The following is a 50,787-nucleotide window of genomic DNA, read 5'->3' on the forward strand; positions in this document are numbered from 1 at the left end:
CTGGCTGGTGGCCGATGCCGAGCTGATCGTCTACGGCGCCACCGATCCGGCGGCCCGCCTCAGCATCGGCGGTGAGGAGGTGCCCCTCTCGGCCGACGGCACCTTCCGGGTGCAGGTGCCCTTCCGCGACGGCCAGCAGCTCTACCCGATCGAGGCCCTTGCGGCCGATGGGGAGCAGAAGCGCAGCATCACCATGGAGTTCCGCCGCTCCACGCCGGAAGACAACAGCAACCCCGCCAGCCAGGCCGTCGCCGAGTGGTTCTGATGGAGAACACCGCCACCGGCTCCAACCGCGGCCTGCTCAAGGCGGTCGTGGCCTTCACCCCCCTGGCCGGCTCGATCCTGTTCCCGCTGGTGGTGCCGATCCTGATGCTGCGGGTCAGCATCTCGGCCGGTGTGATCGCCGCGGTGGTGATCGGCAGCCTCTGGTTCGCCGTCATGCTGCGCACCTCGGAGATGCCCGGCCACCACTGAGGCCCCGCTGCGCCAGGGGCGCGCCCCTGGCAAGCCGTCAGAGCGCTGTCCCCCGCCGGGAAGGCTGAAGGAGCGGAACCCGCCGCCCCCTCCAGCCCGTGGTCCCTCTCGCGCTTCCTTCCCGCCTCCGGCCGGCCCAGCGGCCCCTGCTCGCCCTGGCCATGGCCGGCCTCCTCGGGGGCTGCGGCCCGGCACCGGCCGCCCTGAGCGGCGGCGACCACCGGGCCCTGCCCCTGCCGCCGGGCATCCGGGTGGCCTTCAACCACCGCGGCGACAGCCGCTACCGCAGCCCGATCAGCGGCCAGTGGCGCCAGGGGGATGACCTGGAGGCCCTGCTGCTGGAGAGCATCCGCGAGGCCCGCGTGGAGATCCTGGTGGCGGTGCAGGAGCTCTCCCTGCCGGCGGTGGCGGAGGCTCTGGTGGAACGCCACCGCCGCGGGGTGCGGGTGCGGGTGGTGCTGGAGAACCTCTACAGCACCCCCTGGAGCCAGCAGCATCCCGTCGATCTGCCGCCCCACCAGCGCCATCGCCAGCAGCAGCTGGCCGCCCTCGGCCAGGGGGACGCCGTCGCCGTGCTGCAGCGGGCGGGGGTGCCCCTGCTCGATGACACCGCCGACGGCAGCCGCGGCAGCGGCCTGATGCACCACAAGTTCCTCGTGGTCGACGGCCGGGCGGTGGTGACCGGCTCGGCCAACTTCAGCCCCTCCTGCATCCATGGCGATGCGGGCGCACCCAGCACCCGCGGCAACGTCAACCACCTGCTGCGCTTCGACAGCCCCGCCCTGGCCGGTGTGTTCGCCGCCGAATTCGCCCGGCTCTGGGGCGATGGCCCCGGCGGGTTGCCCGACAGCCGCTTCGGCATCGCCAAGCAGGGCGGCGGCGCCCAGGTGGTCGATGTGGCCGGCACGCCGGTGGAGGTGCTGTTCTCACCCCACCGCCGCCGCGACCCCAACCACGGCCTGGCCTGGCTCGAAACCCAGCTGGCCGGTGCCGGCCGGCGCCTCGATCTGGCCCTGTTCGTCTTCTCGGGCCAGAACCTGGCCGACCGGCTCCAGGAGCTGCATGGCCGCGGCGTGAAGCTCCGCCTGCTGGCGGATCCCGGCTTCGCCAACCGGGCCTTCAGCGAGACCCTCGACCTGCTCGGCGTGACCCTGCCCGACCAGGACTGCCGCATCGAAGCGGACAACCGGGCCTGGAGCGCGCCCCTGGAAGGGGTGGGCACGCCGCGGCTGGCCTCCGGCGACAAGCTGCACCACAAGTTCGCCGTGATCGACGGCCGCGCCGTGATCACCGGCAGCTTCAACTGGAGCCCAAGTGCCGCCTTCCAGAACGACGAGACCCTGCTGCTGATCCGCTCCCCCCTGCTGGCGCGCCACTTCGAGGCGGAGATCGACCGCCTCTGGCGTGGGGCCGAACTGGGCGTCAGCGGCCGGCTGGCCCGCCGCATGGAGCAGCGCCGGCGCAGCTGCGGCAGCGGCCGTGAACGGCCCTCTGCCGCCGGTGGGGCGGCGATGGCGGCGCCGTCTACGATCCGTTGACGCGTAGAAATCGATTCATGGACCCGGCGTCCAGCTCCGTCACCACCCCCAGCCCTGTGTCCACCGCCAGCTCCCGCGAGGTCACCCCGCGCCTGGACGCCATCAACCTGATGCTGCGGGACCTGCACACCCGCCACGACGAGATCCGTCACCGGGCCGCCTTCCGGGGCTGCACCAGTGAGCTGCTGACCCTGCAGCAGGAACTGGTCGACTATCTGCTCAGCAAGAAGAACGCCCTGCAGGGGGCGGAGAACGGCAGCCCCGAGGAAGGCCTCAACTACAACTCCTTCACCTGAACGCCCCCTCCGGAGCCCCTGGCGCCCGGGTGCTGGTGGTGGGGGCCGGCCCCGCCGGAGCCAGCCTGGCCCTGCTCCTGGCCCGCCGCGGCCTGGCGGTCGACCTGATCGATGCCACCGGGCCCGGTGGTCGGCCGTTCCGCGGCGAAGGGCTGATGCCCAGTGGCCTGGCGGCCCTGGCGGCCATGGGCCTGGAGCCGCTGCCTGCGGCGGTGCGCCAGCGGCCCCTGACGGCCTGGAGCTTCTTCCTCGACGGCCAGGCCCTGTTCGAGACGGCCGAGCCCATGGGCAGCGCCGCCCCCTGCACCCTGATCGACCAGGACACCCTGCTGAGCGAGCTGCTGGAGCAGGCGGGCCGCCAGCCGGGCTTCCGCTTCCACCCTGGCCAGGCCGTCAGCGATCTGCTGCTGCACGACGGCCGCGTCGCCGGCGTGCGCCTGGCGGATGGCACGTCCCTGGAGGCGGCGCTGGTGGTGGCCTGCGACGGCAGGGATTCACTGCTGCGCCGCAAGGGCGGCCTGGAGCTGGAGCGTGCCCCCAGCCCCCTCGACGTGCTCTGGTTCCGGCTGGAGCCCCCAGGAGCCGATGCGGTGCTGGAGTGGCTGGCCGGCCGCTTCGTGACGGTGGTGGGCTCCTCGGGCAGCTATGCCCTGTTCCCCTCCGCCCGCGGTGGTGTCCAGCTGGGCTGGGCGATCGCACCGGAGCCGCCGCCGGTGCCCATCCCGGCCGGCCCCGGCGCCTGGGCGGAACTCTGGGCCGGCGATGCTCCCGAGGCCCTGGCCCGGCGGCTGCGGGAGCTGCCGGCGGCGGCCGTCCAGGGACCGGTGCGGCTGCCGGTGCGGGTGGGGCTCTGCCCCCGCTGGCAGCGGCCCGGCCTGCTGCTGCTCGGTGATGCCGCCCACCCGATGAGCCCCCTGCGGGCCCAGGGGATCAACATGGCCCTGCGCGATGCCCTGGTGGCCGCCCGGCACCTGGGGCCCGCCCTGCTGGACGGGGACCCCGGGGCCATCGACGCGGCCGCGGCGGCGGTGGTCGCCGAACGGCAACCGGAGATCCGGCGGATCCAGGCGCTGCAGGAGCAGGAGGCCCGCCGGGCCGAGCTGCTGCGGCGCCGGCACCGCCTGCGGGGCCTGCTGGCCCGCACCGCCCGCTGGAGCGGCCCGTTGCTGGCCCGCCGCTGGCTGGCCTCCCAGCGGCCGCTGCGCGACGGCATCGCGCCGATCGCCAAGGATCCCGGGGCGGCGGCCATGATTGGGTGACCTCCCCGCCCCCCATGGACCGGTCCCCTCGCGCCACCTCCCCGGCCCCGCGCCGCCTCGGAGCGGCCCTGCCGCACCTGGCCCTGCTGGCGAGCCTGCCCCTGGCGGGGGCCTCACCGCTGCGGGCCGCCCCGGAGCCGCCCCCCTTTCCCCCCTCCTCCGAGTTCCGCTCCCTGCAGCTGATCACCCTGGCCTGCAGCCGCGAGAACACCGCCGAATCCTGCGACCAGGCCCGCAGCCTGGCCAACCCCCTGCTCGACCATCCGCGTCTGCCCGCCAGCTGCAAGGACGTGCTCTGGACGATCCGTCAGCGCTCGGTGGTGGCGGCCAGCAACAGCTTCGAGCGGCGCGAACCGATCGACCGCGCCGCCCGCAGCCTCACGGCCGTCTGCCGCCTGCAGCTGCCGGTGGCCAAGCCGGCGGAGAATGCCGCCCCAAGGCAGGGGGGCATCAACCTGATCAATCCCAATCAAAACTGAAGCGCTGACCGGGCAGCAGCCGCTGCAGCTCCTGGGTCAGCTCCGCCATCATCTGGCGGCTCACATCGGGATGGTCGCGCAGCTCCTTCACCAGATCCGCCACGTCGGTGCTGGTGAGGCCGTGGCTGCTGATCCGCGCGTCCACGCGCTGGCGGAACTGCTCCAGCAGCCGGGCCTGCTCAGGAGAGAGGGGACCGTCATCCAAGGGGTGCTGAACTTCCATGGTGGTGCGGGGTCAGGGCTGGGTCAGGGCCGGCTCGGGGCTGCCGGAGGCTGACGTCTGGGTGGCAGCGCCATCGATCAGCGCCAGCAGCTGGGTCGCCGTGTCCCGCATGAAGGCCAGGCTCATGGGGGTGACGACGGCGGCCTTGTCGGCGAGCTGGCAGAGGGGGTTGCGCTCTCCTTTGGCCTCACAGCTGCTCGAGAGCCCCAGCAGGGCATTGGTGAGCTTGCCCCGCAGACAGGTTTCGGCCCCGGCTCCGGCCAGCACCGCCTCGGCGGCGGTGTGGGTGCGGCTCACCGCTTCGGGATAGGGGAGGGCCTTCGGGGCGCCCATGACCGCCCCCCGCACCGAAGTCGGATGGAGCACCACCGCACCGGCCATGGCGGCGACGACCGCAGAGCCAGCCACGGCGATGCGCAGGGCGGTGGCCATGCGCAGGGCGGTGGGAAGCGACCGAAACGCCATGGGTGGGGAGGCAATTCCGCTCACGCTAGCCAGAGCTGCCGCAGCCACCAGCAACGCCAGGTCGGCCAGCAACGACTGGAGAGCCAGCAACCGCAGGACCGCCCGAATCGGCGGAGGTAGCTTGGGGCTCCCAAAGCACCAGGACGCCGGCCATGGCGATGACGACCGAGCTGCGTCAGGTGGCGCTGGAGCGACCCTTCGACGACCAGAAGCCCGGCACCTCCGGCCTGCGCAAGAGCACCCGTCAGTTCCAGACCCCCCACTACCTGGAAAGCTTCATCGAGGCCTCCCTGCGGGTGGTGCCCGGCATCGCCGGCGGCACCCTGGTGGTCGGCGGCGACGGCCGCTACGGCAACCTCGCGGCGATCAGCGTCATCGCCCGCATGGCCGCGGCCCATGGCGTCAGCCGCCTGATCACCACCACCGGCGGCATCCTCTCCACGCCGGCCGCCTCCCACCTGATCCGCAGCCACGGCGCCGTGGCCGGGATCATCCTCTCGGCCAGCCACAACCCCGGCGGCCTCGACGGCGACTTCGGCGTCAAGATCAACGGCGCCAACGGCGGTCCGGCACCGGAATCGGTCACCGATGCCATCCATGCCGCCACCCTCAGCCTGGAGGGCTACCGCATCCTCGACGCCGACCCCCTGAACCTGGAGGTCCCCGGCACGGCGACCATCGGCGCCATGGCGGTGGAGGTGATCGACGGCGTCGACGACTACGTGGCGCTGATGCAGAAGCTGTTCGACTTCGACCGCATCGCCGCCCTGCTGCGGGGCGACTTCCGCGTCGCCTTCGACGCCATGCATGCGGTCACCGGCCCCTATGCCAGCCGCCTGTTCGAGGGGCTGCTGGGGGCGCCGGCCGGCACGGTGCGCAACGGCGTGCCCCTGGCGGACTTCGGCGGCGGCCACCCCGACCCCAACCTCACCTACGCCCATGAGCTGGCCGACCTGCTGCTGGCCGGCAGTGCCTACGACTTCGGCGCCGCCTGCGACGGCGACGGCGACCGCAACATGATCCTGGGGCGGCACTGCTTCGTGAATCCCAGCGACAGCCTGGCCGTGCTCACCGCCAACGCCACCCTGGCCCCCGGCTACGCGGACGGCCTGGCCGGCGTGGCCCGGTCGATGCCCACCAGCGCCGCCGCCGACGTGGTCGCCGCCGAGCTGGGCATCCCCTGCTTCGAGACCCCCACGGGCTGGAAGTTCTTCGGCAACCTGCTCGATGCCGGCCGGATCACCCTCTGCGGCGAGGAGAGCTTCGGCACCGGCAGCAACCACATCCGCGAGAAGGACGGCCTCTGGGCGGTGCTGTTCTGGCTGCAGATCCTGGCGGTGCGCGGCTGCTCGGTGGCCGAGGTGATGGCGGGCCACTGGGGCCGCTTCGGCCGCCACTACTACTCCCGCCACGACTACGAGGCCGTGGCCAGCGACGCCGCCCACGGCCTCTACGACCGGGTCTCCGGGATGCTCACCGCCCTGCCGGGCCAGGGTTTCGCCGGCCGCACGATCCGCGCCGCCGACGACTTCGGCTACACCGACCCGGTGGACAGCTCGATCAGCAAGGGCCAGGGCCTGCGGGTGCTGCTCGACGACGGCAGCCGGGTGGTGCTGCGGCTCTCGGGCACCGGCACCAAGGGCGCCACCCTGCGGGTGTACCTGGAGAGCTATGTGCCCCCCAGCGGCGCCCTCGACCTCGACCCCCAGCTGGCCCTGAAGGATCTGATCGACGCCATCGACGCCCTGGCCGAGATCCGGGTGCGCACCGGCATGGATCGCCCCACCGTGATCACCTGAACAGCCCGGCCCCGTGAAGCCCCCTGGCGCCACCCTTCCCTGGCTGACGGCGGCCTGGGTCTGCGCTGCCGCCGGGCCCCTGTCGGCCCAGGAGGCCACCCGCTTCGCCCCCACCACCACGGTGGACCTGCAGATCAACGCCGTTCTCGGAGCCCTTCAGTACGCCGGCAGTGCGGTGGAGCGGGCCGGCAACAGCGCTGATGGGGCGCCGCTGCTGAACGGGGTCAGCTTCAACCACGAGGCCCGCCTCACCATCGACACCAGCTTCACGGGCCAGGACCTGTTCCGGATCCGCCTGCGCACGGGCGACTTCGCCCCCTCCGGCTTCTTCTCCAACCCGCCCACCCCCCTGAGCCGACTGGATGTGGCCTTCCAGGAGCCGGCCTGCGGCGCCGGGGAGGAGGGGTGCTCCGGCCGGCTGGTGAGCATCAACCGGGCCTACCTGCAGCTGCCCCTCAGCCCCGAGATCCGGCTCAGCGTCGGCCCCCGGATCATGCAGCTCGACATGCTCCCCGTCTGGCCGAGCGTCTACAACCAGTCCCCCATCCTGGATCTGTTCCAGTACGCCGGCTCACCGGGCACCTACAGCAAGCGGCTCGGGGGCGGCTTCGGGATCTGGTGGCAGCCCCGCGGCGACCTGCGGGGTCTGAGCCTGGGCTATGCCTACGTGGCTGGCCGGGCCGGGGGGTCCCCCCAGGGGGGCGGCCTGTTCGGCGGGACCTCCTCCCAGACAAGCACCGTGCAGCTGGCCCTGAGCCGGCCCCAGTGGAACATCACCGGGGCCTGGACCCTCAGTGGGCCCCAGGTGCGGCTCAGGGGGACGCCCCTGGCCAGCCAGCTGGCGACGGGCGCCGGCGAGGGAAGCCTGGGATCCTGGTCGCTGGCGGGCTACTGGCAGCCCCGCCGCTCCGGCTGGCTGCCCTCGATCAGCGCCGGCTGGGGGCAGGACACCTTCCGCTTCGGCTCCTACCCGGTGGCTGGCCTTTCGGGGGTGCGCAGCCGCTCCTGGTACACCGGGCTGGTCTGGAGCGATGTGCTGGGGGTGGGCAACAGCCTGGGCTTCGCCGTCGGCTCGCCGGCCCACGTGAGCGCGATCCAGACACCAGCCCAGAGCAACCTCGACGACCGGGGCCTGGCCATGGAGCTCTACTACCGGATCCAGATCAGCGATGACCTCTCCGTGACCCCGGCGGTGTTCTGGCTGAGCCGGCCGCGCGGGGCCCTCACTGGCAGCGCCACGCTCTCCGAGGCCCTGCTGTTTTCCCCGGCCTCGGGGGAGGCCAGCCTGGGGGTGTGGGCGGGGCTGATCCGCACGACGCTGCGCTTCTGAGCCCAGCCCGGCTGGGTGCCCGGATCAACCGAACCAGTTGAGGAAGCGCTGGATCACCACGGCGTTGCTGATGTCCACGAAGAAGCCCGACACCAGCGGCACGATGATGAAAGCCCGGTGGGCGGGGCCGTAGGTCTGGGCCACCGCCGACATGTTGGCCATCGCCGTGGGCGTGGCCCCCAGGGAGATGCCCCCGAAGCCGGCGCAGATCACGGCGGCCTCGTAATCGCGGCCCATCACCTTGAACACCACGAACAGGGCGAACAGGAAGGACACCACGAACTGGGCGGCGAGGATAGACAGGATCGGGCCCGCCAGGGAGGCGATGGTCCAGAGCTGCAGGCTCATCAGGGACATCGTCAGGAAGATGCCCAGGGCGATGTCCGAGACGATGGCCAGGGAGCGGGGGGCGGCCAGGCAGCGGATCGGCAGCAGCCGCGGCACCGTGTTGGTGAGGAAGATCGCCGCGAACAGGCAGCAGACGAACAGGGGCAGGTTGCTGCCGGCCGCCTTCAGCAGCTCATGCAGCAGCTCCCCGAGGCCCAGGCTGACGTTGAGCCAGAAGAGGGTGCCCAGCAGGCTGAAGTAAGTCACCGGCTCCAGGGCCCCGTCCGGGGTGGCGCCCTCCACGGCAGAGGAGGCGGAGGCGGCGGCAGAGGCCTGCGGCGTCTTGAGCCGGTGGCGGCGGATGAGGATCCGGGCGATCGGCCCGCCCATCAGCGAGGCCAGCACCAGCCCGAAGGTGGCGCAGGCGATGCCGATCTCGAGGGCATTGCTGATGCCGTGGCTCTCGGCGAAGCGTGGTGCCCAGGCGATCGCCGTGCCGTGGCCCCCCAGCAGGGACACCGACCCCCCCAGCAGACCCACCAGGGGATTCAGCCCCAGCAGCGCCGCCATGCCGATCCCGGTGAGGTTCTGCAGGAGCATGTAACCCACCGTGGTCCCCACCAGGATCAGCAGGGGCCAGCCGCCCGAGAGCAGGGTCTTGATGTCGGCGTTGAGGCCGATGGCCGCAAAGAAATAGAGCAGCAGAAAATCCCGCGTCTGCAGATTGAAGCCGATCTCCGTGCCGTTGATGGCATGGATCAGGGCCAGCAGCAGGCAGACCAGCAGCCCGCTGGTGACCGGCTCAGGAATGTTGAAGTCCCGCAGAAAGCCAACCTTGCGGTTCAGCCAGCGGCCGATCGCCAGCACCACGATGGCGATGTTGAAGGTCGCGAAGCTCTCGAACTGCATGGGAGATCAGAGACAACCCTGAACGGAGATCCGATAGCTGAATCCAAGGGCCGCCGGTGTGGTGGAGGAGCCCACCCGGAAATTCATCAACCGGGTGCGCTTGCCGGGAACGGCCTGGAATGGACCGAACATCCGGCCCGTACCGGGTTCAAATGTCGGGGTTTCGTTGACCACCTGCAGGCTGCTGCCGTCGGTGAAGACCATGAAGCCCGACACCGGGAAGGTGGCGCGCTCGGTGGAGGCCGATGTGAAGAAGAAGCGATAACTGCGGAAATCGCGATCGACGATGAAGTCGGTGTTCCAGTTGGTGCGACCCACCAGCCGGTCCGGCCCGATCCGCTTCGAGACCACAGGGTTGCCGCCGCCCCCCAGGGGCATCAGAAAGCGGCAGCTGGCCTGGGCGGCAGGAACGCCGCTGGCCGCCGTCGCGGCCAGGGCCGTGAGGGTGGCAACGATCGCACGGTTCACAGTCAAGGGCGTACCAAGGAGATCAGCAAAGAGCAGCATGACAGCCGGGTGGACTGGCAATCGATGGGAATTTCCCCATGTCAGCGTGCTGCGGTGGAAGGGCCCTGCTCCCCTGTGCCATCACCGACGGCCGGGGTGAGGAGACTGAATTCCCGCCGCTGTCGTTCGGAATGGAACCAGAGCGCCAGCATGCCCGCCAGAGGGATCGAAAGGAACACCCCCAGCAGGCCAGCGACCCGCTGTCCGATGAAGAGGGCCAGAAAGAGGAGGACCGGATTGAGCTCCATCGCCTGACCCATCACCTTGGGCCGGACAATATTGTCCTGAATCTGACCGAGCAGCACGGAAGCGATCAAGGCCCGCAAGCCAATGTCTCCCCCCTGGGAGGCGAAGACCATCAAGGAGATCAATAGGATGCCGAGGGTGGCTCCGATCCCGGGGATCGCATCAAGGACGCCCACAATCACCGCCAGAATCAGACTGTATTTCACACCCAGCAGCGGGAAGATCACGGCCGTTGAGACGGTCAGAAACACCATCAACAGCAGCTGTCCGCGGATGAATCCTACAACACTCTGCAGAAAGATCACGGCGAAACGATCACGGTGAGGCTCCGGAATCAGCCCCAGAAATCCTTTCCATAGCTTCTCGCCGTCGATCAGCATATAGAGACTGATCACCGCACCGAAAATGCCCGTGAAAACCCCTGAAAAGACGGTTTGCAACAGCCCCAGTCCCGTCAGCAGACCCTCTTGAAGCAGGGTTGTGATCCTGTCGAATCCATAGGTTTTGAGGTATTGATGCAGGGGCGTGAGGTCCTGCTGTTTCAAGGTGCCTTGCAGATCCAGCAACAGACCCTGGCCCTGGTTCAGCACCTGCAGGCCAATCCCGGTGACGAATCCGATCAGCAGGATCAGGGCGCCGAAGGTCACGGCGGCAATCGACCATCCCCGCGGCAGATAGCGGCTCAGCCACTTCACCGGGACGTTCAGCAGGGCCGCGACGATGGCGGCGGCCGTGAACACCGCAATCGTGCCGGAAAAGTAATTGAAGATGACCACCGTGACCCCGATGCAGGCCAGCAGCAGGAGATAGCGCACGAGGTTGGTGGTGCTGAACATTGCGGCAGAAGGCACCACGCTGAAGCTGGATCGTAGACAGGCGAGCCCCCCATCTCCCCTGCGGGGCGATGGTTCAGGGGCTCCCCTCGGGCCTGGAGGCGAACAGGTTCAGGCCCAGCCTCTCCGAGAGAAAGCGGGCCGTGAGCTGGCCGCGCACACTGTTGCCCGCCTCATCCAGGGGCGGTGAATAGGTCGCCAGCCCCCCCTTCCCGGGCGCCACCGTGATCATGCCGCCGGCCACGCCGCTCTTGCCGGGCAGGCCGGTGGCGTAGAGCCAGTCTCCGGAGGTTTCGTACAGCCCGGCCGTCACCATCACCGCCAGCACGTGCTGGCAGTGGATGGCCTCGATCACCTGCTCCCCGGTGACGGGCTGGCGACCGCCGTTGGCCAGGGTGGCGGCCATCACCGCCAGGTCGGCGGCGGTGACGCTGAGCGAACACTGGCGGGTGTAGAGCTCGGTGGCCTCGTCGGGATCCCACCAGATGCGGTCATGGTCGCTGAGGAGCGTCGCCAGGCCGGCGTTGCGTCGATTGGTGGCCAGCTCCGAGGCGCAGACCTCGGCATCGATCTCCAGCCGCCGGCCGGCGAAGCGGGAGAAGCCGTCCTGGATGAAGGCCCACTTCTCTTCGCTGCTGGAGCCCGGCGCCAGGCTGGTGGCAGCGATCGCCCCGGCATTCACCATCGGGTTGGAGAGGCCGTCGCCGCTGCGCTCCACCGCCAGAACGGAATTGAAGGGCAGGCCGGTGCTGTTGACGCCGAGCTTCTCGCGGGCCTCCTCCTCGCCGATCGCCTGGCAGATCAGGGCGAACAGGAACGGCTTGGAGATGCTCTGGATGCTGAAGGCCACCCGGGCCTCGCCCGCCTCGAACAGCGCCCCGCCGCAGCTGGAGACGCAGAGGCCGAAGTGGTCGGGGGCCGCCGCCGCCAGGGCCGGGATGTAGTCGGCCACCTGGCCCTCGCCGACCGGCGCGAAGCGGCCATGGGCCTCCGCCACCAGCTCCTGCACCACCTCGGCGGTGGGCAGGTGGCCGTTGGACACCCATTCGGAGACGGACCACATGGCGGGAAGGGGGCTCAGGTTGGCGACGACTGCTCCCAGGGGAAGCTCGGCAGGCGGTGCAGCGCCTCCCGCTGGGCGTCGCTCCAGGTCTCGACCATGGCGGCCAGTTCCGGGGCGTCGGCCGCGAAGGTCAGCCGGTGGGCGATCGCCAGGGCGTCGGCGGGAAGGATGGCCAGCTCGAACGGTGGACCCACGGTGAGGTTGGAGCGCTGGGTGAGCACCTCCGAGATCAGGCAGAGCCGGGCCGCATCCTCCAGGGAGAGGTTGGTGTGGCCGACGTTATCGAGGGGTGGCTTGCCGTATTTCGTCTCGCCGATCTGCAGGTAGGGCGTTTCGCGGGTGGCCATGATGGCGTTGCCCTGGGGATAGACCAGATACAGGCCGTGGGGCTCCCCGGCGATCTGGCCGCCCAGCAGGAACGAGGCCCCGGCACTGGCCCCGGCCTGCTGCAGGGCCTCACCGTTCTCCTCCTGAACCGCCACACTCACCCGGCCGATGTAGGCCGCCGCCTCAAACAGGTAATCGCAGGAACGCAGATCCCCGGTTCCGCTGGCGGAGTCCTCGGCGGCCCGGTCGAGATCGCGCCGGATCCAGCTGACCACGGCCTGGGTGGTGGCCAGATTACCGGCGGCGAGAAGCACGAACAGCCGGTCGGAGGCCGGCTGAAAAACGTACATCTTGCTGTAGCTCGAAATATAATCAACTCCTGCATTCGTGCGGGAATCGGAGGCCATGACCAGGCCCTTCTCCAGCCAGTAGCCGATGCAGTACGTCACCCAGGTTGGCCGCCGATGCAGGCCGCTGAGACTAGCCCACAGGTCCTAAGTGAGGGTGGGGAAGACACCGGAACCCGACAGCTCCGCGCCGGGCCCCTGGAACCGAGGGCCCCGGCTCAAGGGGCCAAGGGGGCGGAAGGGGGCGCCACCGCCGGACCGGTCGGGTCCGTGACGTTGGCGCAGACGTCGAGGACGATCTGCTGACCCAGCGACCGCCCCAGCGGCACGGTCCAGGGCTCCCAGGCGCCGTTGACCAACCAGGCCTGGCGGAGGCTGCTGCAATGCACCGCCACCGCCGTCGCCTGGGCCCGCATCGGCCCCACATCCGCCTGGGTGGGTTGCACCAGCGTCACCCGCACGCCGCCGGGATGGAGCTTCCAGCCGCCCCAGTCGACGAGGGTGTTGCCGTAGAAGCGCCAGCGCACCGACTCGCCCGGCTTCGGCGGCAGGGGCGAAGGGGGTGCGGTGGGGGCCGGAGCGGTCACGGCCGGGGGCGTGGTGGGGGCCGGGGAGGCGGTGACCGCGGGCGTTGGCGTGGCGGGGGATGCCGGCTTCGCGGCGGGGGTTGGCTTGGCCGCTGACGAGGGCTTCGCGGTGGGCGAGGGCTTGGCCGCTGACGAGGGTTTTGCGGTGGGCTTGGCCGTGGCCGCCGCCGAGGCTGGCGGCAGCTTCAGCCAGGCGCCCACCTTGAGCTGGTCGGGCTTGAGGCCGGGATTGGCCTTTTGAAGGGCCGCCACGGTCGTGCCATGGCGCGCCGCCAGCAGAGCCAGGGTGTCCCCGGCGCGCACCTGAACGAGCCCCTTCGATGGCGGCAGTTTCAGCTGCTGGCCGATCTGCAGCTCCTCGGGCTTGGTGATCCTGTTCAGACGCATCAACTCCTGCACGCTCACCCCATACCGGGCGGCGATGGCCTCCAGCGTGTCGCCTTGGACAACCTTCACACTGCGGGCGGGAGGGGCCCCCTGGCTGAAGGCCACGGGGCTGAAGCCGAGCCCGCTGAAGGAGAGAAAAAGGGCGGCAAGAACAGCCCCGGTCGCCGATGCCTGTCGACCCATGATTCCCTCACTTCCTGCACAAGAAAGCTACCAGAAGCGGACACCATCCCCGAGTCAGCACATTCCAGACCCTGCAGATCGTGGCCCCGACCGTTGAAAGAAACGTCGCAACATTTCATCAAGCAGCGATAGAAAAGCCGGGCGACGACCGGCTGATCGGTGGCCCCTCAGCCGCAGGGGTTCAAGGCGCGGCAGCCGCCATCAGGAAGGGCGCCGCCGCCGACGGCGGAGCGCTCGCCGCGTCCGCCTGCGGCCGCCTTGGCCGGCCCGCGGCGCGATCGATCAGGGAGGCCAGGGCCAGGGCACCATCGATCAGCACCAGCACGGCCCAGACCAGCAGCAGCAGCAGCTCCGCCAGGGCTGTCCGCTCCGGGACCGTGAGGGGTGGCGCGGGTGCCGGCGGCACCGTGGGCAACGGTGCCACCAGCTCCGGCCTGGCGATCTCCGTGACGACGACCGAGTTCACCGGGGGCAGCGGGTCCGGGTCGGCCATCGGGGCCGCGGCGGGCACAGCCGGTCCCATGGGCACAGCTGCGGGCTCCAGCTCAGGACGGACCTGAAACAGCAGGGCCGTGGGCGGCTCGCCGGGGACCGGCCAGGGCGGGCGGGCGGGCCTCCGGCCCCTGCTCTTGGCATGCTGCTCCCGCAGCCGTTCGGCGAGCGTGGGCAGCATGGGATCGATCCTCAATCTCCTGTAACGATCCTCACGGCCTGTGCCGGCCGCCGCAATGAAGCCGGCGGGGCGCTCCATGTTTCGTCACAACTAGGCGCTGGGCTGGTCCGGGGCGGCGGCCAGGTCGGCCTCCTCAGCGTCGGACTCGCCGAACCAGCGGGCCTCCAGGGCCTTGACCACCACATAGAAGGGGGGCACCACCCCCAGCGACAGCACGGTGGCCACCAGCAGACCGCCGAAGATCACCGTGCCCAGGGACTGCTGGCTGTTGGCCCCCGCCGTGGTGGCCACCACCAGGGGCAGGAAGCCGGCCAGGGCAGCGATGGCCGTCATCAGGATCGGCCGCAGCCGGGACTCGGCTGAGGCGATGGCGGCCTCGGCGGCGGTCATGCCCTCCTTCATGTGCTGCTCGGCCACCTCGACGATGAGGATGCCGTTCTTGGCCGCCAGCCCGATCAGGGTCACCAGGCCCACCTGGGCATAGATGTTGAGGTCGATCGAGCGCAGCGCCAGGAACACCAGGGCGCCGAGCATGGCCAGGGGCACGGTCATCAGGATGATCACCGGCGTCACGTAGCTCTCGTACTGGGCCGAGAGCACCAGGTAGACCACCAGGATCCCCAGGCCGAACACCAGCACACTGGCGTTGCCCGCCGACAGTTGCAGGGCGGCCAGACCGGTGAAGGCATAGCCGATGTTGTTGAAGTCCTGGGCGCGGAACAGGTCCTGGATCAGGGTCAGGGCCTGCCCGGAACTCTTGCCGACCGCCTCGGCCCCCTGGATCAGGATGGTGCGATAGAGGTTGAAGTGGCTGATCACCGGCGGCGCGCTGGTGAGTTCCGCCGTGGCGAATTCCGACACCTGGACCAGCTTGTCGTCCCTGCTGCGCACGTAGAAACTGAGGACATCCTCCAGGGATTTGCGGTTGGCGGCCGCCGCCTGAACATAGATGTTCCTGACCTGGCCGCTCTCGTAGGTGAGGCCCGAGTAGTTGCTGCCAGCCAGCACGGCGATGGTCTGCATCGCCTGCTGGAAGTCGATGTTGAGGGCCCCCACGATCGAACGGTCGATCTTCAGCCCGAACGCCGGCGCACTGGGGATGAACTGGGTGTAGAGGGTGGAGAAGCCGCCGCTGGCCGTGCCGGCCTGGATCAGCTGCTTGGCCTGGTCATCGAGCTGGTTGAAGGTGAAGGCCCCGTTGCTGAGGTCGTTGAACTGGAAGTAGAAGCCCCCCTGGGCGGAGAAGCCCGGAATCGCCGGGGGCTGGGCCGCCACCGCCATGCCGGAGCTGATCTGGCTCAGCTTGGCGTTGAGCCGGTTGATGATCGCCGGGGCCTTCTGGTCGGTGCCGCTGCGCTCCTCCAGGGGCTTGAAGCCGAAGAAGAACACCCCCTGATCGGGGCTGGCGCCGTTGAAGCCATAGCCACTCACCACAGAGCCGGCGATGATCTCCTCCTCGGCATTGAGCACCTTGGCCACTTCCTGGGCGGTGCCCTGGGTCTGGCTGAGGGAGGCGCCGTTCTGGAGCTGGAAGATGCCCATGCCGTAGCCCTGGTCCTCCTCGGGGATGAAGGCGGAGGGGAGGGCGGTGAAGGCGAACAGGGTGAGGGCGATGCCGGCGCCCAGTCCCACCAGAATCCAGCGGCGACGGGCGATCAGGGCCTCCACCATGGCGGCGTAGCCACGCTCCAGGCGCGTGAAGAAGGCGTTGAAGCGGCTGAAGATCCAGACCAGATTGGCGCCGGCGAGCACACCGCCGACCACGCCGATCACGTAGGTGATGCTGCCGAAGGAGGCGGCGCTGAAGCGGCCGAAGGCCAGGCCCACCACCACCCCGCCGATGATCCCCACCAGCCGCCCCGGGGGTGCTGATTTCTGGCTCCTCAGCAGCAGGGCCGAGAGCATGGGGGAGAAGGTGAGGGCGTTGAAGGCGGAGATCGCGATCGAGAAGGCGATGGTGAGGGCGAACTGGCGGTAGATGATGCCGATGCCGCCGGGATAGAAGGCCACGGGCACGAACACCGCCATCAGCACCAGGGCGGTGGCCACCAGGGCGCCGAACAGCTCCCCCATGCATTCCATGGCGGCCTGGCGGGGACGCATCCCCTTCTCCAGGTTCTTCTCCACCGCCTCGATCACCACGATGGCGTCATCCACCACCAGGCCCGTCGCCAGCACCAGGCCCAGCAGGGTGAGCTGGTTGATGGAGAAGCCGAAGATCTTGACGAAGGCGAAGGTGCCGATCAGGGAGATCGGAATCGCCAGGCTGGGCACCACCGTGGCTCGCCAGTCCTGCAGGAACAGGAACAGGATCAGCAGCACCAGCACGATGGCCAGGCCGAGGGCATCCACCACCCCCTCCACGGCCGACTCGATGAACTGGCCGATGTTGTAGATCTCGAACACCTTGACGCCCGGGGGGACGCTCTGGGTGAACTGGTTCATCACCTGCACCACCTGGTTCGAGACATCGAGGGCGTTGCTCTCGGGGGTCTGGAAGACGGCGACGGTGATCGAGGGGTGGCCTTCGATGCTCACCGCCTGCTGGGCGAAGGTGTTGGTGCCGTAGGTGGCTTCGCCGACATCCTTGAGGCGCAGCAGGTTGCCGGTGGAGGTGCGGCCGACGATCAGGTTGTTGAGCTCCTCGACGGACACCAGGTTGCCGTTGTTCTCCACCAGAATCGGGTAGGCGAACTTCTGGTTGCCGGCGGCCGGTGGCCCGCCCACCAGGCCACCGATCGCCACGGTGTTCTGGCTGGCCACCGCATTGACCACCTGATCGGCGGTGAGGTTGTTGGCGGAGAGCTTGTTGGCATCGACGAACAGCCAGAAGGCCGGATTGCTGCCCCCCAGCAGGTTGACGGTGGCCACCCCGGGCACCCGCTCCAGCTGGAAATACAGGTTCTGATAGATGAGGCCGTTGAGATAGGAGGCGTCGAACTGGCCTTCCGTCGACGTGACCTGATAGGCCAGAAGGATCGACGGGGTGCTCTGCATCACCGACACTCCGGTGGCCTGCACCTGCTGCGGCAGCTGGGGCATCGCCAGAGAAACGCGGTTCTGGACGTTCACCTGGTCGATATTGATATCAGTGCCTTCGTTGAAGAAGACCTGAATCGTGCTCGTCCCAGACATATTGCTGGTGGAAGAGATATAATTAGCGCCAGGAACGCCGTTGATCTGCTGCTCGATCGGGTTGGTCACCGCCTGCTCGGTGACCAGGGAATTGGCCCCTCCATAGTTGGATGTCACCTGGATCAGGGGTGGGGCAATGTTCGGGAGGTTCTCGATCGAAAGGGTGGGGATGGCGATCAGGCCCACCAGCACGATCAGGATGCTGCAGACGGTGGTGAGAACCGGCCGCTTGATGAAGTTATCGGAGAACGACATCGGAGTTCAGCTCGCCGCCGGTGCCGGGGTCGTAGCCGGAGCCGGTGCCCGCCGCACCGGCATGCCGGAGCGCAGCAGGGCCGTGTTGCTCACCACCACCTCATCGCCCTTGGTCAGGCCGGAGAGCACCGGATAGGCGTTGTTCTGCAGCTTGCCCAGCTTCACCGCCGTCTGCACCACCACCGGCGTGGTGCCGGGGAGCTTCTCCAGCTTCTGCTTCTGGGCGGGCAGCAGCTGATCGGAGGCCTTGATCTGGGGCAGGACCGTGGAGAGGGGCAACACCCGATACACGAACGGTTGCTGGGCCTGCATCATCACCGCCTCCACCGGCACCGCCAGCTGGTCGCTGCTGCCGGTGATGATGCGGTTGCGCACGTACTGGCCGGTCTTCAGCACCCCCGTGAGATTGGGGAATTCCGCCTTCACCAGCACCGTGTTCGGCTGGCCCGAGGACTGGGTGGCATTGGCGAAGTAGGGGGAGACGAACACCACCCGGCCCTCGCCCCGCACCGGAGGATTGCCCTGGCTCTCCACCTGCACCGGCTGACCGATCTTCACCTGGCTGGACTGGGTGGCCGGCACATCCATCAGGGTCCAGAGGGAGGAGTTGTTGACGATTCCCGTGATCGCCTGGCCCTGGCGCACGTAATCCCCCAGCTTGACCGAATCGAGGTTGCCGATCACCCCGTCGATGGGCGCGGTGACGAACTTGTAGCCGAGGGTGGCGGCACTGGAGCGGGCCTGGTCGCGGCTCTGGATCGCCTGGGTGATGTAGAAGTCCCGGTCCTTGGTCGAGACGGCCCCCTGCTCGTTGAGGAAGACATAGCGCTCGGCGTTGACGCGATCCTTGATCGCCTCGGCCCGGTCGGAATCGAGGGTGGCCGATTCCTGCACGTTGTCGAGCACCAGGATCGGCTGGCCCGCCTTCACCTGCTGCCCCTCCCTGGCCAGAATCCGCACCACCCGGCCATCCGACTGGGGCCGCATGACCACGTTGGAGGTGGACTCGATCGTGCTGATCGTCTCGATGCCCGGCGTGAAGCGGAACTCCCCCACCGTCACCGTCTGGACCACCAGGGGCGGCCTGGCCTCAGGGGCGGCGGAGCCGCAGGCGGCCAGCAGCCACGTCAGGGGAAGGAGAGAAGGGAGAGCCTGCCAGCGCACCGGACCGGGTTCATACCCCCGCAAGGTACCGGAAAAGGTCCGACTGCCCCACTGGGCCGGAGCGCCATGCGGCCCCTCAGCGGCGTGGGCCGCGCCCGCCGCCCCGGCCATGGTGGCGGTGGTAGTCGGGCTCCGGGTTGGATTCCTGCAGCTGGCGCACCGCCTCCACCGCCATGCCGGCCACCACACCGAAACCACCGAGCACCACGGTGCTCCAGAAGAGGGCCTGGGGGGTGACCCGCAGGGGGGTGTGCTCGACGATGGAACGCAGGAACAGGGCGATGGCCAGGCCCACCACACCGGTGAGCATGCCGGCGCAGAGCACCCGGCGGCCGCTCAGCGGTGGGCAGGGAGCCGGCATCAGGCGCCCATGCCGGGGGAGGCTTCGGCCTCGGCGGGCGCAGGTCCGGCGGTGAGCTGCTTCATGACGACGTAGAACACGGGCACCACGAACAGGGAGAGCACGGTGGCCACGGCCAGGCCCCCGAAGACCACCGTACCCAGAGAAGCCTGACTGCGGGCACCGGCACCGCTGGCAAACACCAGGGGCAGAAAGCCGAACAGGGAGGAGATGGCGGTCATCAGGATCGGCCGGAAGCGGGACTGGGCCGAGGCCCGCGCAGCTTCCAGGGCGGATTCGCCCTCCTGCATGCGCTGGTTGGCGAGATCGACGATGAGGATGCCGTTCTTGGCCGCCAGACCGATCAGCATCACCAGACCCACCTGGGCATAGATGTTGAGCACCTCACCCCGCAGGGCCAGGAACGCCAGGGCCCCGAGCATGGCCGTCGGCACGGTCATCAGGATGATCAACGGGTCGCTGTAGCTCTCGTACTGGGCCGAGAGCACCAGGTAGACGGTGAGGATGCCGAGGGCGAAGATCACGATCGCCAGGGCCCCTGCCGCCACCTCCTCCCGGGAGATGCCCGTCCAGTCGTAACCGACGCCGGTGGTGGAGAGGTTGTTGAAGAGGTCCTGGATGTCCTTGATCGCCTGGCCGGAGCTGCGGCCCGGCAGGGCGGACCCCTCCACCTTGATGGAGCGGAACAGGTTGAAGCGGGGAATCACCGACGGGCCCGTGGTCGATTCGACGGTGATGAACTCGGACAGGGGGATCTGCTCACCGCTGGCATTGGGCACGTACAGGGACTTCAGCTGCTCCGGATTGGCGCGGTAGCGCTCATCGGCCTGGACGAAGATGCGGCGAACCCTGCCGGCATCGAAGGTGTCATTGACATAGAAGGAGCCGATGTTGAAGCTGAACGTCTGCATCGCCGTGCCGTAGTCGACCCCGAGGGCCGCCATGCGGTCTCGGTCGACGAGGATCTGCAGCTGGGGGGCCTCCGGGGAGAACTGGGTGAACACCCGGTCAAACAGTCCGCTCTGGTTGGCCTTGCCCACCAGCTGGGTGGCCGCCGCGAAGAAATCGGCCGAGGAGAGCGCACCCCCGCTGCGGTTGAGCATCTGCATCTCGAAGCCCGCCCCGGTGCCGTAGCCGGGGATGGCGGGGGGTTCGACGACGATGATGCGGGCCTCCTGGATCACCGACAGCTTGCGGTTCAGCCGCTGGGTGATCGCCGCCACCGACTGCTCATCGGAGGTCCGATCGTTCCAGTTGCGGGTGCCGAAGAAGAACAGGCCCCGGTTGGGGGCGTTGCCATCGAGGCTGGCGCCGCTGAACACCGCCGCCGTGGTGATGTCCTTCTCGCTGCGCAGGATTTCCGCCACCCGCTGGTTGATGCGGCGCGTCGTTTCCAGGGAGGCGCCGTCAGGGCCCTGGACGATGCCGATGGCGTAGCCCTGGTCTTCGACGGGCACGAAGCCCGTCGGGATCGAGGTGAAGGCGAAACCGGTGAGCACGATGCCCCCGGCCAGCAGGGCCATGATCAGCCGGCGCTTGCCCAGCACCCAGGCCAGACCGGCGTGGTACCGCCGCTCAACGCCGGCATAGATGACGTTGAAGCGGCGGAAGATGAACGGGGCACCCCAGCCGAGGAGCCCGCCGATCAGCGTGTAGATCAGCACCTCCAGCGGGCTGTTCAGCTGCCCCAGCATCACGGCCGCGACGGCACCGCCGATGGCGAAGGGCAGCCGCAGCGGCAGGCGGGTGAGCAGGTGCAGGCCGAAGCCGATCGCCGCGGCCAGGGCCAGAACGCCGAGGGCCACCAGGATGCCGCCGCCGCTGGCCAGCAGCCCGTAGACGAAACCGATGAACACACCGGAAATCGCATAGGTGCGGCGGCTGGGCGGCTCACTCTCCCGGGCCAGCAGCAGGGCCGAGAGCATCGGCGAGAAGGTGAGGGCGTTGAAGGTGGAGATCAGGATCGAGAAGATGATCGTGGCGGCGAACTGCTTGTAGATCGTCCCGGTGGCTCCGGGGAAGAACAGCACCGGCACGAACACGGCGAACAGCACCAGGGAGGTGGCGATCACGGCGCCGAACAGCTCGTCCATGGTGGCCTTGGCGCTCTCCAGGGCGCTGAGGCCGGAGCCCTTCTTGGTGGAGGTGTCCTCGATCACGGTGATGGCGTCATCCACCACCAGGCCCGTCGCCAGCACCAGTCCGAACAGGGTGAGCTGGTTGAGGGTGAAGCCGAAGGCCTGCACGAACAGGAAGGTGCCCACCAGGGCCACCGGAATGGCGATGGCCGGCACCAGGGTGGCCTTCCAGTTCTGCAGGAACAGGAACAGGATCAGCACCACCAGCACCACCGCCTCCCGCAGGGCGGTGGTGACCCCTTCGATCGAGGCCTCGACGAATTCGGTGTTGTCGTAGATCTTCTGGATCGTCATGCCCACCGGCATGGTGGTGGCGAACTCCTTGATCACCTCCTCCACCCCGTTGGAGACATCGAGGGCGTTGCTGCCGGTGAGCTGGTAGATCGCCATGCCCACCGAAGGGACACCGCGCAGGTCGGTGGCCTCGATGTCGAAGGATTCACCCCCGAGCGTCACCCGACCCACGTCCCGCAGCCGCACCAGGCCACCGTCGGCGGTGGAGCGCAGGATCATCGAGCCGAATTCCTCGGTGGTCCGAAGCCGGCCCTGCAGCTGCACGGTGAGGGTGAACTGCTGGCCCTCGGGGGAGGGGGCACCGCCGATGCGGCCCACGGGCACCAGCCGGTTCTGGCTGCGCAGGGCCGCCACCACATCAGCGGCGGAGAGCTTGTTGGCGGCCAGGCGGTCCGGATCCAGCCAGAGGCGGAAGGCCAGCTGCCGGTTGCCGAAATAGGTGAGCTCACCGACACCGGGCACCCGCCGCACCGCATCGGTGAGGTTCTGATCCAGCAGGCCGCTGATGGTCTCGAGGCTATATTGGTTTTTCGGATCTTCGCTGGTGAAGTTGTAGACGAGCAGGATCGAGTTCGAGGCCTTGTTGACCGTGATGCCGGACTGGCGCACCTCCTCCGGCAGGCTGGGCTGGGCCAGGGACACCCGGTTCTGGACGTTCACCTGGTTGATGTCACCGTCGCTGCCGCTGGCGAAAGTGACGGAGATGGAGCTGGAGCCATCGGCCGCACTGGTGGAGGTGATGAACTCCATGTTCTGCACCCCGTTGATCTGCTGCTCGAGCACGCTGGTGACGCCCTGCTCGACGCTGACCGCGTCAGCCCCCACGTAGCGGGAGGTAACCCGCACCGTGGGCGGGGCGATGTCCGGCAGGCTCTCGATCGGCAACAGCGGAATCGCGATCAGGCCGGCGATCACGATCAACAGGCTGCACACCGTGGTGAGCACCGGCCTGAGGATGAACGTGTTCGAAGGAGACATCAGGCTGGACTCAGTTGACCTTGACGGGCGCGCCGTTGCGGAGGTTGATCAGGTTGGTGGTGATCACGCGGGTGCCGGGCTGGAGTCCCCTGAGCACCGGATAGCGGTTGTTCTGCAGGGGGCCCAGCTGCACCGGGGTCTGGAGGGCGAAGCTGGTGCCGGCGGGGAGCTTGCGGGCCACGGCAAGGTCGGTGCGGCCGGGGCGCCGTTCCAGATCGGCCAGGCTGCCCACCTCGTAGACGAAGCTCTGGCCGGAGACCTGGGTGACGGCGGCGAAGGGAACCGAGAGCTCCTGACGGCTGTCGAGCACCAGGCGGGTGCGGGTGCGCAACCCGGTGCGCAGAACCCCGCCCGGATTGGCGAACTCGGCCTTGGCCAGCAGGGACTGGGTGCCGGCCACCACACCCGGATCGAGGGAGCCCACCACCCCCTGGGCCATCGGCTTGTTGGTGGCCGGATCCATGAGGATCACCGTCTGCCCCACCCGCAGCCGGCTGGAGAACACCGCCGGCACATCCACCCGGGCCATCAGCCGGTCGTTGCGGATGATCGTGGTGAAGGGATCGCCGGCGGCGATCACATCACCCAGCTTCACCTGCACATCCCCCACGGTCCCGGCGATGGGCGCCTTGAGATCGCGGAAGGCCAGGTCGGCCCGGCGCGCCACCAGGTCCTGCCGTGAGGAGAGGTAGCGCTGGCGGAATTCGTCCCGCTGGAAAGCGCTGGCGGCCCCCTGCCGCACCAGGTATTCGTAGCGCTCGTAGTTGAGCTTGTTGGTCTGCACCTCCGCCTCCAGGCGGGCCACATCGGCGCGGGCCTGGGCCTGATCGAGCACCAGAAGCACCTGGCCAGCGGCCACCTTGTCGCCCTGGCCCACCAGCAGCCTCTCGATCCGTCCGCCGGCCTGGGCCGCCAGTCGCACCTCCTCGATGGCTTCGAGGGTGCTGACGGTGTCAACGTTGTCGGTGAAGGGGGCCAGGGTGGCGGGCTCGGCCCGCACCGAGAGCGGTGGCCTGCCGGCGGGGGCCTCCGCCTGGCAGGCCCCCAGCAGGGCCGCGCCGAAAAGGGCGGCGGCAGCGGGCAAGGCGTTGAGGGAGCGTCGCAGGCGCCCCGTGGATGCCCCGGGAAGAGGCGGCCTGCTCGGATGGCCGATCACGGGTTCAGCGACGGACAAGGCTTCCGCCAGACCGTACCGCTCCGGAGGCTCTCCCGGCGAGATGATGGGGCGGTGAGTGATCTGTTCTGGCATCAGGGCGAGCAGGCCAGGCGCAGGATCGCCCCGCTGGCGGATCGGCTGCGGCCGCGCAGCCTCGACGATTTCGTGGGCCAGGCGGCGATCCTGGGTCCGGGGCGGCTGCTGCGCCGCGCCATCGCCGCCGACCGGGTCGGCAACCTGATCCTGCACGGCCCCCCCGGCACCGGCAAGACGACGCTGGCGCGGATCATCGCCGGCAGCACCAGGGCCCACTTCAGCAGCCTCAACGCCGTGCTGGCGGGAGTGAAGGACCTGCGCGCCGAGGTGGACGCCGCCAAGCAGCGGCTGGAGCACCACGGCCTGCGCACGATCCTGTTCATCGATGAGGTGCACCGCTTCAACAGCGCCCAGCAGGACGCCCTGCTGCCCTGGGTGGAGAACGGCACCGTCACCCTGATCGGCGCCACCACCGAAAACCCCTACTTTGAGGTCAACAAGGCCCTGGTCAGCCGCTCGCGCCTGTTCCGGCTCCAGCCCCTGGAGCCGGAAGACCTGCGCCTGCTGCTGGATCGGGCCTTGGCCGATCCCGAACACGGCTACGGCCAGCGCCGCGTCGAGCTCTCCGAGGAGGCGGGCGCCCACCTGCTGGACGTGGCGGGGGGCGATGCCCGCAGCCTGCTCAACGCCCTCGAGCTGGCGGTGGAGACCACCGAAGCCGATGCCGACGGCGTGATCCGCATCGACCTGGCCATCGCCGAGGAGTCGATCCAGCAGCGGGCGGTGCTCTACGACAAGCAGGGGGATGCCCACTTCGACACCATCAGCGCCTTCATCAAGTCGATCCGGGGCTCCGATCCAGATGCGGCCCTGTTCTGGCTGGCGCGGATGGTGGAGGCCGGCGAGAACCCGCGCTTCATCCTGCGGCGCCTGCTGATCTCCGCCGGGGAGGACATCGGCCTGGCCGATCCCCAGGCGATGGTGGTGGTGGAGGCCTGCGCCGCGGCCTTCGACCGGGTGGGGCTGCCGGAGGGGCTCTACCCCCTGGCCCACGCCACCCTCTATCTGGCCGGCACCGAGAAGAGCAACAGCAGCCTCGGCTTCTTCGATGCCGTGAAGGCGGTGCGGGAAGCCCGGCGCCAGCAGGTGCCCGCCCATCTGCGCGACGCCAACCGGGACGGCCAGGCCTTCGGCGATGGGGTGGGCTACCGCTACCCCCACGCCTATGCCGACCACTGGGTGGCCCAGCAGTACCTGCCCCAGTCCCTGCAGGGGGAGGTGTTCTGGCAGCCGGGGGCCCTGGGCTGGGAAGGGGGACTGCGCAAACGGCTGCAGCAGCGCCGGGCCGCCCAGCTGGCCGCCGCAGCGGAAACGGCGGCCGACGACCGCGGCGACCTGCTCAGCAGCAGCCCGGACGACCCCCTGCTCAACCGCTGGCTGCAGCGCCAGGCCGGGGCGGAGGGCGAACGGCTCGACCGTCTGCGCCGGCGGTTCTGGGAGGACGCCGCCATCGGCCGCCTCGACCGGGTGCTGGTGCTGGAGGCCCACTCCCTGCTCTGGGCCCTCGATCCGCTGGAGGCGGCCAGCGAGGGGGAGGTGGTGCTGGCCACGCCATCGGCGGCCGTGCTCGATCGCCTACAGGCCCAGCTGCAGTTGCTGGATCAGCTGCGGCGCCCCCGTCTGCTGGCTGCGGCGCCGGAGGCACCCGAACCGCTCCAGGCCCAGCTGGAGCCGTGGCCCAAAGAGGAGGGGCGCTTCGAGTGGATCGCGGCGCGCCAGCCGTGGCGTGGCTGCACGGCGGAGCAGCGGCGGGCCTGGCTGGAGCTGCTCACGGCCCTGGCGGCCCCCGGTGCCCGGGCCCGGTTGCTGTTCACCCATCCCCTGCTGGGACCGGCGGGCAGCCTGCGCGCCCTGGTGGGACGCAGCGCCACCGGCGCGACGCCGGCTGTGCTCGAGACGGCGGCCGAGCTGGAACGGGAGTGGCTGGCGGCCGACGCCGATCAGGCCGATCGCGTGCAGGAGGGCCTGGAATCCCTCGGCTGGAGCGTGCAGCGACGCTTCTGGGAGGAGGCCCTCGAGCTGCCCCTCAGCGACGCCCTGCTGGAGCGCTGGTTCGGCAAGGGGGCCAGCTACCGGAAGCAGCTGACCCCGGCGCTGGCTGCCGCTGGCCGCAGGACCCTCGAAGCCCTGTTCCGGGAGCGGCGCGGGGTCTCCCTTCCCCAGCCCCTTGGACACACCCTGCTGCTGGCCCGGCGCCGCACCGGGCCATGAAGAGGGGGCCATGAAAAAAGCCCCGGCGAAGCCGGGGCTGCAAGGCGTTGGGGGAGAAAAGTCTCCCCCGGTGAATCACCAGAGGCCGCGGACGGGCTGATCCATCATCGGAGCAGGAGCGGGGCCGGGCGTGTCGCGGACCATGGCGACGGGGTCGGCCATCTGGTTGGCCTGGATGCAGGCGGGCAGGAAGACGTACCAGGACAGCAGGGAGGTGCACTGGGCGGTGCCGGGTGCGCAACGACCCTCGGCGCAGATGTTCTGCGCACCGGTGTAGGTGTTGCAGAAATCAGCAAGACGGAAGTCGGTGGGCAGGGCCGTCATGATGCCGGCCGAGGAGATCGAGCCGTCCTTGGCATCGGAGATGATCGCCGAACGCAGAGCCTGAACCGCATAGGTGTTCATGCTGTAGTACGGGAAGTAGCTGTTGGTGGCGTTCTTCAGGAACTTCACCCCCGCATCGGAGTAGAGGAAGCGGGACACGCCCACCAGATTGACCGAGTAGGTCTTGGTCATGCCCGACTTGACTTCGTCGGAGGTCCAGCCGGAGCGGGCCAGGCCGCCTTCCAGACCGCGATCGGTGATGTCGCCGGAGCCAAGGAACGTATCGAAGGCGGCCTGGTTGGTGGACCACACGGCACCGCCGGTGTTCCAACGGACAGGCAGATCGTTGTCCACGGCCGCGGAGGCGGGAAGCACGGAGGCCGAGACGGCCGTTCCCACAAAGAGACCGGCGAGAATTCTCTTGAACACGGGAGGCGATGTTGACTTCGCTATCAACCTAAGCATTGAAGGTGATTCTGCCTACATCTCGTGTGCAGTTTCTTTGCCTCTCCACACAGAACGGTAAGCGGCACCCCCGGGCGGGGTGCGGGGATGTGGGACGCGGAGCCTGCGGGGTGCCCCGACGGAAGACCCCATCCAGGAGCTTGCCCCTAGGGTGAAGTGGTTGTCATTCGCTCCAAGGTTCGACCCATGGCCCTGCAGGTGGGAGATCCAGCCCCCGACTTCACCCTCCCCGATCAGACCGGTGAGGCCGTCTCCCTCGCCGCGCTGAGGGGCCAGCGGGTGGTGATCTACTTCTATCCAAAGGACGACACGCCGGGCTGCACCAAGGAGGCCTGCAACTTCCGCGACCGCTGGAGCGCCTTCGAAAGCCACGGCATCCTGGTGCTGGGGATCAGCAAGGACGGCGCGACCAGCCACGGCAAGTTCGTCGCCAAGTACGACCTGCCCTTCACCCTGCTGACGGACGCCGAGCCCTGTCCCGTGGCCGAGGCCTACGGCAGCTACGGGCTCAAGAAGTTCATGGGCAAGGAGTACATGGGGATGATGCGGCACACCTTCGTCGTCGACGCCGAGGGCAAGCTGGAGCGCATCTATCTCAAGGTGAAGGCCGAGGAGATGGCCGATCAGATCCTCGAGGACCTGGGACTGGCCTGAGACGCGCCCTCCGGCGCAGCGGGGCGCAGGGCCACCAGGGCCTCCAGACAGAGCTCGGGGCGGTGCGTCAGGGCGTCCTCCCCCAGCTCCGGCCACCGCCGCAGCAGCGGCAGCAGGGCGGGCCCGTCACCGCCGGTGAGCACGATCCGGCAGCCCGGCTCCTGCGCCCGGGCCTGGCGCCCGGCCTCCCGCACCGCGGCGGCCAGACCCTCCACCACCCCCCGTCGCATCGCCTCCTCCGTGGCCAGCGGCCACGCCTCGGCGCCGGCCGCCAGGTCCCCCTCCAGGGTGGGCAGCCCCGCGGTGCCCGACCCCATGGCCGCCAGCTGCAGCGCGCCCCCCGCCATCAGCCGGCCGCCGGCGAAGCAGCCCCGGCCGTCCACCCGGGTGAGACTCAGCACCGTGCCCGCATCGGCCACCAGCACCGGGCCGTCGCTCAGCCGGGCCGCACACCAGCCCGCCAGGGCCCGGTCGATGCCGAGCCAGGGGGGTGACCCGGCCAGGGGCACGTCCTCCAGCTGCAACCGGGAGCCGGCGGGCAGGGCAGCCTCCGCGGGCACCGCACCAACCGCCGCCCAGGCCAGGGGCGGCTCCACGGCCGAGGTCGGCGGCGGCAGGTGCACGAACCGCAGACCCGCCTCGGTCGGCCCGACCTCGCCGCTCTCCCCGCCTTTCTCTTCGGCCAGGGCCCAGTGCCAGCGGCTGTTGCCGATCAGCAGCCAGCGGGGCTGGCGCCCCGGCACCTCAGATGCCCTCGCCCATCAGGCCCGGGAGGTGAATACCGCACTCCTGCTGCAGCCCGCCGAAGCGGGTGGCCCGGCCGTTGGTGGTGCCGTCGTCGGGGGCGCTGGTGTGCCAGTCGCCGACGGTGGAATAGCCCTGCTCGAACAGGGGGTGCTGGGGCAGGTCGTGCTCCTGCATGTAGTAGTAGACGTCGCGACGGCTCCAGGTGAGCAGGGGCCGCAGCGACCAGCGCTGCCGCACCGGATCCAGGCAGTTCATGGCGCCGCGATGGTCGGTCTGGCGGGCCCGCACACCGCTGGCCCAGCAATGCACCTGCAGCCGCTCCAGGCCCCGGTCGAGGGGTTCGACCTTGCGGATGCGGTTGTAGGTGCGCATGTCTTCAGGCGCCCCCGTCTCCCAGAGCCGGCCATGCAGAGCCTCCATCCGGGCCGGGCTCATGTCGGCCTGAAGCACCTGCAGATCCAGCTTGAGGCGATCGCAGAGCTGGTCGGCGTAGCGGTAGGTCTCGGGGGGCAGGTAGCCGGTGTCGACCCAGAGCACCGGGATCGCGGGCCAGGCACCGGAGCCGTCGAGGGCGCTGACCATGTGCAGCATCACGGCCGACTGGATGCCGAAGCTGGTGGTGACGGCGAAGTGGCCGGCGAACGCCTCCTGGGCCCAGCGCATCCGCCCGATCGCATCGAGGGGATCGAGGCCCGCCCGGGCAGCATCGAGATCGATGGCGGCGCCATGGCGATCGCGAGGCAGAGCCGCCAGAGCCGCATTCAGGTCCGCCGCACCGCCCGCGGGGCTGGTGGACGCCGTGGTGGACGCCGTGACAGGGATGGACACCATGGACCCATCATCGCCCTTCGGCGATCCGGTCGATGTGGTTAGGGTGACGCCATGCAAGGGCACCCGAATCCGGCCCGGAATCCGGCCCAGAACAACGTTGTCATCGTCGGGGGTGGCTTCGGCGGCCTGTACACCGCCCTGGCCCTGGCCCAGCGGAAGCAGCACCCCCCCGTCCTGCTGATCGAGCCGAACGACCGCTTCCTGTTCCTGCCGCTTCTCTACGAGCTGCTGAGTGGGGAGCTGCGCGGCTGGGAGATCGCCCCCCGCTACGACGGCCTGCTGGCCGGCCGCGGCCTGGCCTGGCTGCAGGACCGGGTGGAGCGGATCGACGCCGATGGCCATCGGCTGCACACCGCCGGCGGCCGCACCATCCCCTACGGCCGCCTCGTCATCGCCACGGGGGCCGAGAGCAACACCTTCGCGGTACCTGGGGCCGATCGCCACTGCCTAGGCTTCCGCAGCCTGGCCGATGTGGAGCGGCTCCAGCGCCTGCTGGCCGAGCTCAGACAGCAGCGCAGGCCCCTGCAGCGCATCGCCGTGGTCGGAGCCGGTCCGACCGGGGTGGAGCTGGCCTGCAAGCTCGCCGACATGGCCGAGGGCAGCGCCGTGATCGAACTGATCGAGCAGGGTCCGCAGCTGCTGCGCCAGGCCAGGGCCTTCAACCGGGAACAGGCCGCCCTGGCCCTGCGGCGCCGTGATGTGCGACTGCGTACCCGCACCCAGGTGGAGGCGGTCGAGGCCGAGGCGATCACGCTCCGGTGCCAACCGGACGGGGACAGCCCCGCCCACGTCGAAACCCTCGCCGTGCGGGCGGTGGTCTGGACGGCCGGGCTCAGCTTCCGTGCCCCACGGATCGACCCCGCTCCCGCCTGCGACGGCCGCGGCCGCCTGCTCTGCGGGCCCGATCTGCGCCTGTTGGAGCACGCCGATCTCTTCGTGGCCGGTGATCTGGCCGCCCCGGTCGACCCGGAGGACACAGCCGTCGAGGGCCCCGGTCCTGGCGCCCCCTCCACGGCCCAGGTGGCCTTCCAGCAGGCCCCGGTGCTGGCCGCCAACCTGATCCGCTCCCTGGCGGGCGAACCGCTGGAACCCTTCCACTGGAAGGATCTGGGCGAAATGATGAGCCTCGGCGTCGGCGAAGCCAGCCTCACCGGCTCCGGCGTCACCCTGGCCGGGCCGGCCGCCTACCAGCTGCGGCGCCTGGCCTACCTGACCCGCCTGCCTGGCCGGTCCCATCAGCTTCGGGTGGCCGCCGGCTGGCTGGCCGACTGGACACCATGACGGCGACGCCCGCTGCGGCGCCCACCTGGCCCCGGCCCCGCGGTCTGCTGCTCGATGCCATGGGCACCCTGATCGGCCTGCGCTCGCCGGTCGGGGCCACCTATGCCGCCGTGGCCGCCGAGCACGGCATCGATGTGGCCCCCGCGGCCATCGACCGGGCCTTCCCAGGCGTGCTGCGGCAGGCCCCTCCCCTGGCCTTCCCCGGCCTCGAGGGCGACCGCCTGCTGGAGGCCGAGCGCCGTTGGTGGGGGGAGCGCATCGACGCCGTGCTGGCGGCGGCAGGCGGGAGCGATGCGCCGGCACCCACGGCCCTGCACCACGCCCTGTTCGATCGCTTCGCCGACCCCTCCCTGTGGCGTGTCTACCCCGATGTGCCGGCGGTGCTGCGCCGCTGGCATAGCGCGGGGCTGCGCCTGGCCGTGGTCAGCAACTTCGACCGTCGCCTGCAGCCGCTGCTGGAGGGCCTGGGCCTGGCCGATCTGTTCGCGACGGTGGTGGTCTCCAGCAGCGCCGGGGCCGCCAAGCCATCCCCCCAGCCCTTCCGGATCGCGCTGGAGTCCCTGGGGCTGAGCGCCGCCCAGGTCTGGCATGTGGGCGACAGCCCGGAGGATGGGGCCGGGGCCAGGGCCGCCGGGGTGCGCTGCCTCCTGGTGCGGCGTCCTTGAGACAGGGGGTGCTGGCCGGCAGGACGGCGGGCCTGCGGCCCGCCGAGCGGCGGCGGCTGGAGCAGATCTGTCACCGGCGCCACCCCGCCGATGCGATCGCCGACCTGCTCACCCTGCAGCGCCTGGCGGTCGAGGGTCGGGGCCTGGAGCTGCCCCTGACCCTGGTGGTGGATGGCCGCGGCCTCTGCCGGCTGCTGTGGGTGGGGGAACTGGACCACGCCGCCCGCCTTCTGGAAAAACTTCCCGGCCCCTCCCGGCGCCAGGGCCACAACCTGCGCCTGCTCACCTGCGCCGGGGCCGGACGCCAGGCCCAGCTGCAGCCCTCCCCCCAGGAGGCCGTGGTGGGCATGGACCTGGCCCCGGACCTGTGGCTGCGCTTCGGCCAGCAACCTGAGGCCGGCGGACGCTGGCCCGCGGCCATCCACACCCCCGCCGCCAGCGGCGACCGCGCCTGGCAGGGCGTCCTGGAGGGGGATCTGGCCGACCTCTGCGACCACGATCCCGGCGCCCTCGTCAGCGAGGAGGCGCCGGCCGCCGCGGCCCCGGCTCCGACCCCGGACGGCCCCGAGCGGGTGCTGCTGCTGGTGCAGACCAGCGGCGACCGGGCCCTGAGCGACCGTCGCATCGCCGAACTGGAGGGTCTGGTGCGCAGCGCCGGCGCCGTGCCGGTGGGACGGGTGGAGCAGCGCCGCCAGGGCCCGGCCACCCGGAACCCCTGGGGGGAGGGCAAGCTGCGGGAGGCGGCCCTGGAGGCCCGCCGCGTCGGCGCCAGCCTGGTGGTGGCCGACCGGGAACTGACGCCGGCCCAGGCCCGGGACATGGAGAACCTGCTCGATCTGTCGGTGAGCGACCGCAGCGAACTGATTCTCGACATCTTTGCCCAGCGGGCCGCCAGCGGGGCCGGACGCCTGCAGGTGGAGCTGGCCCAGCTGCGCTACCGCCTGCCGCGGCTCACCGGCCGCGGCCTGAGCCTGTCGCGGCAGGGGGGCGGCATCGGCACCCGGGGCCCGGGCGAGACCCAGCTGGAGAAGGACCGGCGCGCCATCGCCCGCCGCATCGAACGGCTGCAGCGGGAGGTGCAGCGGCTGGGGGACCACCGGGCCCGGCTGCGCCAGGGCCGGCGCGACCTGCCGAAGGTGGCCCTGGTGGGCTACACCAATGCGGGCAAGAGTTCCCTGCTCAACGCCCTCACCGGGGCCAGCGGCCCGCAGGCGGTGCTGGCCGAGGACAAGCTCTTCGCCACCCTCGATCCCACCACCCGCCGGATCGGGTGGGGGGGAGGCGGCGGCGACCCGCTGCTGGTCACCGACACGGTGGGATTCATCCGGGAGCTGCCGCCCCAGCTGATGGAGGCCTTCCGTTCCACCTTCGAGGAGGCGCTCGACGCCGACGGGCTGCTGATCGTGGTGGACCTGGCGGATCCGGCCTGGCCCGAGCAGCTCGCCACCGTCCAGACCATCCTCGATTCCCTCAACGCCACCATCCCCCGGCGGGTGGTCGGCAACCAGATCGACCGCTGCGCCAGCGGCGAGCTGGAGCGGGCCAGGGCCCTGGAACCGGGCATGCTGTTCGTCTCAGCCACCGCCGACCTGGGCCTGCAGCACCTGCTCCAGGAGCTGCAGGCCTGGACCGCCGCGGCCACGACCGACGCCCCCGCTGCTGTGCCAGCATCAGCCGGCGCCAATTTCTCTCCCATGACCCTGCAACTGGGCGACACCGTTCCCGATTTCACTCAGGAGTCCCAGCTCGGCCCGATCAACCTCTACGACTTTGCCGGCGACAGCTGGGTGGTGCTCTTCTCCCATCCCGCCGACTACACCCCCGTCTGCACGACCGAACTGGGTGAGGTCTCCCGGCTGCGGGCCGAATGGGAGAAGCGGAATGTCAAAACCATCGCCCTGAGCGTGGATTCCGCCGAGAGCCACAAGGGCTGGATCGGCGACATCAACGAGACCCAGAACACGACGGTCGACTACCCGATCCTGGCGGACAGCGACAAGAAGGTGAGCAGCCTCTACGGCATGATTCACCCCAATTCCCTCAGCAACCTCACGGTGCGCTCGGTGTTCATCATCGACCCCAAGAAGAAGCTGCGCCTCCAGATCACCTACCCCGCCAGCACGGGCCGGAACTTCGATGAGATCCTGCGGGTGATCGATTCCCTGCAGCTCACCGACCACCACCAGGTAGCCACGCCGGTGAACTGGAAGGAGGGTGATGACTGCGTCGTGGTGCCGTCGATCCCCACCGACGAGGCCCGGGCGAAGTTTCCCAAGGGTGTCACCGAGATCCGCCCCTACCTGCGGATGACCCCCCAGCCCAACAAATGAATCGACGGCAGAGTTGGCGACACCGGCTGACGGTGCCGCAGTTCACGGTGGTCACCGGCCTGCTGGTGATCACCTTCGGCACTCTGCTGCTCGCCAGTCCGCTCTGCTCCAGCGATGAGGTGGGCCTCTGGGAGGCCCTCTTCACGGTCACCTCGGCCATCACCGTCACCGGCCTGTCGATCGTCGACGTGGGGGCCGAGCTCACCTTCCCGGGCCAGGTGACCCTGGCCGGGCTGATCCTCACCGGTGGTCTGGGCCTGATGGCGATCACCACCTTCCTCCAAGGCTTCGTCCAGGGGCGTTCCGGCCTGCGCCAGCGCCTCGACAAGGGCCGTGCCCTGGATGATTTCGGCGTCGGGGGCATCGGGCCCACCCTCAACCAGATCCTCCTGATCGCCGGCATCGTCATCGGCATCGGCACGCTGACGCTCTACAACTTCGGCTTCACCGATATTCCAGACAAGGGCCAGCGGCTCTGGGCCTCCCTGTTCCACTGCATCAGCGCCTACAACAACGCCGGTTTCGGGCTCTGGCGCGACAATCTGGTCGGTTATCGCAGCCAGCCCGTCGTCAATGCGGTGATCGGCCTGCTGATCGTGATGGGCGGCATCGGCTGGCGGGTCACCAACGACATCTGGGTCAACCGCTTCCGGCTGGCCCGCATCCGACGCCTCAGCCTGCACACCCGCCTCGTCATCCGCACCACGATCCTGCTGATCGTGGTGGGGGCGGTGGGCCTGCTGTTCACCGAGCACTTCGCCACCGAAGGGATGGTGGAGCAGCTGAGTCTCTGGGACAAACTGCAGGTGACGATCTTCCAGTCGATCACCACCCGCACCGCCGGCTTCAACACCGTGCCCCTGACCCTGGAGACAATCTCCGATTCGGGGCTGCTGCTGATGATCATGCTGATGTTCATCGGCGCCAGCCCCGGCGGCACCGGCGGCGGCATCAAGACCACCACCTTCGCGGCCCTGATCGCCGCCACCCGCTCCACCCTGCGCGGCCACGACGAAGTGGTGGTGCGCAACCGGGAGATCCCCGCCAAGGTGATTCTCAAGGCGGTCGGCGTCACCCTCGGATCGGGCCTGTTCATCCTGCTGATGGCCCTGCTGCTGGGGCTCGGCAACACCACCGCCGGCACCCCCGGCAGCGAGGCCTTCACCTTTCTGGAGAAGCTGTTCACCTGTGTTTCCGCCTTCGGCACCGTGGGCCTCGACGTCGGGGTCACCAGTCAGCTCAACCGCTGGGGCCAGCTGGTGCTGATGGTGGGGATGTTCGTGGGCCGGATCGGTATTCTCCTTCTGCTCTCTGCCGTCTATGGCAGCCGGCCCCAGAATCGGGTGGGTTTTCCCCGCGAGGAGCTCTACATCTGAACCCGGTCCCCTTCGTTCACCGGCCCATTCCCGTTGCGTCGTCGTCTTCATGAACCAGTGGTGGCAGTGGCAGGGCAGCGAGTCCGACACCTCCAACAGCTACGCCGTGATCGGCGTCGGCCGCTTCGGCAGTGCCGTGTGCAAGGAGCTCCTGCGCCACGGGGCCGAGGTGCTGGCGGTCGACCTCAACCAGCGGGCCATCGATGAACTGCGCCAGATGGATCCGGCCATCGAGGCCCGCGTGGTGGATTGCACCGACGAGGAGGCCCTCAGGGCCGCCGGCGCCCTCGACGTGGGCACGGTGGTGGTGGCGATCAGCGAGCCGATCGCGGCCAGCATCACGGCCACCCTGATCGTCAAGGACAGCGAAGGCAGCCGGGTCCAGCAGGTGATCGCCAGGGCCACCAGCGATCTGCACGAGAAGATGCTGCGGCGCGTCGGCGCCGACAAGGTGGTCTTCCCCTCGAAGATGCAGGGGACCCGCCTGGGCATGGAGCTGGTCCGGCCCAACCTGCTGGAGCGGCTGCGGCTGGACGACCGCAACAGCATCGAGGAGATCAAGGTGCCCGGCTCCTTCGTCGGCCAGTCGCTGCGGGATCTGAACCTGCGCAAGAACTACAACGTCAGCGTGCTGGCGGCGGGCCCCGCCAACCAGCTCACGGTCAACCCGCCCGCCTCCCATGTGCTCAACGCCTCCGAGCTGCTGGTGGTGATGGGCAGCAGCGAAGCCCTCGAGGCCCTGCCTTCCCACTGATTCCCTTGCGAAGGACAGCCATGCGGGTGCTGGGGCTGATGAGCGGCACCAGCGCCGACGGCATTGATGCGGTGCTGGTGAACCTGGAGGGTCGCCCGGCCCGGCCGCGCTGGCGCATCCTCGCCAGTGCCCACACCCCCTACCCGGCGGACCTGCGCGAGCGGCTCGTGGCCGTCGGTCAGGGGGTGCCTCTGGACGCCGAGGCCCTGCTGCATTTGGCCGAGGAGCTCACCGAGCACCAAGCCCTGGCCGCCCGCGCCTGCGATTCCGAAGGCCGGGCCGAACTGGTGGGTTGCCACGGCCAGACCCTCTGGCACCGCCCGCCGGAGGGGGAGCGCCGCGGGGCCAGCTGGCAGCTGCTGCAGGGGCCGCTGCTGGCGGAGCTGCTGGGGAGACCGGTGGTGTTCGACTTCCGCAGCATCGATCTGGCCCTCGGCGGCCATGGCGCCCCCCTGGTGCCGGCCACCGACGCCGCCCTGCTGGGCAGGATCGGCGGCTGGCGGGCCCTGCTCAACCTGGGGGGGATCGCCAATCTCACCCTGCTGCCTCCCCCCGCCGGTCCCGACCGCAAGGCGCCGGTGCTGGGCTGGGACTGCGGCCCGGCCAACACGCTCCTGGATCTGGCGGTGGCCCGTTTCAGCGGCGGTCGGCTGAGCTTCGATGCCGACGGGGCCTGGGCGCGGCAGGGCCGCATCGACGAGGAACGGCTGCAGCAATGGCTCCGGGAGCCCTACCTCCAGGCCGCGCCGCCCAAGTCCACGGGCCGGGAGCTGTTCGGGGCCGCCGATCTCGATCGGCGCCTGGCGGAGCTCGGCGCCGATGTGGAGCCGGCCGATGCCCTGGCCACCCTGACGGCCTTCAGCGCGGCGGTGGTGGGCCAGGACCTGGCCAGGCCCCAACGCCCCCGCCCCCTGGAGCTGCTGGTGGCCGGCGGGGGCACCCGCAACGGCTTCCTGATGGAGCAGCTGCGGCGGCGCTGCCACGGCACGGCGGTGCTGCCGCTGGCCAGCCAGGGCATCGCCGATGACCAGCGGGAGGCCCTGGCCTTCGCCCTGCTCGCCTGGTGGCGGCACCGCGGCCATCCGGGCTCGCTGCCCTCGGTCACCGGGGCCCGGCGGGCCGCCGTGCTGGGCGTGATGGCCCTGCCGCCGCCGTCAGGGGGCTGAGGGGGGCTGGCGCAGGCGCAGCCGGCGGGGCGCACCCCGCAGCCGACGGGTGCCGGCCTGCTCCTGCTGCTCGAGCTCGCGGCGGAAGCGATCAGCGGCGACGGCGGGCCCGAGTGGGTAGGGGGCCGCGGCCGGCTCGGGGGGACGCTGCCGCTCCAGCCGTTCCACCCCCTGCTGGATGAGCACCTTGGCCATGTTGCTGACCGTGCGCGACTCGCTCTCCGCCAGGGCGGCCAGCCGGGCGCAGAGCTCCTCCGGCAGGACGACCTGGATCCGCGGCGACTTGGGCTTGCCGCTGGAGGAGGTCTGACGGGTGGGCACGGTGCCTCTGGGTGGGGGCCGAAGAGAGGGTGCCGCTGGGATCCGGCGGGATAGGAAAAAGTGTACAGTGACCGTCATGGGTAGTATCCATAAGTAGGGTTGTGGACCATCCCGCCCCCTCGGGATCCCCTTCTCCAGCTCCAGACCGGCCCAAGCCCAGCCCAGAACCAGTCCCAGGTCCAAGCCCACCTGCTCCACGCCCCCGTCCCACCCCGTCCTCTCCGACGGCCCACCGGCCGCTTTCGCCATGGCCCGCACCACCCAGTCCCGTCCGACCGCTTCCGAGACCCCCCTGCAGCCCAAGACCCGCCAGAGCCGGCGGCGGAGCACGGCGGAACGCAGCGATGTGCTGGTGTCGGCCGTGATCAGCACCTACCTGCTCACCCATCTGCACCATGTGCTGCAGCGGGCCGAGTTCGGCGCCCAGCAGGAGGGGCGCCAGTCCCTGGCCGCCAACTACGCCCAGCTGCGCAAGGTGCTCTGCCTCGATGCCCGCAGCATGGAGGACGCCTCCGCCAGCGGCGCCGAGGAGGACACCAGTCCCCGCGCCGCCTGATCCGCTGCGCACCCTCCCTCACGAACCACCCGCAAGGGGCTGCGCCCACGGCCCCGGTGCCCATAAGGTCAGGAAAGAATCCCGGCCAGGATGACCACCAGCAACGCCACCGGCAACGCAGCAGAGCTCTACGGACGCATCAGCAACGACGTGGAGCTCACCCAGTCACTGTTCCGCCAGGCCCTTCAGGACCCCAGCGGCGCCCTGCGCAGGATCGTCGCCCTCGGCGAGCAGGAGGGCCTGCCGGTCAGCGCGGAGGAGGTGAAGGCCCATCTGGCCGGCCTCGATGACGGCGCCACCAAGCAATGGCTGATCAAGGCCCGGGGCGGACTCTGAGGCCGGCGACCGGAGGCCCTCCTGCTGGGGCCGGCGGGGTTGCTCCCGACGCTGGGATCCCCCTCCCTGGGCCCAGCTGAAGAACAGCCAGTAGCTCGTCAGCGCCAGTCCCGCCGCCACCACCAGGGCGGCGATCTGCTCGAGGCGCTTGATCATCCTGACGACGCGACCGGACCCGATCGACAGTCTGCAGGACGCCCCGCAGGGGATGATGCGCACACCGCGACCGCCTTCCGCTCCGTGCTGCGCCTCGAACGCATCGGCAAGATCTATCCCACCGGTGAGGTGCTCAAGGACATCACCTGGGAGGTGAAAGCGGGGGACCGGATCGGCCTGGTGGGGGTCAACGGGGCCGGCAAATCCACCCAGATGCGCATCATCGCCGGGCTGGAGGAGCCGACCAGCGGCCAGGTGGTGCGGCAGGGGGATCCCCGCATCGCCTACCTGCAGCAGGAGTTCGATGTCGACCTGGCCCGCAGCGTCCGCCAGGAACTGTTCCAGGCCTTCGGGGAGGCGGCCGAGGTGCTCAACCGCCAGCGGCAGGTGGAGGAGGCGATGGCCAGCGAGGAGGCCGCCGCCGATCCGGACCTGCTCGACCGGCTGATCGACGAGCTCGGCCAGCTGCAGAGTCGGTTCGAGGCCCTGCATGGGTACGAGCTCGATGCCCGCATCGACAAGCTGCTGCCCAGCATCGGCTTCACCCAGGAGACCGCCGAGCGGGTCGTGGGGGACTACTCCGGCGGCTGGCAGATGCGCATCGCCCTGGGCAAGATCCTGCTGCAGGAGCCGGATCTGCTGCTGCTTGACGAACCGACCAACCACCTCGACGTCGAGACGATCCAGTGGCTGGAGAGCTACCTGGTGGATCAGACGGTTCCCCTGGTGGTGATCAGCCACGACCGGGCCTTCCTCGACCGGGTCTGCAACCAGATCGTCGAGACCGAACGCGGCGTCTCGCGCACCTACCTGGGCAACTACAGCCAGCACCTCGAGCAGAAGGCCCTGGAGCGGGAGGCCGGCCAGGCGGCCTTCGAGCGCCAGCAGAAGGAACTGAGCAGCCAGCAGGCCTACATCGACCGCTTCCGGGCCAGTGCGACCCGCAGCACCCAGGCCAAGAGCCGCGAGAAGCTGCTGGAGAAGGTGGAGCGGATCGAGGCGCCGCTGGAATCGGTGAGCGGGCCGCGCTTCGCCTTTCCCCCCGCCCCGCGCTCGGGTCGAGTGGTGGCGGCGATCGAGAACCTCACCCACGGCTACGACGACCAGATCCTGTTCCTGGGGGCGAACCTGGAGGTGGAGCGGGGTGACCGGATCGCCTTCGTCGGCCCGAACGGCGCGGGCAAGTCCACCCTGCTGCGGCTGGTGATGGGCTACGAGATTCCCCTCGAGGGCCAGGCGGGCCTGGGGGAGCACCACGTGGTGGCCGGTTACTTCGAGCAGAACCAGGCCGAAGCCCTGGATCTGACCAAGACGGTGATCGACACCCTGTTCGAGGCCGTTCCCGACTGGACCCAGACCCAGGTGCGCTCCATGCTGGGCAGCTTCGGCTTCAGCAACGAGTCGGTCTTCAAGCCAGTGGAAAAGCTGAGTGGCGGCGAGAAGGCGCGGCTGGCCCTGGCCCTGATGCTGCTCACCCCCTGCAATCTGCTGGTGCTCGACGAGCCCACCAACCACCTCGACATCCCGGCCAAGCAGATGCTCGAGGAAGCCCTGATGGCCTACGAGGGCGCCGCCCTGCTGGTCTCCCACGACCGCTTCTTCATCGGCCGGGTGGCCAACCGGATCGTCGAGGTGCGCGACGGGGAGCTGGTGCTCTACCGCGGCGACTACGCCTACTACCAGGAGAAGAAACGGGAGGAGGCCGAAGAGAGCGAGCGGCTGGAGCAGGAGCGCCGCCTCGCCGCCAGACGCGAGGAACAGCGGCAGAAGCAGAAGGCCAAAGCCGCCCAGAAGGGCGGCGGCACGTCCAAGGGGAAAGCCGCGGGCACCGCCGACAGCTGAGGCGGCGCCGTCAGGGGCGCGGCGCAAAATACAACTTCATCGTTGCCTAGGCAGGAAGACTCATTTCTCTGGTGTGGGCGGTTCTGTGTGCATAGGCTGACAGGGTCACCCATCCAGGAGCAGCGATGACCATCCAGAACGTCGTCACCGACGGTTGGACCGTGGACCGCGAGGACACCGCCGGCACCAGCGATGCCATGGAGGTGTACTTCGAATGCATCACCACCTGTTCCCTGGAGGACGGCGAGTGCGTCACCCGCTGCGTGGAAGAGCTGCGCGAGCGCCACTGAAGTCAGGCTCGCGCCGCTGATGCCGATGGGGCCAGGGCCTGGACGGGACAGGCCCATCCCTATACCGGCGCAAGGGACATACCGCCGCAAAGGGCCCACCGCGGCGCAGGGCTAGCGCGGCACAGGGCCGGCGGCAAGGGGAAACGGACCAGAGCCAGGGGTTGAGCGGATTTCCTAACCAGGGCACAGGCCCTGTAACAGCCGCTACGTGGCATCTTGAAACAGTTCGTAGCTTTGGGCCGGTCAGAAACGCCCCATCGCACAGCCCACCATGTCCGAACCTCTCGCCCTCAGCCTCGGTCAGAAATTCGAACTGGAGCGCATGACCCGGGCGATCGACGCCACGGGCGATCCGCAGGTCCTGCGGGGTCTGGCCAAGCAACTCCTGCAGGCCTGGCAGAGCCAGAAGGCCGCCACCCAGTGGGTCATGCGCCAGCAGCTGGGTGCCCCCGCCCGTTTCGGCGCCGAACTCACCATGGACGCCGGCCTGCTCGACGCCCTTCGCCCCGACAGCAGCAAGGGGGGCATGGACGTCCTCTGAGGGCCGAGCTCAAGCCTCCTCTAGGCCATGAGCTCGGGCAACCTCCTCATCCCTGACGCAGCAGGGCCATGTCGCCAGGGATGAGCCGCAGGTTCACCATCGCCCCCTGACGGTTCACCGTCAGGTTGAGGGTTCCCCCCACCCCCGCCCGCTCGACGGCGTTGATCACCTGGGAGGGATCCTTCACCACGGCCCCCTGGGCCGCGACGATCACATCACCGGTCCTGAGACCTCCCCGAGCCGCCGGTCCGTTGGGCTGAACCGAAACCACGACCGCACCCTGGGAAACCCCGGAGCCGCTTCCCGCCCGGACCTCATCCAGCCCCACGCCGATCATGGGGTGGGTGGCCCGGCCGGTCGCCACCAGTTGACTGACAATGCCGCGGGCACGGTTGATCGGAATGGCGAAGCCCAGTCCGGCCCCCGGCCCCGAACGCACCAGGGTGTTGATTCCCACCACTTCGCCGTCGGCGTTCAGCAGCGGTCCGCCGGAGTTGCCCGGGTTGATGGCGGCGTCGGTCTGGATCAGATCCAGCCGCTTGTCGGTGATGCCGAGCTTGCTGGCGTTGCGGTTGAGGCTGCTGATGATCCCCAGGGTGACGGTGTTGTCGAGGCCGAAGGGGTTCCCCACCGCGATCGCCCAGTCGCCCACCTGGAGGGCATCGGAATTGCCCAGGGGCGCCACGGGCCAGGGGCCCGCCCCCACCAGCCGCACCACCGCCAGGTCGGTGAGCTTGTCGAGGCCCACGACCCGCCCCTCGACGCGCTGGCCGTTCTCGAGACCCACGGTCACCCGGTCGATCTGGTCCACCACGTGGGCGTTGGTGAGCACCAGCCCATCGGCCTGGAGGATCACCCCGCTTCCCTGGCCCCGTTCGGTGCGCCGCGAGGGGGCACCCTGCTGGGGGATACCGAAGAACTGGCGGAACAGGGGGTCGTTCAGCAGACCCCGGGGCAGGCCGCCGGTGGCGGCCGACTGGACGGTGCGTTCCGTGTCGATGGTGACCACGGCCGGGCCCGCCCGACGGATCGCCGCCGCCACGAAGGATTGCCGCCCGAGCACGGCCGCGGCCGGCTGGGCCAGACCGGGGGAGGTGAGGGTCGGGCTGACGAGGGCCGTGGTGGCCGTGACCGTGGCGGTGGCCGCCGCCGTGACCGTGGCCAGCCCGGCGGCGGCCGCGGCAAGAACGCGGGAGGAACGCATCGTGAAGAAGCTCGGATGGAAAAACCGTAGGGAAGTCCCCGGGAAGGAGAAAGGGGAGGCAAACCGGCCTGACCGGCTATGCTTTGTAAAGTTTTTTATCGGGTCATGGACACAAGCCGCCTGCTGCTGGCCTTTCTCGCCTTCGGAGCCGCCTGCACCTCCCTCTGGGCCTGGATGCTGGCCACCACCACCGCTCCGTCGGACGGGTGATGATGGGGGAGAGTCCGCGGACTGCGGGGTTCCCATCGCGCCATGACCTCCCTCCTCTCGCAGATCTTCCCGATCGTCTACGGGGCCTGTTTCATCGTTCTGCTGTGGCAGGCGTTCCGGGTCATGGGCCAGGGCTTCCGCGCCATTCCCCGTCCCGGTGATGCCGGAGCCGCCGCCACCGATCCAGCCGGCCCCGCCGGTGATCGCACCGGCCGTCTCACCATCCACCCGGAGCTGCTGGACGCGGACGGCCAGCTGACCCAGGAGGACCTGCTGACGGTCCGTTTCAGCGGCGACAACGAGCAGCCCGCCTTCCCCGCCGACCCGACCTGAGCGCGGCCGGCCGGTCGCTGAATAGGCTCCCTGAGGTGAATGCGCCAACCGGCGGAGATCGATGGTGGATCAGAGAACGCGAATCGTGGCGGCCGTGCTCGGAGCACTGAAGCTGCCGCCACGGTTTCGACTCAAGATGGTGAAGGACGACCCGATCCGGCTCGAGCTCAGCCTGACGCCGTCCTACGGCAAGGATCCGATTCTTGTCGGCATCGTCGAATCCCAGGATCTGGTGGCCCGGCGCGACCGGGAGGGGCGCATCCCCCGTGACCTCCAGGGCACCTGGGACTGGACCGTGCGCCACGGCAAGGTGACCACCGGCGGCTGGAACCCCTACCTGAAGGAGGCCCTCCAGACCATGTTCGAGACCGGCCTACCCGCCATCGTCTACGAGGAAACCACCGGAGAGGCCTACCACCCGGTGGATGGCCTCCGCCACGTGCGCTGAACCCGCCCCTGCCCATCGACGGCCGCCTCCCGGCCATCACCGCCGCCCTCGGGCCCGGGGCCACCCTCCTGCTCCAGGCCGAACCCGGCGCCGGCAAGACCACCCGGGTTCCCCTCGCCCTGCTCGAGAGCCTCGGCGCTGAGGGCCGCCTGCTGCTGCTGGAACCGAGGCGGCTGGCGGCCCGGAATGCCGCCCAGCGCCTCGCCGCCGGCCTCGGTGAACCCGTCGGCGGGCGCGTGGGATACAGCGTGCGCCTGGAGTCGCGCACCTCGGCGGCCACCCGGCTGGAGGTGGTGACCGCGGGCCTGTTCCTGCGCCGGCTCCAGGCCGATCCCGCCCTGGACGGGGTGGCCTGCGTGATCTTCGACGAATTCCATGAGCGCCAGGCCGAGGCGGATCTGGCCCTGGCCCTGGTGCGCCAGGCCCGCAGCCTGCTGCGTCCCGAACTGCGCCTGCTGGTGATGTCCGCCACCCTCGATCTGGAGCCCCTGGCCAGCGAACTGGATGGGGCCGCCGTGATCAGCTGCGAAGGCCGCAGCCATCCGGTGGCGGTGACCTACCAGCCGCCGCGGCCGGACGAGCGGCTGGATCGCCAGGTGCTGCGGGCCCTCGAAGGCCACTGGCTGGCCGAACCCGAACCCCGGGGCACCGCGCTGGTGTTCCTGCCGGGCCTGGGGGAGCTGGAGACGGCGCGGCGGGCCATCGAGGACACCGCCTGGGGCCAGGAGCTGGAGCTGGCCCTCCTGCACGGCCAGCTGCCGCTGGCGGCCCAGGGACGGGCCATCGCGGCTCCCGAGGGGGCGGGGGGGAAGGTGGTGCTGGCCACCTCGGTGGCGGAGAGCTCGGTCACGATCGCGGCGGTGACCCTGGTGATCGACAGCGGCCTGAGCCGACGCAGCCGCTTCGACCCGGCCACGGGCATGGACGGCCTCGTCACCCAGCCCGCCAGCCAGGCCAGCGCCGAGCAGCGAAGTGGGCGGGCCGGGCGGCTGGGGCCGGGGCGATGCCTGCGGCTCTGGTCCCCGGCGGAGCAGCAGCGGCGAGCCGCCTTCGATCCCCCGGAACTGCTCGAGGTGGATCCCCTGCCGATCGCCCTGCAGCTGGCGGAATGGGGCGAAACGGAGAACGACAGCCTTCCCTGGCTCACCGCGCCCCCCCGCCGGCCCCTGGCGGAGGCCCGCGACCTGCTGCTGCAGCTGGGGGCCGTCGATGGGCAGGGGCGCATCACCGGCCACGGGCGGGCCATGGCCCGGCTGGGCCTGCATCCGCGCCTGGCCCACATGCTGCTGCGGGCCAGGGAAAGGGGCTGGGAGTCCCTCGCCACGGCCATGGCCGTGCTGCTCAGCGAGCGCGATCCCCTTGACCGCCGCGAAGCCGGCAGCGATCTGATGCGGCGCCTCGACTGGCTGCGGCGCAGCCAGGGTCCGCAGGGGCAGCGGCGCTCCGCGGGCCGGGCGCCCTGGACCAACCTCCAGACCCAGCTGCTGCGCCAGCTCCGGGAGGGGCGGAAGGCGGCGGCCCCGGTGGCGGCCCCCGCAGCGATCGCCTCCGGCGGTGGCTCTGACGACGTCCGTGCCGCCCAGCTGCTGGCCTGGGCCTATCCGGAACGGCTGGCCCTGGGGCGGGGCCGGGGCGACGGGCGCTTCCTGATGCGCGGCGGGCGCGGCGCCGTGCTGCCCCCGGGTGATCCCCTGGCCGCCGCCGAAGCCCTGGCGATCGCCAGCGTCGACGGCCAGGGCCAGGAGGCCCGGGTGCGGTTGGCGGTGGCCCTCTCCCGCAGCGGCCTGGAGGAGCTGGTGGCGGAGGAGGTCGAGGAGGAGACCGAAGCCCGCTGGGATGGCACCGACCAGCGGGTGCGGTGCGAGCGGCTGCGGCGGAGCGGGGCCCTGGTGCTGGAGCGCCGCCCCTGGCCGGACGCCAGCGGGGAGCTGGTGGAGCGAGCCCTGCTGGAGGGTCTCGAACGGCTCGGACTGGAGGTGCTCCCCTGGTGCCGCACCAGCCGCCAGCTGCAGCAGCGCCTGATGCTGGCCCACCAGCACCTGGGGGCGCCCTGGCCCGACCGCTCACCGGAGCGGCTACAGCAGGACCCGGGAGCCTGGCTGGGCCCCCACCTCGGGGGCCTGCGCAGCCTCCAGGACCTGCAGCAGCTCGACCTCTCGGAGATCCTCTGGGGGGATCTGGACTGGTCCCTGCGCAGGGAACTGGATCGGCTGCTGCCCCTCAGCCAGCCGGTGCCGTCCGGCCGCCGGGTGCCGTTGGACTACGGCAGCGGCACGCCGGTGCTGGCCGTGAAGCTGCAGGAGATGTTCGGCTGCCTGGAAGGGCCGACGGTGCTGGACGGCCGGCTGCCGGTGCGGGTGGAGCTGCTGTCTCCGGCGGGACGCCCGGCGGCGGTGACCAGCGACCTGGCCGGCTTCTGGAGCCAGGGCTACGCCGAGGTGCGCCGGGAGCTGCGCGGCCGCTACCCCCGCCACCCCTGGCCCGAGGATCCCCGCCAGGGCGTCGCCAGTGCCCGCACCAAGGCGGCCCTGGCCCGGGAGGCACGCGGGGAGAGTCGCTGAGCGTTGCCTAGGGCAGGCCGTCGAGCAGATGGCCGAAGCCGAAGTGGCGCAGTCCCTCCAGGATGCCCTTGCAGCCATGGGCGCGGGCGCGGTAGGTGCGGGCCAGCCCCGGCAGGGCCCGCACCAGGCCCGGCTCGGCATTGCCCACCATGACGCTCTGCAGGCCGGTCTCGAACATGGCCAGATCGTTGAGGGAGTCCCCCGCGGTGACCACCCGGGCCGGTTCCAGCTCGAGCCACTCCAGCAGGCCCAGCAGGGTGCTGCCCTTGTTGACGCCGGGCGGCAGCACGTCGAGGTACTTGTCGCCGGAGACCAGGCAGTCCACCCCATGGGCCTCGATGGCCGCCAGCCGGCTGGTGTCCAGCCGGAGCGGGTCGATGCCATAGGCCAGGCGCCGGTCGCTGCTGAGGGGCTGGGGGGACAGGCCCGGCACCAGGGCCAGCAGGGGCAGCACCTTTTCCGCCCGTCCCCGCCAGAGGGCCTCGATCGGCTCCAGGGCCAGGGCCAGGGGGGTGAGGCTGGCGCCGCAGGCCACGGTGCAGCCCACATCACCGATCACCAGATGGGGGGGATGGAGTCCCAGGGCGGCCTCCGCAGCCAGCAGCCGGGCGACGGAGCGCAGATCCCTGCCGGTGCTGAACACCTGCAGGACCCGGTGGCGCTGGGAGGCCAGCCAGCGATAGACCCGGCGGCGCGTCGTGACGGACCCCTCCAGCAGGGTGCCGTCGAGGTCGGTGACCAGCACCAGTTCGGTCTCGCTGGGCAGGGGCGCCGCCAGATGGCGCTGGAGGCGGGCCCGGGGCGCCCGCCGGCGGTCCTCCAACCCGGGACCCCAGACGGAGGCAGAGCCAGCTGCCGGCAACGGGCCGGCGCCGGGGCCTGGCACCCGTGGAGGCCTCAGTGCCATGGCCGGGCGCGGCTGTCAACCGTGCAACCCACACCCAGCTTTGTAGTCCCTGCCACTGTCAAGACCACTCCATGTTTCGTTACAGTCAGGGCTCCACCGAGGGTTCCTTCCATGTCTGACGCTTCCCAGCCCCGCTTCGGTTTCGTCAACTTCGCCGAAACCTGGAACGGCCGCCTGGCCATGATGGGCTTCGTGATCGGCCTGGCGACCGAAATTCTCACCGGCCAGGGCATTCTGGCCCAGGTCGGCCTCGGCTGAAGCCCGGCTGTCTCCCCCAGCACCAGCGTCCTTGAAGCCCTTTCAAGACGTAGGCCGCCGGCCCAGCCGGCGGCTTTTTCATGGCTCAGGCAGCTGTCCCAAGCGGTCCTAGGTTGAGGCCCAACCCAGGCAGCGCCCCCCGATGGCCCCGTCCGCCACCGCTCCCCGCTTCTATGTCGGCAACCGGCGCGACGGCGCCCGGCTGCTCAGCAGCGCGCTGGTGATCGCCGGAGCGGGCCTGGTCCGGATCGACCATCCGGTGGGCCGGGCCGTGGCCCTGGTGGCCGGCCTGCTGAGTCTCTACTGGTGGCTCTGCTACCGCCAGCTCAAGCACTGATTCCATGCTCACGGTCCCTGGCAGCAGCGCGTCCCCCCGCCAGCACGACGGCATCCCCCGGTACTCGGTCGCCGAGCTCAACCAGGCCATCGGTGCCCTGCTGGAGCGGGGCTTCGCCCCCCGCTTCCTGCTGGAGGCCACCGTGGGGCGCCCCCAGCAGAAGAAGGGCCATCTCTGGCTGACCCTTGTCGACGGCCAGGCCAGCATCCAGGGGGTGATCTGGTCGTCCCAGCTTCAGAAGCTCAGCTTCGTGCCCCAGGAGGGGGATGGGGTGGTGGTGGTCGGCAAGCTCAACTTCTGGGCGGCGCGGGCCAGCCTCACGGTGCAGGTGCTGGATGTGCGCCCCAGCCTGACCACCGTCCTGCGCCAGTTCGAGCAGGTGCGCAACCGGCTGGAGCCGGAGGGGCTCCTCGACCCGGAGCGGAAGCGACCGCTGCCCCGCTGGCCCCGCCGCATCGCCCTGCTCACCAGCGTGCCCAGCGCCGCCCTGGCTGACATGCTGCGCACCGCCAGGGAACGCTGGCCCGCCACCGACCTGCTGGTGGTGCCGATCCCCGTGCAGGGGAACGTGGAAGCCCAGATCGTGGCCGCCATCGAGAGCCTCGGCGAACAGGCCGACCGCCTCGGCATCGAGGCCCTGGTGCTGGCCCGCGGCGGAGGCAGCCGGGAGGATCTGGCCGTCTTCGACGGGGAGTCCCTGGCCCGCTGCCTGGCGGCCTGTCCCTGGCCCGTCATCTGCGGGATCGGCCATGAGGATGACGTGACCATCGCCGATCTTGTGGCCGACTACCGGGCGGCCACGCCCACGGCCGCCCTGGTGGCCCTGCTGCCGGACCGCAGCCAGATGATCCGGACCCTGGAGCAGGAACGGGGCCATCTGCACCGCACGCTGACGCTGCGGATCGCCTCGGCCCGGCAACGGCTGGGCGCACGCCAGGACCAGCTGCGCCTGCTCCACCCCGCCCGGCTGCTCAGCCAGCGGCGCCAGTGGCTGGCCCAGCGACGGCAGCTGCTGCAGGCGCTCTCGCCGCGCCACCTGCTCGCCCGGGGATTCAGCCTGCTCCGGGATGGTGACGGACGCCTGCTGCGTTCGGTGGCCCAGCTGCAGCCAGGGGAAGGGATCACCGCCGAGCTGGCGGACGGTCGGGTGGCCCTGCAGGTGCGGGCGGTCGAGCCGGACGGCCCCGGTCCCTGAGCCCCAGACCCCCACGTTCTCTCCATCGGATCCGCCGGCACCCCGCCGCGCACTCCCCGCCACTCCTGTCCCCCGTTGCTGCCATGGCCAAGTCCTCGCCCCGATCCAGAGCCTCTGCCCAGCCCGCCGATGACGCCTCCAGCCAGGACGCCGCTGGCGAGGGGAACGACGTGAACGATGTGGCCCAGGATCTGAGCTTCCGGGAAGCCCAGACGGCCCTCGAGCTCTGTCTGGCCCAGTTGCAGGACCAGGACCTGGACGTGGAGTCGATGGCCGGTCTCTATCGGCGGGCGCTGGCCTACGCCGAACGCTGCGAGGCGGTGCTGGCCCGGGTGGAGCAGCAGGTGATGCAATGGGATCCCGGCCAGCCGGACCTGGCCCCCACGCCCTACGCCCCATGAGTGACGACGCCCAGCCCACCCGCAGCGGCCCCGGCGGCATCAGCTGGATCGCCTGGATCTATCTGCTGCTGGCCGTGGCGGGCGGGGTGCTCCCCTGGCTGGCCAATCTGGACTTCATCCGCAGCGAGGGGGCGGCCTTCGATCTGGGACTGTTCATCCGCCAGGCGAACGTCAATCCCGCCGCCCAGTCCCTCTCCAGAGATCTGGCGATCGGGGCGACCGCCGTCACGATCTGGATGGTGCGCGAGAGCCGCCGGCTCGGCATGCGCGGGCTCGTCTGGGTTCTGCTCAGCTGCGTGACGATCGCGTTCGCCTTCGGGGCCCCCCTGTTCCTGCATCTGCGTGAACGCCGGCTGCTGGAGCTGGCCCGACTCAGCACGGAGGCACCGGATCCGGCCGCATGAGACTCAGCGCGTGTCGGGCTCAGGGCTGATCAAGGCTCAGCACGCGTGTCGGGCTCAGGAGCCATCGCCGCCGCGGCCGCCCGTTTCCCCGCTGGCGGTGGCTTCCACATCGACGGCGTCGACGTTGATCGTCACGTCGCGGGCGTCGATCTCCCCACCGGACCCTGATCCCCAGAAGAACGAGCCGGCAGCTTCGGGCGCCCCCGCGTCTGGGCCATCGCCGGGCGTGAAGGAACTGCCGCAGGCCGGGCAGACGTCAGTGCCCAGGCTGGCGAAGCCACAACTGGGGCAGGTGCGCAGGCGACGCCTGAGCAGCTGCCAGCCGATCAGGGCGACCCCTCCCGCCAGCAGCGGCAGGAGCAGAAGGGTCAGGGTGAGTCCGCCGATGACATCGAGCAGCAGGCGGCCGGCCGAGGTGGGCACCAGCAGCAGAGCCGCCGCCACACCGATCCACAACCAGGGAATGCGCCGTTCCATCAGCGCTGGAAGCGTGGATCGTTCTCGATCCAGCGCTCCAGCGCCGCCAGGCCCTCGAGGCCGGCCCAGCCGAGCAGCAGGGCGGCCACCAGCCAGGCCGCCAGAAGGCCGAGGCCGACCAACAGCGGAATCAGCGCCAGGGTGGTGAGACCGATCAGCACCACCGCGCCCACGGCCATGGACACCAGCGCCAGGCTGGCCGGCAGAGGCGGGATCCTGAGGGCAGGCTTGGCCAAGGGTCGATCCAATCAGATCATTCCATCCTGACCCCAAACGGGTCGCTTCTCAGCGTGGCAGAGGTGTCGATGGCCCCCCAGCGGCACCGCCGGAAAGCACCACACTGAAGCACTGGCCGAAATAGAGCACGGCACCCACCAGCCACACCCAGAGCGTCAACAGCAGCACACCGCCCACCACTCCGTAGGCCTGAAAGCGCGCCCCGAGGGCGAGCAGGCTCCTGCCCAGCAGCAGGTTGGAGAGGGTGAGGCTGCCGCTCACCAGCAGGGCCCCGGGAATCAGCGGGCGGAAGGGAATCCGGCGCGACGGCAGCATCCACAGGAACAGCAGGGTGGCGCCGAAACCGATCAGCAGGGAGACGACCAGATCCAGGCCGAAGGACAGGGAGCTGACCCACAGCAAGGGTTCCGGAAGAAAGGCCTGCAGCTGGTCATGAAAGCCCCTGGAGCCGAAGAGCCGCACCGTGCTGAAGAGCTGGTCGACGACGATCAACAGGCCGACGAACAGCAGCAGCACCAGGGCCTTCAGGCGCAGGGCCAGGAAGCGACGCACGTGCTCCTGCCAGCGCAGGTGATCGAAGCCGAAGGGCCGATTCCACCAGAGACGATCGGCCCCGCGCTGCAGGGTGAGATAGATGTTGCTGGCGCTGAGCGCCAGAAGCACCAGGCCGAGGATGCCGGCACCGAAGCCCTGGTTCGTGAAGCGCCTCAAGGTGGCTTCGAAGCCAGGCAGAGCGGAGGCGGGCAGCACCTGGCCGACCAGCACGATCAGCCGATCAAACCGCTCGACATCACGGCCGAGGAGCCGCGAGGCCACGGACAGCGCAATCAGCAGGGCCGGGAAGAACGACTGCAGCGTGTGATAAGCGAAAGCGGCACTCAGGTCCACGCAGTCCGCCCGCAGCCACAGCAGATAGGCCTTCCAGAAAGGACGAAAGCGACGACGCCATGTCACGACAGAACCATCGTCAGGGGGTGGGCTGCAGCCACAAAAAACGCCAACAGAAAAGCCACCCTCCTCGGGTGGCTTCTCCTCATTGCCCCCATAAGGGGGCAGAAGTTTTACCTGGCATCGAGCTATTTTCGCAGGGGGCTACCCCCCAACTATCGTCGCCGCTGCTGCGTTTCACAACCGAGTTCG

General features: G+C 70.0%; 51 protein-coding genes and 2 pseudogenes. 30 read left to right on the forward strand and 23 right to left on the reverse strand.

From position 1 onward, the window contains the following. The 6 genes and pseudogenes from KUG39_RS11290 to KUG39_RS11315 form a co-directional block, all read left to right on the forward strand. A pseudogene (locus KUG39_RS11290) lies at positions 1 to 265 on the forward strand (DUF4912 domain-containing protein); the annotation flags it as partial. After that, entirely contained in the window at positions 265 to 474 is a 210-nt protein-coding gene (locus tag KUG39_RS11295) for a DUF8677 family protein (RefSeq protein ID WP_094586455.1), read from the forward strand. The pseudogene KUG39_RS11290 and the gene KUG39_RS11295, both read left to right, overlap by 1 nt. A gap of 161 nt (positions 475 to 635) precedes the next feature. Continuing rightward, complete coding sequence (locus KUG39_RS11300; protein ID WP_216915049.1) at positions 636 to 2,012, forward strand: phospholipase D-like domain-containing protein; 1,377 nt, start codon at positions 636 to 638, stop codon at positions 2,010 to 2,012. A gap of 17 nt (positions 2,013 to 2,029) precedes the next feature. Next, positions 2,030 to 2,308 (forward strand): hypothetical protein, encoded by a 279-nt coding sequence (locus tag KUG39_RS11305; protein WP_190612309.1) that lies wholly within the window; start codon positions 2,030 to 2,032, stop codon positions 2,306 to 2,308. Positions 2,309 to 2,337: 29 nt separating this feature from the next. Continuing rightward, entirely contained in the window at positions 2,338 to 3,567 is a 1,230-nt protein-coding gene (locus KUG39_RS11310; protein WP_353617641.1) for an FAD-dependent monooxygenase, read from the forward strand. Positions 3,568 to 3,581: 14 nt separating this feature from the next. Continuing rightward, positions 3,582 to 4,046 carry a hypothetical protein gene (locus tag KUG39_RS11315; protein WP_190612307.1) on the forward strand — a complete coding sequence of 155 codons (465 nt, stop codon included), beginning with the start codon at positions 3,582 to 3,584 and terminating at the stop codon, positions 4,044 to 4,046. Here the strand turns inward: KUG39_RS11315 and KUG39_RS11320 are convergent. Together KUG39_RS11320 and KUG39_RS11325 are read right to left on the reverse strand one after the other, a co-directional pair. Further along, positions 4,027 to 4,251, reverse strand: a complete 225-nt coding sequence (locus tag KUG39_RS11320) for a hypothetical protein (RefSeq protein WP_286194007.1) — start codon at positions 4,249 to 4,251, stop codon at positions 4,027 to 4,029. The genes KUG39_RS11315 and KUG39_RS11320 overlap by 20 nt on opposite strands. A 30-nt stretch (positions 4,252 to 4,281) precedes the next feature. Then, complete coding sequence (locus KUG39_RS11325; RefSeq protein ID WP_216915053.1) at positions 4,282 to 4,734, reverse strand: hypothetical protein; 453 nt, start codon at positions 4,732 to 4,734, stop codon at positions 4,282 to 4,284. Positions 4,735 to 4,886: 152 nt separating this feature from the next. On the opposite strand from KUG39_RS11325, the gene KUG39_RS11330 reads away from it, so the two are divergent. Both KUG39_RS11330 and KUG39_RS11335 read left to right on the forward strand, forming a co-directional pair. Next, entirely contained in the window at positions 4,887 to 6,533 is a 1,647-nt protein-coding gene (locus tag KUG39_RS11330; protein WP_502988646.1) for an alpha-D-glucose phosphate-specific phosphoglucomutase, read from the forward strand. A gap of 13 nt (positions 6,534 to 6,546) precedes the next feature. Further along, on the forward strand, positions 6,547 to 7,863 hold the full coding sequence (locus KUG39_RS11335) for a carbohydrate porin (RefSeq protein WP_216915055.1): 1,317 nt from the start codon (positions 6,547 to 6,549) through the stop codon (positions 7,861 to 7,863). 24 nt (positions 7,864 to 7,887) lie between these two features. On the opposite strand, the gene gltS is transcribed toward KUG39_RS11335, so the two are convergent. The 12 genes from gltS to KUG39_RS11395 all read right to left on the reverse strand — a co-directional run bounded on the left by gltS (position 7,888) and on the right by KUG39_RS11395 (position 23,661). Then, a complete protein-coding gene (gltS, locus tag KUG39_RS11340; protein ID WP_216915057.1) occupies positions 7,888 to 9,099 on the reverse strand; it encodes a sodium/glutamate symporter in 1,212 nt (403 codons plus the stop codon). Between the two features lie 6 nt (positions 9,100 to 9,105). Then, positions 9,106 to 9,567 (reverse strand): hypothetical protein, encoded by a 462-nt coding sequence (locus tag KUG39_RS11345; protein ID WP_353617379.1) that lies wholly within the window; start codon positions 9,565 to 9,567, stop codon positions 9,106 to 9,108. Between the two features lie 80 nt (positions 9,568 to 9,647). Then, on the reverse strand, positions 9,648 to 10,688 hold the full coding sequence (locus tag KUG39_RS11350; protein WP_216915059.1) for an AI-2E family transporter: 1,041 nt from the start codon (positions 10,686 to 10,688) through the stop codon (positions 9,648 to 9,650). A 73-nt stretch (positions 10,689 to 10,761) separates the two neighbouring features. Further along, the gene (glsA, locus tag KUG39_RS11355) at positions 10,762 to 11,748 is read right to left on the reverse strand and encodes a glutaminase A (RefSeq protein WP_216915061.1); all 987 of its coding nucleotides are present in this window, start codon (positions 11,746 to 11,748) and stop codon (positions 10,762 to 10,764) included. Positions 11,749 to 11,762: 14 nt separating this feature from the next. Then, complete coding sequence (locus KUG39_RS11360; RefSeq protein WP_216915063.1) at positions 11,763 to 12,524, reverse strand: proteasome-type protease; 762 nt, start codon at positions 12,522 to 12,524, stop codon at positions 11,763 to 11,765. Between the two features lie 116 nt (positions 12,525 to 12,640). After that, positions 12,641 to 13,579, reverse strand: a complete 939-nt coding sequence (locus KUG39_RS11365) for a lytic transglycosylase (RefSeq protein ID WP_216915065.1) — start codon at positions 13,577 to 13,579, stop codon at positions 12,641 to 12,643. A gap of 181 nt (positions 13,580 to 13,760) precedes the next feature. Next, entirely contained in the window at positions 13,761 to 14,252 is a 492-nt protein-coding gene (locus tag KUG39_RS11370; RefSeq protein ID WP_216915067.1) for a hypothetical protein, read from the reverse strand. 90 nt (positions 14,253 to 14,342) lie between these two features. Beyond that, positions 14,343 to 17,642 (reverse strand): efflux RND transporter permease subunit, encoded by a 3,300-nt coding sequence (locus KUG39_RS11375; RefSeq protein WP_216915069.1) that lies wholly within the window; start codon positions 17,640 to 17,642, stop codon positions 14,343 to 14,345. Positions 17,643 to 17,648: 6 nt separating this feature from the next. Beyond that, the gene (locus KUG39_RS11380; RefSeq protein WP_353617378.1) at positions 17,649 to 18,806 is read right to left on the reverse strand and encodes an efflux RND transporter periplasmic adaptor subunit; all 1,158 of its coding nucleotides are present in this window, start codon (positions 18,804 to 18,806) and stop codon (positions 17,649 to 17,651) included. Between the two features lie 76 nt (positions 18,807 to 18,882). Beyond that, positions 18,883 to 19,167 (reverse strand): hypothetical protein, encoded by a 285-nt coding sequence (locus tag KUG39_RS11385; RefSeq protein ID WP_216915072.1) that lies wholly within the window; start codon positions 19,165 to 19,167, stop codon positions 18,883 to 18,885. Then, the gene (locus KUG39_RS11390) at positions 19,167 to 22,577 is read right to left on the reverse strand and encodes an efflux RND transporter permease subunit (RefSeq protein WP_216915074.1); all 3,411 of its coding nucleotides are present in this window, start codon (positions 22,575 to 22,577) and stop codon (positions 19,167 to 19,169) included. The genes KUG39_RS11385 and KUG39_RS11390 overlap by 1 nt, the downstream gene beginning before the upstream one ends. A 10-nt stretch (positions 22,578 to 22,587) precedes the next feature. Beyond that, positions 22,588 to 23,661 (reverse strand): efflux RND transporter periplasmic adaptor subunit, encoded by a 1,074-nt coding sequence (locus tag KUG39_RS11395; protein WP_286193119.1) that lies wholly within the window; start codon positions 23,659 to 23,661, stop codon positions 22,588 to 22,590. A 144-nt stretch (positions 23,662 to 23,805) separates the two neighbouring features. Here KUG39_RS11395 and KUG39_RS11400 point away from each other — a divergent pair, with 144 nt between their 5' ends. Next, the gene (locus KUG39_RS11400) at positions 23,806 to 26,040 is read left to right on the forward strand and encodes an AAA family ATPase (RefSeq protein ID WP_216915078.1); all 2,235 of its coding nucleotides are present in this window, start codon (positions 23,806 to 23,808) and stop codon (positions 26,038 to 26,040) included. A gap of 75 nt (positions 26,041 to 26,115) precedes the next feature. Here the strand turns inward: KUG39_RS11400 and KUG39_RS11405 are convergent, their stop codons facing one another. Further along, on the reverse strand, positions 26,116 to 26,829 hold the full coding sequence (locus KUG39_RS11405) for an alpha/beta hydrolase (RefSeq protein WP_216915080.1): 714 nt from the start codon (positions 26,827 to 26,829) through the stop codon (positions 26,116 to 26,118). Between the two features lie 186 nt (positions 26,830 to 27,015). On the opposite strand from KUG39_RS11405, the gene bcp reads away from it, so the two are divergent. Then, positions 27,016 to 27,483, forward strand: a complete 468-nt coding sequence (gene bcp / locus KUG39_RS11410; protein WP_216915082.1) for a thioredoxin-dependent thiol peroxidase — start codon at positions 27,016 to 27,018, stop codon at positions 27,481 to 27,483. Here the strand turns inward: bcp and KUG39_RS11415 are convergent. Next, positions 27,453 to 28,226 (reverse strand): type III pantothenate kinase, encoded by a 774-nt coding sequence (locus tag KUG39_RS11415; protein WP_216915083.1) that lies wholly within the window; start codon positions 28,224 to 28,226, stop codon positions 27,453 to 27,455. The genes bcp and KUG39_RS11415 overlap by 31 nt on opposite strands. A gap of 1 nt (position 28,227) precedes the next feature. Beyond that, positions 28,228 to 29,061, reverse strand: coding sequence for a phosphoadenylyl-sulfate reductase (locus KUG39_RS11420; protein ID WP_286193120.1), 834 nt, complete (start codon positions 29,059 to 29,061; stop codon positions 28,228 to 28,230). Between the two features lie 51 nt (positions 29,062 to 29,112). On the opposite strand from KUG39_RS11420, the gene KUG39_RS11425 reads away from it, so the two are divergent. The 7 genes and pseudogenes from KUG39_RS11425 to KUG39_RS11450 all read left to right on the forward strand — a co-directional run bounded on the left by KUG39_RS11425 (position 29,113) and on the right by KUG39_RS11450 (position 36,633). Then, complete coding sequence (locus KUG39_RS11425) at positions 29,113 to 30,342, forward strand: NAD(P)/FAD-dependent oxidoreductase (RefSeq protein ID WP_216915085.1); 1,230 nt, start codon at positions 29,113 to 29,115, stop codon at positions 30,340 to 30,342. Next, complete coding sequence (locus KUG39_RS11430; RefSeq protein WP_216915087.1) at positions 30,339 to 31,007, forward strand: HAD-IA family hydrolase; 669 nt, start codon at positions 30,339 to 30,341, stop codon at positions 31,005 to 31,007. Before KUG39_RS11425 ends, KUG39_RS11430 begins: the two co-directional genes overlap by 4 nt. A 347-nt stretch (positions 31,008 to 31,354) precedes the next feature. Then, positions 31,355 to 32,617, forward strand: a pseudogene (gene hflX, locus KUG39_RS17340) (GTPase HflX); the annotation flags it as partial. A gap of 84 nt (positions 32,618 to 32,701) precedes the next feature. Further along, positions 32,702 to 33,337 (forward strand): peroxiredoxin, encoded by a 636-nt coding sequence (locus tag KUG39_RS17345; RefSeq protein ID WP_233134021.1) that lies wholly within the window; start codon positions 32,702 to 32,704, stop codon positions 33,335 to 33,337. Next, positions 33,334 to 34,713, forward strand: coding sequence for a potassium transporter TrkG (locus tag KUG39_RS11440; protein ID WP_094586509.1), 1,380 nt, complete (start codon positions 33,334 to 33,336; stop codon positions 34,711 to 34,713). The genes KUG39_RS17345 and KUG39_RS11440 overlap by 4 nt, the downstream gene beginning before the upstream one ends. Before the next feature lie 49 nt (positions 34,714 to 34,762). After that, positions 34,763 to 35,467, forward strand: a complete 705-nt coding sequence (locus KUG39_RS11445) for a potassium channel family protein (RefSeq protein WP_094586511.1) — start codon at positions 34,763 to 34,765, stop codon at positions 35,465 to 35,467. A gap of 20 nt (positions 35,468 to 35,487) precedes the next feature. Further along, on the forward strand, positions 35,488 to 36,633 hold the full coding sequence (locus tag KUG39_RS11450) for an anhydro-N-acetylmuramic acid kinase (RefSeq protein ID WP_190612345.1): 1,146 nt from the start codon (positions 35,488 to 35,490) through the stop codon (positions 36,631 to 36,633). On the opposite strand, the gene KUG39_RS11455 is transcribed toward KUG39_RS11450, so the two are convergent. Beyond that, positions 36,622 to 36,954: a ribbon-helix-helix domain-containing protein gene (locus KUG39_RS11455; RefSeq protein WP_094586515.1), complete on the reverse strand. Its 333-nt coding sequence runs from the start codon at positions 36,952 to 36,954 to the stop codon at positions 36,622 to 36,624. The genes KUG39_RS11450 and KUG39_RS11455 overlap by 12 nt on opposite strands. Before the next feature lie 247 nt (positions 36,955 to 37,201). On the opposite strand from KUG39_RS11455, the gene KUG39_RS11460 reads away from it, so the two are divergent. The 5 genes from KUG39_RS11460 to KUG39_RS11480 all read left to right on the forward strand — a co-directional run bounded on the left by KUG39_RS11460 (position 37,202) and on the right by KUG39_RS11480 (position 40,675). Further along, positions 37,202 to 37,510, forward strand: a complete 309-nt coding sequence (locus tag KUG39_RS11460) for a DUF8682 family protein (protein WP_015109185.1) — start codon at positions 37,202 to 37,204, stop codon at positions 37,508 to 37,510. Between the two features lie 90 nt (positions 37,511 to 37,600). After that, a complete protein-coding gene (locus KUG39_RS11465) occupies positions 37,601 to 37,846 on the forward strand; it encodes a DUF8665 family protein (RefSeq protein ID WP_094586517.1) in 246 nt (81 codons plus the stop codon). Positions 37,847 to 38,086: 240 nt separating this feature from the next. Further along, complete coding sequence (locus KUG39_RS11470) at positions 38,087 to 39,844, forward strand: ABC-F family ATP-binding cassette domain-containing protein (protein WP_216915091.1); 1,758 nt, start codon at positions 38,087 to 38,089, stop codon at positions 39,842 to 39,844. Positions 39,845 to 39,969: 125 nt separating this feature from the next. After that, positions 39,970 to 40,134 (forward strand): DUF8642 family protein, encoded by a 165-nt coding sequence (locus KUG39_RS11475; RefSeq protein WP_190612268.1) that lies wholly within the window; start codon positions 39,970 to 39,972, stop codon positions 40,132 to 40,134. Between the two features lie 271 nt (positions 40,135 to 40,405). Next, positions 40,406 to 40,675: a hypothetical protein gene (locus tag KUG39_RS11480; protein WP_094586521.1), complete on the forward strand. Its 270-nt coding sequence runs from the start codon at positions 40,406 to 40,408 to the stop codon at positions 40,673 to 40,675. 46 nt (positions 40,676 to 40,721) lie between these two features. Here KUG39_RS11480 and KUG39_RS11485 read toward each other — a convergent pair whose 3' ends face one another. Further along, positions 40,722 to 41,879 (reverse strand): trypsin-like peptidase domain-containing protein, encoded by a 1,158-nt coding sequence (locus KUG39_RS11485; protein WP_190612267.1) that lies wholly within the window; start codon positions 41,877 to 41,879, stop codon positions 40,722 to 40,724. A gap of 252 nt (positions 41,880 to 42,131) precedes the next feature. On the opposite strand from KUG39_RS11485, the gene KUG39_RS11490 reads away from it, so the two are divergent. From KUG39_RS11490 to hrpB, 3 genes are all read left to right on the forward strand, one after another. After that, on the forward strand, positions 42,132 to 42,422 hold the full coding sequence (locus KUG39_RS11490; protein ID WP_094586525.1) for a DUF2973 domain-containing protein: 291 nt from the start codon (positions 42,132 to 42,134) through the stop codon (positions 42,420 to 42,422). Positions 42,423 to 42,486: 64 nt separating this feature from the next. Next, positions 42,487 to 42,870 carry a DUF8663 family protein gene (locus KUG39_RS11495; protein WP_094586552.1) on the forward strand — a complete coding sequence of 128 codons (384 nt, stop codon included), beginning with the start codon at positions 42,487 to 42,489 and terminating at the stop codon, positions 42,868 to 42,870. Further along, positions 42,867 to 45,431, forward strand: a complete 2,565-nt coding sequence (gene hrpB / locus KUG39_RS11500) for an ATP-dependent helicase HrpB (RefSeq protein WP_216915109.1) — start codon at positions 42,867 to 42,869, stop codon at positions 45,429 to 45,431. Before KUG39_RS11495 ends, hrpB begins: the two co-directional genes overlap by 4 nt. Before the next feature lie 7 nt (positions 45,432 to 45,438). Here the strand turns inward: hrpB and KUG39_RS11505 are convergent, their stop codons facing one another. Next, positions 45,439 to 46,254 carry an HAD family hydrolase gene (locus tag KUG39_RS11505; protein WP_216915093.1) on the reverse strand — a complete coding sequence of 272 codons (816 nt, stop codon included), beginning with the start codon at positions 46,252 to 46,254 and terminating at the stop codon, positions 45,439 to 45,441. A 195-nt stretch (positions 46,255 to 46,449) separates the two neighbouring features. On the opposite strand from KUG39_RS11505, the gene KUG39_RS11510 reads away from it, so the two are divergent. The 5 genes from KUG39_RS11510 (at position 46,450) to KUG39_RS11530 (ending at position 48,933) form a co-directional block, all read left to right on the forward strand. Beyond that, positions 46,450 to 46,596 carry a CAB/ELIP/HLIP family chlorophyll-binding protein gene (locus KUG39_RS11510; protein ID WP_015109196.1) on the forward strand — a complete coding sequence of 49 codons (147 nt, stop codon included), beginning with the start codon at positions 46,450 to 46,452 and terminating at the stop codon, positions 46,594 to 46,596. 142 nt (positions 46,597 to 46,738) lie between these two features. Next, a complete protein-coding gene (locus tag KUG39_RS11515; protein ID WP_094586531.1) occupies positions 46,739 to 46,933 on the forward strand; it encodes a hypothetical protein in 195 nt (64 codons plus the stop codon). Positions 46,934 to 46,937: 4 nt separating this feature from the next. Then, positions 46,938 to 48,128 carry an exodeoxyribonuclease VII large subunit gene (gene xseA / locus KUG39_RS11520; protein WP_216915095.1) on the forward strand — a complete coding sequence of 397 codons (1,191 nt, stop codon included), beginning with the start codon at positions 46,938 to 46,940 and terminating at the stop codon, positions 48,126 to 48,128. 83 nt (positions 48,129 to 48,211) lie between these two features. After that, positions 48,212 to 48,529, forward strand: a complete 318-nt coding sequence (xseB, locus tag KUG39_RS11525; RefSeq protein ID WP_216915097.1) for an exodeoxyribonuclease VII small subunit — start codon at positions 48,212 to 48,214, stop codon at positions 48,527 to 48,529. Next, a complete protein-coding gene (locus KUG39_RS11530) occupies positions 48,526 to 48,933 on the forward strand; it encodes a DUF2834 domain-containing protein (protein ID WP_216915099.1) in 408 nt (135 codons plus the stop codon). Before xseB ends, KUG39_RS11530 begins: the two co-directional genes overlap by 4 nt. 54 nt (positions 48,934 to 48,987) lie before the next feature. Here KUG39_RS11530 and KUG39_RS11535 read toward each other — a convergent pair whose 3' ends face one another. The 3 genes from KUG39_RS11535 to KUG39_RS11545 are packed head-to-tail and all read right to left on the reverse strand — an operon-like array spanning position 48,988 to position 50,601. Continuing rightward, complete coding sequence (locus tag KUG39_RS11535; protein WP_216915101.1) at positions 48,988 to 49,410, reverse strand: FYDLN acid domain-containing protein; 423 nt, start codon at positions 49,408 to 49,410, stop codon at positions 48,988 to 48,990. Beyond that, entirely contained in the window at positions 49,410 to 49,646 is a 237-nt protein-coding gene (locus KUG39_RS11540) for a hypothetical protein (RefSeq protein WP_015109202.1), read from the reverse strand. The genes KUG39_RS11535 and KUG39_RS11540 overlap by 1 nt, the downstream gene beginning before the upstream one ends. 49 nt (positions 49,647 to 49,695) lie before the next feature. Next, positions 49,696 to 50,601, reverse strand: a complete 906-nt coding sequence (locus tag KUG39_RS11545; RefSeq protein WP_216915103.1) for a YihY/virulence factor BrkB family protein — start codon at positions 50,599 to 50,601, stop codon at positions 49,696 to 49,698. Between the last annotated feature and the right edge of the window lie 186 nt (positions 50,602 to 50,787).

It is taken from the genome of Synechococcus sp. CCAP 1479/10 (assembly GCF_019038515.1).
Lineage (GTDB): Bacteria > Cyanobacteriota > Cyanobacteriia > PCC-6307 > Cyanobiaceae > Cyanobium.

Bases quoted from the DNA above. Each gene is read 5' to 3' on its own strand.
- KUG39_RS11295 (WP_094586455.1), top strand. From the start codon at position 265: ATGGAGAACACCGCCACCGGCTCCAACCGCGGCCTGCTCAAGGCGGTC.
- KUG39_RS11300 (WP_216915049.1), top strand. From the start codon at position 636: ATGGCCGGCCTCCTCGGGGGCTGCGGCCCGGCACCGGCCGCCCTGAGC.
- KUG39_RS11305 (WP_190612309.1), top strand. From the start codon at position 2,030: ATGGACCCGGCGTCCAGCTCCGTCACCACCCCCAGCCCTGTGTCCACC.
- KUG39_RS11315 (WP_190612307.1), top strand. From the start codon at position 3,582: ATGGACCGGTCCCCTCGCGCCACCTCCCCGGCCCCGCGCCGCCTCGGA.
- KUG39_RS11325 (WP_216915053.1), bottom strand. From the start codon at position 4,734: ATGGCGTTTCGGTCGCTTCCCACCGCCCTGCGCATGGCCACCGCCCTG.
- KUG39_RS11330 (WP_502988646.1), top strand. From the start codon at position 4,887: ATGGCGATGACGACCGAGCTGCGTCAGGTGGCGCTGGAGCGACCCTTC.
- gltS (WP_216915057.1), bottom strand. From the start codon at position 9,099: ATGCAGTTCGAGAGCTTCGCGACCTTCAACATCGCCATCGTGGTGCTG.
- KUG39_RS11350 (WP_216915059.1), bottom strand. From the start codon at position 10,688: ATGTTCAGCACCACCAACCTCGTGCGCTATCTCCTGCTGCTGGCCTGC.
- glsA (WP_216915061.1), bottom strand. From the start codon at position 11,748: ATGTGGTCCGTCTCCGAATGGGTGTCCAACGGCCACCTGCCCACCGCC.
- KUG39_RS11365 (WP_216915065.1), bottom strand. From the start codon at position 13,579: ATGGGTCGACAGGCATCGGCGACCGGGGCTGTTCTTGCCGCCCTTTTT.
- KUG39_RS11370 (WP_216915067.1), bottom strand. From the start codon at position 14,252: ATGCTGCCCACGCTCGCCGAACGGCTGCGGGAGCAGCATGCCAAGAGC.
- KUG39_RS11375 (WP_216915069.1), bottom strand. From the start codon at position 17,642: ATGTCGTTCTCCGATAACTTCATCAAGCGGCCGGTTCTCACCACCGTC.
- KUG39_RS11385 (WP_216915072.1), bottom strand. From the start codon at position 19,167: ATGCCGGCTCCCTGCCCACCGCTGAGCGGCCGCCGGGTGCTCTGCGCC.
- KUG39_RS11390 (WP_216915074.1), bottom strand. From the start codon at position 22,577: ATGTCTCCTTCGAACACGTTCATCCTCAGGCCGGTGCTCACCACGGTG.
- KUG39_RS11405 (WP_216915080.1), bottom strand. From the start codon at position 26,829: ATGCTTAGGTTGATAGCGAAGTCAACATCGCCTCCCGTGTTCAAGAGA.
- bcp (WP_216915082.1), top strand. From the start codon at position 27,016: ATGGCCCTGCAGGTGGGAGATCCAGCCCCCGACTTCACCCTCCCCGAT.
- KUG39_RS11420 (WP_286193120.1), bottom strand. From the start codon at position 29,061: ATGGTGTCCATCCCTGTCACGGCGTCCACCACGGCGTCCACCAGCCCC.
- KUG39_RS11425 (WP_216915085.1), top strand. From the start codon at position 29,113: ATGCAAGGGCACCCGAATCCGGCCCGGAATCCGGCCCAGAACAACGTT.
- KUG39_RS11430 (WP_216915087.1), top strand. From the start codon at position 30,339: ATGACGGCGACGCCCGCTGCGGCGCCCACCTGGCCCCGGCCCCGCGGT.
- KUG39_RS17345 (WP_233134021.1), top strand. From the start codon at position 32,702: ATGACCCTGCAACTGGGCGACACCGTTCCCGATTTCACTCAGGAGTCC.
- KUG39_RS11440 (WP_094586509.1), top strand. From the start codon at position 33,334: ATGAATCGACGGCAGAGTTGGCGACACCGGCTGACGGTGCCGCAGTTC.
- KUG39_RS11445 (WP_094586511.1), top strand. From the start codon at position 34,763: ATGAACCAGTGGTGGCAGTGGCAGGGCAGCGAGTCCGACACCTCCAAC.
- KUG39_RS11450 (WP_190612345.1), top strand. From the start codon at position 35,488: ATGCGGGTGCTGGGGCTGATGAGCGGCACCAGCGCCGACGGCATTGAT.
- KUG39_RS11460 (WP_015109185.1), top strand. From the start codon at position 37,202: ATGGCCCGCACCACCCAGTCCCGTCCGACCGCTTCCGAGACCCCCCTG.
- KUG39_RS11465 (WP_094586517.1), top strand. From the start codon at position 37,601: ATGACCACCAGCAACGCCACCGGCAACGCAGCAGAGCTCTACGGACGC.
- KUG39_RS11475 (WP_190612268.1), top strand. From the start codon at position 39,970: ATGACCATCCAGAACGTCGTCACCGACGGTTGGACCGTGGACCGCGAG.
- KUG39_RS11480 (WP_094586521.1), top strand. From the start codon at position 40,406: ATGTCCGAACCTCTCGCCCTCAGCCTCGGTCAGAAATTCGAACTGGAG.
- KUG39_RS11485 (WP_190612267.1), bottom strand. From the start codon at position 41,879: ATGCGTTCCTCCCGCGTTCTTGCCGCGGCCGCCGCCGGGCTGGCCACG.
- KUG39_RS11490 (WP_094586525.1), top strand. From the start codon at position 42,132: ATGACCTCCCTCCTCTCGCAGATCTTCCCGATCGTCTACGGGGCCTGT.
- KUG39_RS11510 (WP_015109196.1), top strand. From the start codon at position 46,450: ATGTCTGACGCTTCCCAGCCCCGCTTCGGTTTCGTCAACTTCGCCGAA.
- KUG39_RS11515 (WP_094586531.1), top strand. From the start codon at position 46,739: ATGGCCCCGTCCGCCACCGCTCCCCGCTTCTATGTCGGCAACCGGCGC.
- xseA (WP_216915095.1), top strand. From the start codon at position 46,938: ATGCTCACGGTCCCTGGCAGCAGCGCGTCCCCCCGCCAGCACGACGGC.
- xseB (WP_216915097.1), top strand. From the start codon at position 48,212: ATGGCCAAGTCCTCGCCCCGATCCAGAGCCTCTGCCCAGCCCGCCGAT.
- KUG39_RS11530 (WP_216915099.1), top strand. From the start codon at position 48,526: ATGAGTGACGACGCCCAGCCCACCCGCAGCGGCCCCGGCGGCATCAGC.
- KUG39_RS11535 (WP_216915101.1), bottom strand. From the start codon at position 49,410: ATGGAACGGCGCATTCCCTGGTTGTGGATCGGTGTGGCGGCGGCTCTG.